We start from the raw sequence: 57,671 nt of genomic DNA, 5'->3' as shown, positions 1-57,671 counted from the left end.
TTCTATCTATTATAACGCATCATTTGTTGGAGATATAAATGCGTTGAAAACAAAAGTTCACAATACAATTTTAGATTATTCTAACACTATTGATGTTAATAAGTTTGGTGGAAGATTTAAATTTAGTAAAGTTACTACTTTAATTGATCAATCTGATCCAGCTATTATATCAAATATAACAAAAGTCAAGATGACCAGAAATCTAAAAGTCAATAAAAATGTTTATACTCAATATGAGTTATGTTTTGGTAATAGATTTTATATAAATTCTTCTGGATATAATATAAAGTCAACTGCGTTTACAATATCTGGTCAGGAAGGAAATTTATATTTCTCGGATTTGCCGATATCTGCAAACGAAGGTAGACTTTTTATTTTCAAAATGTTATCAAAGAATAATATTTTCATAGTGAAGAAAAATGCGGGCACTGTAGATTATAACTCCGGCGAAATCCTTATAGATACTATATCAATATCCAACACCCAAAGAGATGAAAATATTATAGAGTTTGAAGTTTCTCCAGATTCAAATGATGTTATTGGAAAACAAGATCTCTATGTTCAATATGCGACCAATAATAGTGAGATTACTATGGTATTGGATACAATATCAAGTGGTTATTCAAATGCTGGTTCATTTTATGCGTCCACTTCTTCATATCCATCAACGACAAACTATATTAGAGTATGACCGAAAGAACACAAATAAGCCAAACTTTTCAGTCAAGTTTGCCAGAATCTTTTATTACAGAAAATCCAAAATTTGTTGATTTCCTAAAGCAGTATTATATTTCTCAGGAATTTAAAGGAGCTTCTGTTGATCTAATATCAAACCTTGATGAATATAAGGATTTAGATTCATATTCAAAAACAAATATTGATTCACAGTCAACTCTAACTGCTGAAATTGGAGCGGACGAAGATACTATTCCGGTAGAATCAACTGCTGGGTGGCCAGCAAAATATGGATTGCTCAAAATAAACAACGAAATAATTACATATACAGGAATTACTACAAATTCGTTTATTGGATGTAGTAGAGGATTTAGTGGTATTTCAAATTTAAAAAATTCATTAAATAAAGAAAAAGTAGTATTTGAAACCAGCGAAGCATCTTCTCATAGTACTGGTAGTGTCGTATATAATTTAAGCAATCTTTTCTTAAAAGATTTTTTTGATAAATTTAAAAAACAATTTGCTCCAGGATTTGAGAATAGGGAACTAGATTCAAATATTGATGATTTAAATTTTTACAGTAGAGTAAAAGATTTCTTTAAAACAAAAGGAACTGATGAATCTATAAAAATTCTTTTTAGAGTTTTATTTGGCAAAGAAGTTGAGGTCATTAAGCCACAAGATTATCTTCTCAAACCATCAGATTCTAATTATGAAGTAGTTGAAAAACTCGTATGTAAAAGAGTATCTGGAGATCCATTAAATTTAAAAGGATTTACATTATTCCAAGATGCAAATCCATATGATTCTAGAGTTTTAAAAGCTTCTGGATCTATATCAGATGTTGATGTTGTTAGATATAATACCAATCCACTGAAAAAATCTATTTTAACTTCTGACGAAGGTTTATCCAAAACTACTCTTTATTATATCATAAGTTTATCTTCCGGATATAATCGCGACTCTTTCACATCAGGAACTATTGAAGGAGAATTTAAGGTAGCATCAAAAACAATATGTACGGTAGATGCTACAGAGGATAAAAACGTAATAACTGTAGATTCTACAGTATCATTTCCGTCTTCTGGGTCTTTTTATCTAGAAGATAAAGACGGAAGAGAACTAATAACATATAATAGTAAAAGTATAAATCAATTTGTTGATTGCAGCATTCCATCAAGAGTATATAAAAGTGGAAGTTTCGTAAGATCATTTACAAGTGTTTATGGATATGAAAATAACGATCCGACCAAGAAAGTTGAATTGATAATAACTGGAGTTTTAAATAACTTTGAATCTGGACCAATTAGCAGTCTGTCCGGTTTTATTATATCAAAAGAATCTGAAATTATTGGATCAATTAATGGAACAGGTACTATAATTGGATCCAATACAATATCTGGAACTGGTTTTATTTCTGGAGCAGGGGATTATTTAGATGAAGATGAAAAAATAATATCGTGGAAAATTATTGGCAATATTGCCAAATCAAATATTGATGGGATAATCTATGAGACTGGAAACCCTCTTTTAGACGGATCAAAATTTAAAGGATCATTTAATCAATCTGAAGAATTTGGCCAAAATTTATTGGTTGGAGATCCTATAAAAATAAAATCTATCGGAAAAATAGTAGACAAAAAAAATCCATATTTCTCTTCTTGGATATACAATGTATCTCCAAGAATTGAAGTAGAAGAAGTATTAGATGCAATTGGTAATGAAATAAAATTAAAAACATTTGATGAACATGACCTTAAAAAGGGCGATGAAGTTCAATTGATAGATTCTTCTACCAATAATATTGTATTGGAAGGAAAAATTGAATTAATAAACAGTTCTAAAGTATTTACTGCCAACTCTACAACTTCATTCGGGACTTTATCCAATGATAAAGAGTGGGAAGTGCGGAGAAAAATAAAATTTGGAAAGTTTTTGGACGGCAATACCGATCACAGCAATTCTAATATAGAAAGTTTGATTTCAAGCATACAAAATACTTATGATTCAGAATTTAATGCTATAGTCGCTTCAGAGTCTATTCCAAATTATGAAATTGGTCTTGGGTTAGGTATTAAGAAATTTTCTTCTTCAAATATTTCAAATAATACAATTACAATAAATGATCATGGATTCTATAGCGGTGATTACATATACTACTATCCAGAACCTGGATCCAACCCAATAGAAAATATTTTTGAAGGATATTACTACATTATTCGAATTAATTCGAATGAAGTGCAATTAGCAAAATCGATAAATGGTGTAATTAGACTTTCGGATAGTTTAATACAAATTGGAAATGGCGACCTATCTTCAACTTCTTTGGATTATCAAATAATTCCTGGTGAATTAGCAAATAAAACTTTCACAGGACAAAAATTACTCAAATTTATTCCAAAAGAAACGAGTAGTCCAAATGAAGACCAATCTACTCCAATAGGACCCATTGGAATGTTTGTCAACGGCGTAGAAGTCATAAACTATAAATCGCCACAACAAATTCATTATGGCAAAATTGAAAAAATTGATGTTTTGAATGGTGGTGATGGCTATGATGTTATTAATCCTCCGACTATCTCCATAAGCAGCAATTATGAAGGTATTGGAGCTAAAATAAATCTTTCTTTGATTGGTGATGTTAAAAAAATTAATATAGATGATGCTGGATTTGATTTTATAGAAGAACCTAGAATTACTTTATCTGGCGGGGGTGGTAGAGGATGTAAATTAAAGGCAAGGTTGCTCCCAACTACTCATAAAGTAGAATTTGATGCTGGTGTTACTGGATATGTCTCTTCAGGGTCTACTATTTCTATTATTAATACATCTAACAACTCTTTTAGAATAGAAAGTAAGCATAAATTTAGAGAGGCAGATGAGATAGTTTATAAAAGTAATGGAAATACTGCAATTCCAATTAGTGGAGTATCTACCACTACAGGATTCATTCCTAGCGTCTCTCCTGGTGCCTCAACATCGTTAAAAAACAATTCAAGATACTTTGTATCTAGAATTGATGATAAACAGTTTAGACTGCATTTTACACGGGAAGATGCAATCTTTAAAAGACACCCAATCAATATTGTTGGATTTGGTACAGGCCCTCAAGAATTCAGATCCGTTGCATACAAAAATATATTATCAGATGTTATTGTAGTATCTCCAGGAGAAAATTATAAGAATAAAAAAAGAGAGATCTCTCCCATTGGCATCAATACTTCCGATAATATTATTAATATCCAAAATCATGACTATCAGGACGGAGACATAATTGTTTATTCTTATGAACCTGGTTCGACTCCTATTTCTGGACTTTCATCGTCAAAATTATATCAGGTAACAGTATTTGATGATGACAACTTTAGATTATCATCTGCTGGAGTAAGCACAAATATTTCTACAAAAAATTATGAGAGGTCAAAGTTTGTAAGATTTGAGTCTAGCGGATCAGGAACTCATATATTTAATTATCCACCTATAGAAGTTTCAATTGAGGGCAAAACTGGTATTGGATTAACCTTTGGTGGAGAAGCAAAATTAAGTCCGGCAGTGAGAGGTTCAATAACATCAGTCTCGGTTATTGATGGTGGACAATCATATGGGTCAACAGATGGTTTAATAAATTTTGATTCTTCTTTAATTTCTGATCCATTGATAGAAGTAAATTCTGGGGAGAATGCTATTCTAGAGCCAATTATTATCAACGGATCAATTTCATTTGTAAATGTTAAGTTTGGCGGTTCCGGGTACACATCTAAGCCAGATCTTAAGATTATAGATCCTGATGAGACCGGGGTTGGTGCTATACTAAATCTCACTATTAACTCTTCAGGTTCTGTAGAATCAGTTTCTGTAGTTTATGGTGGTGTTGGATATGGAAAAAATACTGCAATTACAATTGTTCCCTTAGGAAGTGGAGTTATATTTAAAGCAGATCTACAAAAATGGAATATTAACTTATTCGAGAAAAATAAAAATAATATTACTGATGACGATGGCATTTTCATTGAAAGTAAAGATTCTAATTTGGGAATTGGGTATGGATCTTTATATGCTCCAAGAAAATTAAGATCTTCGTTAATTACAAATTTTGGAGATGGAGTTTCTTCAGATTTAGAGTTTAATTCTACTTTAGGAGAAGTAAATAGAACTGAAACTACAGAACACTCACCAATTATTGGGTGGGCTTATGACGGAAATCCAATATATGGACCATATGGATATGAAAATAAAAAAGGAGGATTTGTAAAACTTCTAGACAGTGGATATGATTTAAAATTTGATTCTTCTATAGGTAGAGGAGTGAATGGACCTCCAGTCTCAATTTTTCCATTAGGATTTTTTACAGAAGATTATGAATACAAAGGAAATGGCGATCTTGATGAGCATAATGGAAGATTTTGCATAACACCAGAGTTTCCAGGCGGAACTTATGCCTACTTTGCATCATATAAAACTGCAAGTACATCGGGAGAAAATGAAAAGACGACATCTTCTCCATTTTTTAATTATAAAAAGCCAGTTTTCCCATATATTATTGGAGAACGTTATAAGTCATTACCCAATCGACTTAATTTTGACCCTAGAGTTAATCAAAGAGATATAGATCTTAATGATTTAAATGTAATTAGAAATACCTCTCCATATAAGTTCTTAGACAAGAATAGTTCATACGAATATGTTATTCAACCTCAAAGAAAAAATGAAATTGTAAATAGAATAACTCAGACTTCTTCTGGAAGTATTGCTGCAGTAGAAATTATTGATTCTGGAAACAACTACAAAGTTGGGGATAGAACTATTGCTAATATGGAAGGAACAGGATCTAATGTTCAATCCATAGCTGAAGTAAAATCTGTTGTTGGTGTTGGAATATCAAATATTTCCTTCAAACAAACTAAAATAGAAAATATTAATATAAGTTTCGGGGAGAATGAACTAATTGTAGGAACTTCTACATTGCCGCATAATTTGAAGAATGGTGATATCGTTACTTTCTTCGATTCCTCCACAGCAATACGAGAATTGGATGGCCCTTCTATTATTGGCATAACTACGTTTAAAACAAGTTTATCTGTCGCTATTGGTAATACCGACCAGACAGGGATAACAACGTCTTTGTTTATAAGTAGTAATTTGCTTGAAGTAAAGGATCAAATAAAAATAAATGATTATTTGAATATAGGTAGCGAAAAAGTAAAAATAGTTGGATTAGATCCATCAAGCAATTCTCTCAATATTCTCAGGGAAGAATTATCTACCACTGGAACATCACATACAGCAGGATCTGATATTATTCTTGATAGTAGAGAATTTATCTTTACAAAAAATATTTCAAATAAACCAAACATTAAAAAAATCCGACAGTTCTATTTTAACCCACGCGAGACTGTAGGTCTTGGTGACGTTGGTATATCAACATATAATTTTTATGAAGGATCTTCTAGCAAGCAGAGAGAAATAAAACTTCAATCAATATATATTGAAAATCATGGATTAAAAACTGGCGATAAATTAATTTACTCATCTTTATATGGAAGTGCTATCGGAGTCACCACAGATTCAATAACTCAGTTCCCCCTAGAAAATGAGTCTCTCGTATATGCAGTAAATTTAGGGAAAGATTTTGTTGGTCTTTCAACTAGTTCTGTTGCAATCAGTTCTGAGGGAAATTATATTGGCGTATCAACAGAAATAATTCCAAGTGTTTTGTATTTTATGAGTTATGGTTCTGGCGATCTTCATAGTCTTAGGACTCCTTCACCAACCCTCAATACTAATATAAAAAAGAGTGTTGGTATTATTACTACCAAGGACTATCATAATTTGTTAGATGGGGATAAAGTAAATATTGAAATAAATTCGTCAGTTTCAGAAAAATTATATGAAGTTGAATATAATTCAACAATAAGAAAGTCTATCTTTAATCCAAGATCTTCGATTGGAATTGACATAGATACTAACATTTTAACCATAGAAAATCATGGATATGAAACTGGCGATAGAATTTTATACGAATCTACTAATCCAGCTTTGCCATTAGAGTCCGAAAGAATTTATTATGTGCATAAAATATCAAATAATAAAATTAAATTAACTTATGATGAGTGGGATGCCAGATTCAGTCTACCAGTAAAAGAAGTAGACTTAACAACTCAAGGATCTAGCCATAGAATTAGTTCCGTAAATCCCCATATAAAATTAACTGCATACTCTAGTGTAGGGATAGATGTATCGCATCCCTCATTGAAGAATTTGAAGCTGGCATTCTTCAAAGATGAAGCTTTTGTTAATGAATTTGAAACTACCGAAGAATCCACTGAAATAAAAGTGGAGCGTATAGGTACTCCCGGCATTACCGAAAATGCAATGATTAATTTAAAACTTGATGAAAATTTCCCCAACTCATTTTACTATCAATTAAAACCAACCGATATAGAAGCGATAAAAGTTGATAATGAATTTGATAAATTAAATATATTGCCGGATTTATCTCCAAAACCATTTAATTCCAATAAAATAGATTTAATTTTCAGTAGATATAATGGTAGGTATTCAGCAAATATTGAAGATGAAAAAACATTTTCCATCTTATTGGATAAAAATCCAGAAAGAAATTATTATAATCACTCAGATTTATCAAAAACGAAATATTCTACGGAATCGAAAAACTATTTTGGTCCTATAGATTCATTAAGGATGATTCAAAAATCATCTTCATTGAAAAAAATTCCCCAAGTTGTATCTATAGCTTCTACAGTTGGATCTGGAGCTAACATTTCTTTCGTAGGTGAAGAAATAGGTAATATTAAAAAATTAGACATTTCAAATATTGGATTTGAATTTTCATCCGATAAAACATTAAAACCAATTGCAGATATCCCCACCGTTATTGGAATTTCAGATTATCATCAGATTGAAAGTATCAAGGTAACTGATTCTGGAAAAGACTATACAATACCACCTAGAGTATTAATTTATGATTCTCAGTTAAAACAACCCGTGGAAGAAGTTATAACAGAGACAAGTATATTTGGATCTTCTGTTTCTGAAGTTAATGTAATTGACAGGGGTTCTGGTTTATCTGATACTAATTTATTTGCCATAAGTGTAGACAATACAAATGGGGTTGATATAATATCAGCACAATTTGATGTTCTGAGTGAAATTGCCACATTGACTTTACAAAGTCCTTCTATAGGATTTACAACAGATACATATCCATTCGTTATGGGTGAAAAAATATTCATCGAGGGAATTGATATTATATCAGGAACTGGTCAAGGTTATAATTCATCCGACTATGACTATGCTACATTTGATGTTGTTGGCGTTAATACAGCTATAGGTTTAGCAAATGGTGCAACATTATCCTACAGAATACCTGGAATTTCTACAGCAGGAATTTACAATCAATCTTCTTTAGGATCCGCGATTAAATATTCCAATTTGGCTAAATATCAAATAGTTATGAAAGGGGATAATTCTAATTTATTTTCTAAAGGAGAAGCTGTCAACTTTGGTTCTTTGGGAGAAACCTCTGCATTTGTTGTTGATAACCAGGGTTGGGATCAGAATACATCAAAACTAAGAATTAATCAAATTTCTGGGAAAGAAATAAAAGTAGGAGTTACTGTCAGAAGTCAAACGACTAGCGCAAAAGCTATAGTAAAGTCAATAGAAAAATCTTCCGGAAGATTTTCTGTAGATTCTACTGGATCATTGTCATTAGGTTCATCAAAAGATACTGGAAAGTTAAGCAATTTCTTTCAAAGACTCCACGATAATAACTATTACCAAAGATTTTCTTATTCAATAAAGGGAACTACCGATATCAATAAATGGGATGATGCTGTTGGAAGCCTAGTTCACACATCAGGATTTAAAAGATTTGGTGATTATGTTGTAGAATCTTCTCCAGTTATCTCTGAAGAAAGTCAAATAAGTGGAATATCTACTATAACATCTGTAAATCATTTAATCAATTTTATAGATGTTGATAGAATACATGATTTTGATTTGGTTGTAGAAGATAAGATTGGATCATGCTCTAAGAATATCTTTTTTGATGGAAAAATAATATCAGACTACTTTAGGAGTGACAAAAATAGAGCCATAACACTTGATGATTTTAGTGGAGAATTTAGAAGCAATCCAAATCTAGATGTCTTTGTCATTATTGATAGTTTCTACGGAAATACTATGAGGACGTGCAAATATATCGTAGAGATGTATAATTCTATGACCAATTCATATGAAGTTGCTAACTTCTTATTGATTCATAATAATTTCGAAGTATTCATCAATGACTATACTGGAACATATTCAAATAATCCTTTTGGTCAATTAAGCGCCCAGGTACTTCTTGGTGAGATACAAATTAGGTTCTTCCCGTATGATCCGGACGATAATATCTATATGAAAGTTTATAGAACTGCAATAAGGGACGATATTGTAGATGATGAAACGGTTTCAATAGGATTTTTAGATAGAGTTGGTTTAACAACCATATTTAATGCCTCTCCTGGAGTTACATCTAAAATGGCAAGCATAGATATAACTCAATATGAATCTTATGGATTTATATTGCAAGTGGGGACTGCCTCTTCCAATACCAAGTTGCCGATAGGAAGTCTTGACTATCAATCAACCGAAGGATTTGCGACATATGATTCAAATTTAAACGATTATAGTTTAGTATTTGGTGATGTTGATACTTTTAGAGAACTTGGAACTTTTGATACATCTTATTCTTCCGGCAATCTTGATATAAACTTTACTTTAGATCCAGGAATAGCCGCAACTACATTTACCGGAAAACTTCATATAGTTGGGTTCGCAAATACTACTGGAATGGGGTCTACGTTTATTGGTCCAATTATTGAAGAAGATGGTGGATCTATTAGATTAAAATCAAATATCACTGAGATTGCATCTAGTGCTTCTCCAGGAATAACAACGATATCATCTATGATATCCAATGAATATAGATCATCTAAGCATCTAGTTCAGGTTATATCTGATTCTGGAGAAAAACATGTAAATGTTATTGTAGGAATTCATAATGATACAGACACTTATTACACCGAATATGCCAATTTATATACAAATACTTCTTTAGGAACATATGATTATGTGCTTGTAGATGAAGGAGTAGATCTGAGATTTACTCCCAATGCGGGTATTGGAGTTACTGTAAAGGTATTTTCCGAAGAATTTAAAAAACAAAATGTTGGATATGCTGAAACTTCATTCTCGCATATTGATATCTTTGTTGACGATTTCACTTATGTTGAAAGACTAAAAAGGTTTAGACATGATTTTGAATTAAAGCATAGGGGCAATAGTTTATTTTCTAAAAAGATTTCACTCTCCGGAATTTCTACTAATACTAATGTAATAACTTTTATCAATCAAGATAATACCTCCGATGACCACTTCTTTGTTACTGGTGAGGAAATTAATTATTCATATTCTGGGAAATCAGAAGAAAGAATTTCTGTAATGACTGGAACTGGATATACAGATAAACTTCCTGATAGTGTATTTGTCATTAAAAAGTCTGAAAATTCTATTCAACTTTCAACATCTAGAACAGATGCTCTAGCTGGGATAGCATTGACAATAACCGATGCATATGAATATATGTCTGATCAATCTTTTGATGCGATAAATTCAAATAAAAAGTGTATTATTATGATTGATAATATTATTCAGACACCTTTATCTTGGACTCCAATTTCATATAATTTGACATCAAATATTTCTGGCATTTCTACAGAAATATCTTTAACTGGAATAACATCCATTAGAAATGGTGATGTGCTTAGTATTGGAAATGAATTTGTTAGGGTAGATAGTCTAAACACTCCTTTAGTTAATGGGGCATTAGTTCAAAGATCATGGATGGGAACTAATTTATTAGAAAATGAATCTCATGCATCAGGGGACGAAGTAAGACTTTATAGAGGAGACTATAATATTATTAAAGATAAAATTTATTTTAAAAATGCTCCATTTGGATCAAATGAAGTTGGAAAAGATTTTCTGGCTTTATCTGATTTGAGGGCAAGTTCTTCTTTCCAAGGAAGATTCTTCCAGAAATCTTCTTACGAAGATAATATCATTTTTGACGACATTTCTACACAATTTAATGGAATTGGTAGAACGTTTAGTCTTACTGAAGAAGGTAATAGTGTAGTTGGTATAGCTCTAACAGAAAATGCAAACAGCATCGTACTTCTTAGAAATATTTCCCAAAAACCATCTATAGATTTTACAATTGAAAGTAATGTTGGTATTGGAACAAGAATACATTTTACCGGAAGAAAAGATTATCTTGGTAATAATTTATTGTCTGATAATGATCCAAACAAGAACGACATACCATTAGGGGGTGTTATAGTTTCCATAGCTTCATCTCAAGGATTTGGTTTACAACCACAAATGGCCGCAGTTGGGGTTGCATCAATATCTCATGGGCAAATTGAATCTGTTTCTATCGGAACAAACTTTTCACCACCCCTAAGCGGTTACACTACAACAAGTTTCCCCGGATCTGGATATACTCAACCAATTGTTCCAATTAATTTTTCTGGATCAAATGGTTCTGGAGCATCTGGTCATGGGGTTGTAAATGCCGGAATAATTACAGAAGTTGTCATAACTAACCCAGGATCCGGATATACTACAAGTAATCCACCCTCTATTATATTCGATTCTCCTCTCCCTTACGAAAATCTAAAATTGACGGGTAGTTCTACGGGAATAGGAGCATCCATCAATGTTATGGTTGGTCAGGGTTCTAGTGTAATAGACTTTCATATTACTAATTTCGGATATGGATATGAAATTGGTGACGTACTGACCCCTGTGGGAATCCTTGAAGATGCAAATGTATCATCTTCACCATTCTCAGTAACAGTGACTGATGTTTATAATGAGCCATTCTCGTCTTGGAATATTGGGATATTAGAATTGGTTATTGATATTTCAAATCAGTTTGATGGTATTAGAAGAACTTTTACTCTGGAAAGGCAGGGAGACATTGGAATAGAACCATTAAGTATTGAAAAGGGATCTTACAGTGCAATAGATCTAGATTCAAACTTATTGATTATAATAGATGGAATTTTACAGAGACCTGGAATAGATTATACATTCAAAGGAGGAACACAAATTACATTTAGTAAGGCCCCCAAAAAAGATTATAAATGTCAAATATTCTTCTATAAAGGAAGTTTTGGGGATACTCAATTTGTAGATATTGAACCACCAATAGAAGTTGGTGATCAACTGCAATTAGCGACACCTCAAGAAAATTTATTAGTTGGAGATGAAAAACTAAGAACAATTGTTGGCATTAATTCTTCAAACTCAGTAAAGACATCCATTTATTGTATGAATGATCGGTCTGAATTATTAAGACCATCTCATTTGATAAAGCAGAAGAGAGATTTAATTGTTGGTGGAGAATCAATCTCTAAAAAAAGATTGAGTTTGGAAGCTGAGATAAGACCAGAATCTACTTTGATAAGACCTTTGAATAATTCAGATACTACATTGTTTGTAGATTCTATATCTAAAAACTTTAATTTGGATTCAAGACCATCAAATGATATTATAATCATATCTCAAGATTTTAGCGAAAATAATACAATAAAAAGTGAGATAATTGCTGATGCAGCCGTATCTGGCGGTCATGGAAGTATTATTGGCATTGGAACTAAGGGAGTTGGAATTAATACAACATCTCCCATGATAGAATTCACTATAAGAAGTGACGAATCTATTAATGCCGGAACTATTGGTATTACAACCGGGGTATACTTTATAGTTTCAAATTCTAATATTGGAAACGGTGTGACCTCGATAGAGATTGACACTTCAGTATCTATTGTTGGTATAGGAACTTCATTTATTGATAATATATATAGAGTTGATAATATCATAACAGATAATGGAACAACTACTGTATGTTCCAATGTCTCCGATTTAAACGGAATAACTTCAACTACAATGTCTGATGATGATTACTATGGCACTTACAGTTGGGGATCAATAACAGGAACTAGAGCATCAAACCCATCTTCTTTCTCATCATACAATAATAATGGGGTAGTTGGGTTAACTACTTCTCCCATTGTTAAAAGATATTTGCCGTTTAAAATAGATTTTTAAAGGATAAATAAAGAAAAAAGTACAAAATGTCAGCAATTTTAACTGATCAGTTTAGAATATTAAGAGCTTCGGAATTTATATCTTCTGTAGAGGATGTTAATAATTCTTACTATGCTTTTTTATCAGTACCTAACACCGACGAAATAGATAGTAATTGGGAAACTAATATACCAGACCCAATTGATAGTTTTGATGAGGAAAATCGTGCGTTTGATAATATCGTAGCATTATCAAAGATAACTCCCAGTGATGTTAGGCAGGTAGTAAAGAAATATGAATGGATTTCTGGCGAAACTTATGAAATGTATAGAAATGACTACTCTAGAATTAATAGAAGTCCCGCGACAAATTCTACAAGACTGTATGATTCTAAATTCTATGTTCTAACGAGCCAGTTTAGAGTTTATATTTGTTTGCAAAATGGAACGGATACTAGCAATCCTCAAGGAAGACCTTCAGTCAACGAACCAACTCATACAACTTCAACACCACAATCTGCCGGGGATGGTAGTGATAAGTATATTTGGAAGTATCTATACACCATAAGTCCAAATGATGCAATTAAGTTTGATTCTACAAATTTCATACCAGTTCCTCAAAATTGGCCAACGAATCCTGAAGTAAGTTTAATAAGAGATGCGTCTGTTGATGGATCGATTGAAGTTGCAGTAATAACTAATTCTGGAATCGGTTACGGATCCGCAAATACAATTAATAACATACCAATTATTGGAGATGGGTCCGGTGCTGAGGCTTCGATTACAATTTCTTCCGAAGGAAAAGTTGTTGATGTATTAGTAACTAATAGTGGATCTGGATATAGTTATGGAACTTTGGATATTTCTAATATCACCCATACTGGAATAGGAAGCACCACTATAGCAAACTTTGACGTTATAATACCCCCAAAGGGGGGACATGGAAAAGACATTTATAGAGAATTGGGGTGTAATAAAGTATTGCTTTATAGTAGATTTGAAAATTTACAATTTCAAAATCCAGATGTAATTTCTAGTAATAGTTTTTCTAGATTAGGAGTATTAAAAAATCCATTAAAATTTGATGGAACTTCTCAGTTTAATGAATCTACTGCTTCTGGATTATATGCACTTAAATTGACTGGTGTAGGGTCCTCTAGTTTATCATTTACTGATGATGAGCGTATTATTCAAACCATAAGTACTGGATCAACATCTATAGGTAGAGTTGCGTCGTATGATAAATCTACACAAATTCTAAAATTTTGGCAGGACAGAAGTCTTGTATTAACTCAACCAAAAGGTGGGCCTAGTTCTCCGGCATATGGGGAAGAACCAGAATATGGATACAAACTTCATAGATTTACTGGTAGCATTGGAAGCGGGGGAAGTCTTATAGTAGGACAACCAGACAACCCATCTCCAAATGGTCTGGAAATAGATGGCTCATTCAATGGTTCAACAACAACAATAAATAATAGAACATATAATCTTGGTCAGGAATTTGTAAACGGGGTTGCCAATCCAGAGATCAAACCCAGATCTGGAGATATAATTTATGTTGATAACCGAGAGTCTATCCCGAGATCCAGAAACCAAAAAGAAGATATCAAAATTATTATAGAATTCTAATAACATGCCCCAGCAAACTAATCTCAACATTTCTCCTTACTTTGACGACTTTGATGAAAATAAAAATTTTCATAAAGTTTTATTCAAGCCAGGATTTCCAGTACAAGCAAGAGAACTAACGACTCTGCAAAGTATACTTCAAGATCAAATTGAAAAATTTGGAGATCATCTTTTCAAAGAAGGTTCTCAAATAATCCCAGGTGCTTTAGGAATTGATCTTACCTATTATGGTATAAAAATTGATTCTTCTTTTTTCGGAGTTCCGGTATCATCTTATATTGATAAATTGATCGGAGTAACTATTAAAGGCGCAACCAGTGGTGTTACAGCCAAAGTGTCAAAAGTTTTAGATTCTACCGAGTCTGAAGAAGGTTTTGTTACTCTTTATATAAAGTATGTAAATTCAAATCCAAATTCAGAATTTCAGGTTTTTCAATCTGGAGAATCATTGATAACAAATTCAAATATAATTTATGGTTCTACCTTAATTCAGGCTGGAAATACTTTTGCGAATACTATCTCAACTAGTGCTAGTTTTATAGCATCTGCAGCAACTATTAATGATGGCGTATATTTTGTTCGGGGAAATTTTGTAAAGGTAGGTAAACAAACTATCATATTAGATCAATATAATAGTGTTCCGTCAGTAAGAATAGGTTTATTAGTAAAAGAATCCATAGTAAATTCTATGGATGACCCATCTCTTAATGATAACTCTCAAGGATTTTCAAATTATGCTGCACCAGGTGCAGATAGACTTAAAATTGATTTAGAATTATTCAAAAAAGATTTTAATGATATAGATAATGAAAATTTTGTAGAAATAGCTAGACTGAATAAAGGAGTTACAGAAAAGTTTGTTGATAGATCTCAATACAATTTAATTCGAGACGAATTAGCGAGAAGAACTTATGAAGAATCGGGAGATTATATAATAAAACCCTTTGAAGTATTTCCAAAAGAAACTTTAAATAATTATTCGGGAAATCAAGGTTTATATGATAGGGGAACTGTAACGCCAGAAGGCAATGATGTATCCGATGATTTATTAACATATAAAATTATGCCCGGAAAGGCATACGTTAAGGGGTATGACATAGAAACTATATCTCCAAAATATTTGGATGTGGAGAAACCAAGAAATTCTGTAGGTGTACCAACATCTGGAATAAATATTGAAAATGGCACTACTGTTAAAATTAATAATGTATCTGGATTGCCACTGGTTGGATTTGATCAAAACAGTATAATCGAATTAAGAAGTGAGAGAAGGAACGAAACAACAGGTGGACCAGGTATTGGTGGTCCAGAAATTAATCATGTTGGATTTACTACAGTAGGAACTGCAAGAGTTGTAGATATAATTTCTAACAAACCTTATGAGAATAATTCTTCACAATATCAATTGTATCTTTATGATATTCAAACATATAGTCAGGTAGGAATTAATACATTAGCCCCCTTTGATAATCATCTTAGTGCTCCGGCTTTCATAGAAGGAAAATCTAGTGGGGCAACAGGATTCTTAAAATACGATGCTTTTCATTCTCAAAATGTAATTCTAACTCTCACTAACGTTTCTGGACAATTTATAAAGAATGAATCTTTAGTTATTAACGGAGTGGAGAGAAATAAAATATTAACCACCAGTGTTAATGATTTTAATCTGGGAGATGTTAAATCAGTATTTCAAAGCAAGGATGAGTATTCTGGACTTGGAACTCATTTTAATGCGGATACAGTTCTAGATAAGGTAATTTCTCTCTCAAAAGTTGGATCAGAATTCCAGATATCTGGAAACATGAATGCGAGTGTTGGAATTTTAACCTGCACTAATACTTTATTATCAAATATTGTCAGACCAAATGATATTGTTATATACTCAAATCCAAATCCACGCATAGTAAATGGCGTAGATGAAATAAGTGATCCGCAACTGACATACAATAAAGTTGAAGAAGTAGATTCGAATGGAAAAAATTTAACTATTGTTGGAGTCTCAACAGTAACTGGTGTAAATAGAGGTTCTTTAATTCGAGGAGGAACACAGACTACCTCTGTTGGAATCTTAAGGCCAACATTTAACTCAAGAAATGGTGAATTTTTCACTCGGTTAAAGTATGAAAATGTGTCTTCTATAGATCTTACACAAGGAGATATTAATTTAACATATCAATTTGCAGTAGACTCTTCTTCCGGTAGTTTTACTATAGATTTAAATTCTATAGCAGAATTTCAAGATGAAGAAAATATATCTTGGAAAGATATTGACGGAAACTATGAATTAGTAAACGAAAGCGGCCAAATAATTCCAATATTTAGAAATAATACAGTTGTAACCGGAAGTAAAGTTATAACCATATCTGGAATAAACGATATAATTCCTGGTATTCAAGGATCTGTAAATTCAACATTTATTGCAACATTAAATAAAAAATCTGTAAGATCTAAGCAAAAAAAATTCAATACTATCGGCGATCTTACAATATCTAGATCAAAATATACATCGGCAGGAATTGGAACTACAACTCTAAATAATGGATTAGTTTATTCTTCAGTATATGGAACCAGGGTGGAAGATCAGTTAATTTCACTCAACTGTCCAGATGTTTATAGAGTTTATGGGATATATGAATCTAAAGATACCAGCGATCCAAAGTTACCATCATTAGTTTTAACTGATGTAACTGGTTCTCTCCCAAATGTGGGTGCTTTTGTTATTGGCGAAACCATACAATCGCTTTTTGGTGTTGCCAAGGCCTTGGTTGTAAGTAAAGATGTTGCTAATAACAGGTTAGAAATTCAGTATATGAATGATGAGAAGTTTTTACCGGAAGAAAGCATTTTTTCATTAACTTCATCAATTACTGCAAAAATTTTAACAACAACTATTGGTGATAATGATATTTTTGGCGATTATTATTTTGATAGTGGAATTAGGTCAGAATATTATGATTATTCAAAAATAATTAGATCTTCAAATTTTGAACCCAAGAGAAAAATAAGAGTAATTTATCAGAAATTTTCGACCGAATCTACAGACCGAGGAGATTTTTATAGTGCTAATAGTTATCCTTCCGATATATATCAATCAATATCGTTTACATCATCTAAAGGTAATCTAATACGAAATAGTGATCTTATAGATTTTAGACCAAAAGTAAAAGACTATGATTTAGCAACAAACACAAGATCTCCTTTTGAATTTGATGGGAAAGATTTTTCTAATTCATCAGACCACACTCAATTTACAGTAACTCCTAAAACTAATTTAGAAATTGCATTTAATCATTATGTTGGAAGAATTGATAAAATTTATTTAACAAGAAATGGTAAATTTACAGTACAAAAGGGGGTTGCTTCCAGAACTCCAAGAGAACCATCAAATGAAGATTCTTCTCTCTTATTAGGAACTGCATATTTACCCCCATATGTATTTGATGCTAAACAGGTAAAGTTTATAAAATCTGATCACAAGCGATATACCATGAAGGATATTGCTAAACTTGAAAGTAGACTTTCTAATGTCGAATTCTATACTTCACTTTCATTATTAGAAACTGATACAAATTCATTAACTATAAAAGATCCAACAACTGGATTAGACAGATTTAAGTCGGGATTCTATGTTGATAATTTCGGCACATTACAGCTCGCTAATACAAAGGATCCTAGTTGGGGATGTTCTATCGACACTAAAAATAATCTATGCAGACCTTCTCACAATACACCAGCAATAGATCTTCAATTAGGTTCTAGTGCAATTCCTGGTGTTACCAGTGTAACTACACCTAATGCTGATTTGGCATTTGTAACAGATTTAGGAAATCCAAATGTAAAGAAGACTGGGGATCTTATTACTTTGGATTACGATGAAGAAGAGTATCAGTCTCAAATATCTGCAACAAGAACTGAAAATGTAAACCCATTTAATATTTCAAATTGGTCCGGATCGATTGAATTGGAACCAGAGTCTGATGTTTGGGTCGCAACAAATCAATTAGAAGTAAATGCTATCAAAGTTGAAGGATCCTATGAAGCATTTATGAAGTCATATCCACCCGAAGCTGATGGGTGGTCTGCTATTCAATGGAATGCTTGGGAAGAAAATATTGCAGGAAGAACTGAGGAATCTTCTATTGGACCAGTGAGAGAAACTAGTAGAATTCAGGGAGAAAGTAACTGGGAAAAAACCGGCGTGGAAGATTGGAGTAGAGTCCACATAATGTCGAATGGTGCTGGTAGGGTGATGAACTCTGGCGATAATGAACTTGCAAATGCTTTGATCGACTCTTTGTCAGAGGCTATTGCACCATCTACAGTGGATTCGAATGGTATTAGAACGTTTAGAATAGATGCTGATAGTCCTGCTGGCCAAAGACTTATCCGGCGTTTTGGTTCTCCAGATGCCTCTGGAATACTTATTGCTAGAAATGCGGGCGAGGAAACACGATATCAATTTGTAGAAGGCGGGGCAGGAAATGCTCTAGGACAAGGATTTCTTAGAAATTTACAGAGGCAAGGCATTCGACCAGGAACTCAGGAAGCTTTAGAACTTCAACAGGTGAAGTTTGAAAGAGGTGGCGGTGCCAGATTTGGAACAGCTGATAGTGGAATTGGCAACGTAGAAATTGCTAGAAGAAGAACTGACACGGTATTTACAGAACAAGATACTACAATTACAACTAGACAGGAATTCAATAGAACAGGAGTGCAATATCAGGTTACAGAATCTATAGATATACAGAAACTTGGAAATAAAGTTGTAAGTAGGGATATTATTCCTTTCATGAGAATTAGGAATATTGAATTTATTTCTAAAAGACTAAAACCACTTACAAGAGTATATCCATTCTTTGATGGTGTTAACTTTAATTCATTTATAATTCCAAAACTACTTGAAGTTACCAATGTATCTGGAGAATTTGAAGTTGGAGAGACTGTTCAAGGATTGATGCCCGAAGATAATCCAGATATTGTTGGTGATGGAACAAATCCCAGAATAAGATTTAGATTGGCAAAGGCAAATCATAAGTATGGTCCATATAATAAACCAACAGCAACATATACGAATATTCCATATGATCCAGATTCTACTATGGAATCTGACTATTCAGAATCTTCCAGCATTCTCAATGTAGACACTTTTGGATTATCTAGTATTGACGATAATGGTCTTGGATGGGTTGGGATAGGTATGAAGTTAACTGGTCTAACTAGTGGAGCTCAGGCAACAATATCAGGTCTTCGTTTAGTAACTGACGAAAATGGTTCTGTTCGTGGTTGTTTATTTATTCCAGATTCTTCGGTAGTAAAAAATCCAAAATTTGAAACGGGAACAAAAACTTTTAGATTAACAGATAGTCCTACCAATTCTTCGACCGGAGGGTTTGTAAATACATCTGCAGAAAGAAATTTCTTTGCTCAGGGAGAACTGGAAAATCTTCAGCAAGATGAAATTCATATTAGAAATGCTACGGTAGAGACGAGGAATGTAGAGCCTCAACAACGAATTGATATTGAGACTAGAACGGAAACAACAACCAATATTGCTGAAGAAGAAGTTGTAGAAGACACAAGGTGGATTGATCCACTTTGTCAGTCATTCATTACTGGTGACGGAGATGGAGTATTCATTAGTAGCATTGACATTTATTTTAGAACAAAATCGGAGGCAATTCCGATTACTTTACAAATAAGATCTTTAAGAAATGGTATTCCAACTCAAACAATACCTGCATTTGGAGAAGTTACACTAGAACCAGAAAATGTAAATGTATTTGATGCGACCGGAGATGGAACAATAGTTTCCACTAGATTCACATTTCCATCTTTGGTATATTTACAAGCTAATAGAGAATACGGAATAACTTTATTATCTAACTCAGATGATTATACTGTTTATATCGCTAGAATGGGAGAAATTGATATATTTTCAAGTACTGATGACGATAGTTCCACTCAAAATATCGTCTCGCAGCAACCTTCTGCAGGTGTTCTATTTAAATCGCAGAATGGATCTACTTGGTCGCCAAATCAATTTGAAGATCTGGCCTATAAAATCAATAAAGCTAAATTCAAAGAAACTAATGGAACTGTAAGATTCTATAGTCCCATTCTTTCTGAGGATAATAATCACATTAGAAGATTGAGAGATAATCCTATTATCACCGGTTCTCGCCAAATTAAGATTGGAATAACATCATCAATTGCAGAAGATCATCTCTCTAGCATTTCTCCTGGTGTGGCAATAACACAAGGAGGAAATCCCAACTTTGAGGGAAGAATTGTTGGTCTGGGTGGATCTATGTCCGTAGATGTCACTGGAAGTGGTTTAGATGTTCCATCATATAAAACTAGTTTGAGTGTGAATATTGATGATCCTGGAGTGGGAATTATTCCATTAGCCGGGAATGGTAGGGCGACTTATGAAAATATTTCACTCACCTCCGCAACAGGATCTGGTGCAACATGTAGTATTGTCGTTGAAAATGGAGTTGTTGGTATCGTTACCGTTTTTGATGGAGGAACTGGATACCAAGTTGGCCAAAGATTGTCTATAGATCAAACTAATTTTTCCAAAATTGGGGGAGAAACTCCAAAATTATCAGTCGTCAATTTATCTACCACAAATACATTATTTGTAGATAACGTGCAGGGAAATTATAATCCAAATAANGAAATACAATACATAGATTCAACTGGAATAGGAGTTACTTTAGTTACTCAAATGCCCAATATCGCAAGCGTATTCCCAGACAATACTAGAGATGGTCTTCATATGAATGTTTTATTCCATAGTCATGGAATGCATTCCTCAAACAATTTTGTAAGATTGTCTAATATAAGGACCGATGTCAAAGAGTTAATTTTATTAGATTCTATGACAAAAACCTCTACTGATGACATCATAATTGCCGAAACAGGAAATACTTCTGATGTCGATTCATATATGTTCTTTGAAAATTTAGAAGTTTCTGATACTAACCCAGGTTATGTAAAAATCAATAATGAAATTATCAGATATACATCAATAAATTCTAATATGACTGGCCTTTCTGGAATTACTAGAGGAGTATTTAATACTATTCCAAGTTCACATACTGCTAATAATTATGTAGAAAAATACGAATTTAATGGCATATGTTTAGCTAGACTTAATACTCAACACAATTTCGCAAATGTTAGCGTATCGATTGGGACTTCAAGAACATTGGATGATTATTTTGTCAAAATTGATACTTCCGGAATATTGGATGGTTCTACCACTATTTTAGCTGATAGAAGTGGTTCTGGAAGTCTTCCAAAACTATTTTTCTCCGAAACAAAGAGATTGGGTGGGGTTAATGTCAAGTCAAGTAAGAACATGCAGTTCGAAATACTTCACCCAAATGTTCAGACCTTTACTCCAGGAGAAACAACAATTGATGCAAATGTAAGGACTATTTCTGCAACCAGCATTGGTGCTTATGAAAATGAAGTATCACAACCATCTTTTGAAGATATGGGATTTGAACCTGTTGTTCTTAATGAGAATAATTATTTTGATTCCCCAAGAATGGTGGCTTCNAGAGTAAATGAAGAGCAATTCTTAGCANATCTTCCTGGATCAAGATCCTTAACCTTAGAGTTAAATTTAAGCACAAAACACAAAGATTTATCTCCAGTTGTAGATATTACTAGAGTTAATGCAATCTTATCTACAAACAGGATCAATAATCCAGTCAAAGATTTTGCAAGTAATGGGGATATTATGAATTCTTTTACTGAACCACACTCTGCAGTATATCTAACAAGACCAATTAGGTTAGAACAACCAGCAACTTCTATCAAATTAATGTTACTTGGGAATAGACCATCTGGAACTGATATTAGAGCTTTATATAAAATCTTTAGAGATGATGGTCCAAGCAATCCAGCATTTGAGTTATTTCCTGGATATAACAATCTTGGAAACAATTCTGAAATATTGGACCCAAGAAATAATAATGGATTACCCGATACTTTTGTCCCAATAAATGGAAATGATAATGAATATTCAGATTATGAATTTACAATGGACAATTTACCAGAGTATAGTGCATATCAAATTAAAATTATATTCACTTCAACAAATCAGGCAATTGTTCCGAAAATAAGAGATCTCCGAGCCATAGCATTAGCATAACTATGAAACAAGTAAAGGACAAAAAAAACCTNTTTAGAGATGAAAATTCTCACGCCATTNTAAATACTGATAGGCAAGCATATAATGCNTATATTAAACTTAAAAAACAAAAGTTAGAGGAAAAAGAAGAATTAGATTCTTTTAAAAAAGATTTAGATTGTATGAAAAATGAAATCGGCGAAATAAAATCTTTAATTAAGCAATTAATTAACGGAAATTTGTGAACTATGATGAACTAATCCTAACTGGAAATATGGTAAATTTTAATCAATTAAAAGAAAAGTGCCTNGAAAATCCACCACGACATCCACAATTTAAAAGTCTCGTGCCATATATTGAAAACTGTGATGATATAGAAGAATTGAAAAAAATGGCTCTTTCCTGGTGTTGGTCAACATATCATCAGGAAGATTCTAGATATGAGATGAGTAAATATATAAAGTCCTATAATACTGGAATATACGAATGATGATAAATACTAACAATAGGTCCATTTATATACATGGCACAACCATCTTCTAGACAAACATTAATTGATTACTGTAAGAGACAATTGGGATATCCGGTTCTTGAAGTAAATGTTGCTGATGAGCAGATTGACGATTTAGTTGACGATGCTATCCAATATTTTCAAGAAAGGCATTTTGATGGGGTATTTCCAACACTTTTAAAGTATAAGTTCACTCAAGAAGATATTGATCGGGGAAAGGCTTCCAACTCNGTCGGTGTTGCCAGNACATCAACTACAGAATTAATAAGCGGTTCTTCCGTTCAATTTGATTATGAAGAAAATAGTAATTATTTGAAAGTTCCTGACGATATTATTGGAATAACTAAAGTTTTTCAATTTGAGGGGTCTAATTCGGTTAGTTCTGGAATGTTTGGTCTTAAATATCAATTATTCTTGAATGATATTTATTTTTGGGGATCAACAGAACTTTTAACATATTCGATGACTAAAACTTATTTGGAAGATATTGACTTTTTATTGTCAACTCAAAAGCAGATAAGATTTAATCAGAGGATGAATCGTCTATATCTTGATATTGACTGGTCATCTGTTAATGCAAATAAATATTTGATTATAGATTGTTATAGAGGTATGAATCCAGATACACATACTAGAGTATGGAATGATTCCTTCCTTAAAAAGTATTTAACTTCCTTAATTAAAAAGCAGTGGGGTCAGAATATGATCAAATTCCAAGGAATGAAACTTCCGGGTGGAGTTGAACTGAATGGCCGTCAAATGTACGATGATGCTGAGAAAGAATTGGAAATAATCAGAGAGCAGATGTCAAATACTTATGAACTTCCACCTTTTGATATGATTGGATAATGGCACTAAATCCTTTTTTTCTACAAGGTTCCAAGGGCGAACAAAGTCTAATGCAGGACCTAATAAATGAGTCCATCAAAATGTATGGTGTAGAAGTACACTATATGCCTAGATTATATTTGGGAGAAAATACCGTAATAAAAGAGAATATAGTTTCAGCGTTCAGAAGCGCACTGCCAATTGAAATGTATCTACAAAATTATGATGGTTGGGAAGGCCAATCAGTAGAATTGTCAAAATTTGGTATAGAATCAAAGGATGAAGTAGTTTTAGTAGTGTCGCAAGAAAGATATGAACTTTATATTCAACCTCTAATACAAAGATTGCCTAATGTGAAATTGACAAGTAGACCCAAAGAAGGAGATCTCATTTATTTTCCACTTGGGGACGTTTTATTTGAAATTAAGAACGTAAAAAGAGATAAACCATTTTATCAATTGCAAAAAAATTATGTTTATGAATTGACGTGCGAACTCTTCAGATTTGAAGATGAAATTATTGAAACTGGAATTGACGAAATTGATGACGAGATAATCGATCTTGGATACGAATCAACATTTAAATTAACAGGAGCAGGTAGTTCTGCAACTGCTATTACTGGAGTGGCTCAACAAAATAAGGGAGTCCAAGAAATAATTATGATCGATAAAGGATTTGAGTATGATGCTGCTCCTCTCGTNCAAATTTCACCTCCACCAAGTGGAANAACTGCTTCTGCTGTCGCAATAACCTCTGCTATTGGTGATGGTCATTTCTATGTAGATAGGGTAGAGATAACTAATCCAGGATCTGGATATTCAACTCCCCCAGAAATTTNCTTCAATGGGGGGAGTAATGANCATACAAGAATTGCTTCTGCACAATCTGTAATAGCAAACGGAACTATTGGGGTTGTTACAGTAACTGATTTTGGACGTGGTTATGCAAATGAACCAATAGTGACATTCAGTGCTCCCGTGGGTGTAGGAATAACTGCTGCGGGAAGAGCTATTCTATCAAATGGTCTAATTTCCTCTATTCAAATTATAAATGCTGGGGCAGGATATACAGTACCCCCATCAATAGTGGTAAGTGTTCCTCAGTCCTATGGAATTTTATCTGATGAAGTTACATATTCTCTGAATGAAGTTGTTGTTGGGTCAGAAAGTTCTGCCACTGCGAGAGTTAGAAGTTATGATGCAAATAATTTTTTACTNTCAGTTTCAAATATAACTGGAACATTCTTAGTTGGAGAGAATATAGTTGGTGTGGGTGGAAGTTATTTAAATCTATTGTCAACCGACTATATAGATATAGAACCATACTCTAGTAGTCTCGACATACAAACTGAGGCTGATTCTATTTTAGATTTTACAGAAACAAATCCTTTTGGTGGAGTGTAAGTCATGTTAGGAACATATTATTATAACGAAATCTTTAGAAAAACTGTTGTTGCATTTGGAACAATATTTAATAATATAGACATTAGACATCAAGATTCTTCAGGAAATGTAACTAGTATTATAAAAGTTCCTTTATCATATGCTCCAATACAAAAGTTTCTAGCAAGAATAGAGCAACAGGCAGACATTGAAAGCAAAAAAGGAATAACTCTTCCTAGAATGTCTTTTGAGATGACTTCTTTAACATATGATCCATCAAGAAAAGGAACGGTAACAAAACAATTTAAAGCATATAACAAATCAAATAAAAAAGAAGTTAAAAAGGTATTTATGCCAGTTCCATATAATATGGGATTTGAGTTGAATATTATGACCAAATTAAATGAAGATGCTCTTCAAATTATTGAGCAAATATTACCATACTTTCAACCGGCATATAATGTTAGCGTCAAATTAATTGACGAAATCAATGAAATTAAAGATATTCCTGTCGTGCTAGAGAGTATTCGTATGAGAGATGACTATGATGGAGATTTTAATAAAAGAAGAGTTCTTTTGTATACTTTGCAATTTAATGTGAAGACATATTTATATGGCCCAATTCCATCTGGATCTACTCCAGGAGTCATCAAAAAAGTTCAAGTTGATTATCATACAGATACCGCAAAGAAGACCCCAAGAAGTGTGAGATATATTGGAACACCAACGTCTACAAAAAATTATATCGGCACGCAAATAACTACATTAAGTGAAAGTATAGAATCTGATACGACGCTAATCAGTGTTGCTGATGCGTCTGAACTTACAAGCCAATCTAGAATAACTATTAATGATGAATTGATTTATATTAATTCTATTAATGGAAATAATCTAACAGTAACTAGAGGATATGAAAATACCACTAAAGTTGGTCATATTGCTTCCACTGCAATATTCCTTGTAGATNCTCATGACGATAATTTAATAGAACCTGAAGATGATTTTGGATTCAGTGGATCTATAGAAATGTTCTCCGATGAAAAAGTATATAATCCAACATCAGGATCAGATATTGAACCTTGATTATGACTAAAAATTTTGATGAAATAGAAGACTCTTTAGGAATTGCAAAAAATGAAGAAAAAGTTGAAATAATGAAGCCAGAGGCAGTCCCTGAGAGAAATAAAGATGATGTAACAAAAGATTATGAATATACAAGAGGCAATCTTTATTCCATCATAGAAAAGGGTCAAGAGGCAATAAATGGGATACTTGAATTAGCTCAAGAGAGTGATCAACCAAGAGCATACGAAGTCGCAGGTCAACTTATCAAGAGTGTTTCTGATGCAACAGACAAATTGATGGATCTTCAAAAGAAGTTGAAGGATGTCAATGCAGAAGAAAAGGAAAAAGGACCATCAACAGTTAATAATGCCCTATTTGTTGGGTCCACTGCAGAACTAGCAAAGATGCTGAAGTCTGGATTAAAAGAAGATAAATAATAGACAGGATCTATCCTTTTTTTATGAAGTGCAAACCTGGTTACTATTTTTGCTACACTGATAAAAAGTGTAAAAAGATTCCTGCTGGTCTAAAAATGACTGGAAGGTACTTTGGTAATGGTAAGGAACCAGAAGAGGTTGGTATTGATAAACCTGTCGAAGGTGGTGAGCAAACCTCAAATAGCGATGGCAATGGAGGCGTAAGTGAATCGAAAAGTGGTGATAGTTCTTTGCGTGACTGGTTTGGCAAGAGTCGCTCTAGTGATGGGAAGCCTGGTTGGGTTCAACTGGGTGGCAAATACGCAGGAAAACCCTGTGCAAAACAACCAGGACAAACNACAAAACCAAAATGCGGTTCAAGTAAGATGAAGCGCAACCTCTCCAAAAAAGAGGAAGATGCTGCATTTAGACGCAAGAATCGTCAAGATCCAAATCCAGATAGAAAAGGGAAAGCAATTAACGTGAGCACTGAAGAATTTACAACGCTACCACTGAATATAGAAATTCCTACAAATATTANGGACTTCAATCTTGGACTGATGTTCCGTGAGAGTTTGGATCAGAATAGTGGAATGCTATTCATATTTGATGATGTAGAACAACAATCCTTCTATATGAAGGAAACTAGAATTCCATTAGATATTGCATTTATTAATGAAGATGGAATTATAGAAAGTATTAAGCAATTAGAACCCCTCGACGAGACTCCAGTATCATCGGAAGGAGAAGTAGTATGCGCCCTTGAGGTAAATAGAGGTTGGTTCGAAGAAAATAACATCGAAGTAGGTGACGAGATTGATATTGATGAAGCAGCAGGAGAAAAAGACGCTTGCTATCATAAAGTCAAGTCACGCTACTCAGTTTGGCCAAGTGCATATGCTTCAGGAGCATTGGTCAAATGTCGCAAAAAGGGTGCAAAGAACTGGGGTAATAAGACAAAGAAGGAAGAATTTGAATTGGATGAAAAATGTTGGCCTGGTTATGAAAAGAAAGGTATGAAGACTATGTTTGGAAAAAAATATCCAAACTGTGTCAAAAAAACAAAGAAAGAAGAAGTTGAAATACAAGACGCAAATGGCAATACATTTGCAAATATTGAAGATGTTATCACAAATGAAGACTTAATGAGTGAAGCAGTAAGAGTGCCCGCAAAAACAGGGAATCTTGTCGATACCTACTTCAATTGGAGGGGTAAATATTATGCCCTTAAGTTATTTTTTCCTCAAATAGCTCTCCCAAAGAGATCTGATGTCCAAGATCAGATCAAAAAAGTTTATCCTGAAGCAATACTACAAAGTTTTAAAGTTTCCAAGTATGAACCAGGACAACCATTCTTATATGTCGAATCAGCGGCATGGACAAGAAAAGAAGGAAAATCAAAGTCAGGAGGACTTAACGAAAAAGGAAGAAAATCNTATGAGAAAGAAAATCCAGGATCTAACCTTAAAGCACCAAGCAAGAAGGTTGGAAATCCCCGCAGGAAATCCTTCTGCGCTCGAATGAGAGGGATGAAAAAGAAATTAACATCTGCTAAAACTGCTAGAGATCCCGATAGCAGAATCAACAAATCACTCAGAGCTTGGAATTGTTGATATGAATGTTATAAAGGTTTTAGGATTAGTAACGAATGTTAATGTTGGATTAGGTTCTTCTGTTCCAGATCAAAACAACCTTGGTGCCCAATACGCCATGATTCAGCATGATCATTCATCTGCTAGAGTTATTGAGGTAAGAACTGCTGACGGGTCTTTATATGGAAGTTTTCATATGGCCGGAAAAGAATCCATTATAATTAAAAAAGAGCGAACAGATTTAATTTACTCCGATCACTCAGATGTCTATGCGACTTCTATAGTATATCAGGGATAGCATTATTTTATGAGTGAAAATTATCTTGGCAATCCTTTATTAAAGAAAGCGAATACAGCAATTGAATGGACTGAAGAAATGATGATGGAATTNCTTCGCTGTAAGGAAGACCCTGTTTATTTTGCCCAGAATCACGTTAAAATCGTTTCTCTGGATGAAGGTCTAACTCAATTCCAACCATATGACTTTCAAGAAAAATTAATTAATAACTTCCATGAAAATAGATTTAATATTTGCAAAATGCCTAGACAGACTGGAAAGTCCACTACTGTCGTATCTTATCTTCTACATTATGCTGTTTTTAACGATAGCGTTAATATTGGTATCTTAGCAAACAAAGCGGCTACTGCAAGAGAACTTCTTGGTAGGTTACAAACTGCATATGAAAATTTACCTAAATGGATGCAGCAGGGAATATTAAATTGGAATAAAGGTTCTATAGAATTAGAAAATGGCAGTAAGATATTGGCAGCTTCTACGTCTGCAAGTGCTGTCCGAGGTATGTCATTTAATATCCTCTTTCTTGACGAGTTCGCGTTNGTCCCAAATCATGTTGCTGACTCGTTCTTTGCCTCTGTTTATCCTACTATTACTTCCGGTAAAAGCACCAAAGTAATTATTGTATCTACGCCACATGGTATGAATCATTTCTACCGTATGTGGCATGATGCTGAGCGTAAACTAAATGAATACGTACCAACAGATGTTCATTGGTCCGAAGTTCCTGGCAGAGATGATAAGTGGAAAGCAACTACAATTAAAAACACCTCTGAGGCACAGTTCAAGGTTGAGTTTGAATGTGAATTTTTAGGATCTGTTGATACTCTAATTGCCCCAAGTAAACTTAAGAGTCTTATATATGAAAATCCAAAAAAAAGGAATGCAGGCCTTGATGTGTATCAAGATCCGGTAAAAGATCATGATTATATCGTAACTGTTGACGTTGCCAGAGGAGTTGGTGAAGACTACTCGGCTTTCATAGTCGCCGATATTACAGAGTTTCCTCATAAAATTGTTGCAAAATATAGAAATAATGAAATAAAACCAATGTTATTTCCAAACGTAATCTACGAGGTATCAAAGAGTTATAATAATGCATATATTTTATGTGAAGTGAATGATGTTGGAGATCAAGTAGCCTCAATCATTCAATATGACCTAGAATATCAAAATCTTCTTATGTGCTCTATGAGAGGTAGGGCAGGTCAAGTAGTTGGACAAGGTTTTTCTGGAAAGAAAACACAACTTGGACTGAAGATGTCCAAGACAGTCAAAAAAGTTGGATCTTTAAATTTAAAGACATTAATAGAGGAGAATAAATTATTGTTCTGTGACTATGAAATAATTTCGGAATTGACCACTTTTATTTCTAAGAAAAATTCTTTTGAAGCAGAAGAGGGTTGTAACGATGACCTTGCAATGTGTCTTGTAATCTATGCTTGGNTAGTTGCTCAAGACTATTTTAAGGAACTTACGGATCAAGATGTTAGAAAAAAATTATATGAGGAGCAGAAGAATCAAATAGAACAAGATATGGCTCCATTTGGTTTCTTAAGTGACGGTATTACTGAGGAGAGTTCTTTTGTAGATGCACAGGGTGATCGTTGGTATACTGATGAATATGGCGACATGTCCCATATGTGGGATTACTTGTGATAGAAATGGATATTAGCGAAGAGTTTAGTTTAGGTCACTTATTATTNCACGAAAGGGTATGTAGAACTTGTGGTGTGGAAAAAAATTTAGTTGATAATTTTTATCGTACAAGAAAGGATAGAGGGCCCGTATCATCATCATATTCATATGAATGTAAAGAATGTTGTAAAAAAAGAGTTTTAAAAAATAAAATTAAAAAGTATATAGTTTCGGAGGTTTATCCAGATTGGTAGTTCACGTCATANTTCCCCACTGAAACTTCAGTATTTACTAAATATTTTTAGGTTACTGAAATTCTTTTAAGGAGACAATTAAAAATGGCATTAGGATTAGTCTCTCCCGGAGTTCTTGTCAGAGAAATTGACAGAACAGTAGGAGCTGTAGATGCTTCCTTTAGTATTATTGGTGGTTTTGCTGGACCCTTTTTACAAGGACCAGTTGAAGATCCAATCATCATTACATCAGAGAAGGAACTTATCGATAACTTCGGAAAGCCAAGTCTAGAAGATAATCATTATGAATATTGGTATTCTGCTTCAGATTTTATGAGTTATGGTGGTTCACTCTCTCTCGTAAGATGTGATGGTGATGAACTAAAAACAGCCAATGCTGGAGTCGGTGCTCCTTCTATTGATTTAAAAATTAAAAACTTTGATGATTATCAGTCAGGATATGCATCAGGGACAACTTGGTATTTAGCTGCAAAAAATCCAGGTTCATGGTTTAATAACGTAAAAGTATGTGCTATTGATGGAGGATCAGATCAGATTATTGGAATCAGTACTTCCAATTTGAGTTCTGCTGGAGTCCAAGTTGGATATGGAGTATCTGCTTCAATCGATACTGTTATTGCTGGTGCAGGATCTACTTCTAGATTCCAAGGTCATCTCAAAGGAATCATAACAGGAATCAGCACATCTGCAGAAGGATCTAGTACGTTTGATGTAAAACTTACAGAACGAGTAAGTATTAGTGGAGAATCTNNACCAATTGAATACAGGGAAAACTCAAGACCTCTGTCACTCAAGAATTCTGATACTATTACAATAATCAATCAATCTGGAATTGCAACCGGCGTATATGGTTCTTCTGGATTTACTCCAGCATCAGTATCCGATTGGTATGATAATCAAACTCTTGGTCTTACCAATTCAACAGTTTATTGGAAGAATATTGCCGATAAGCCAGGAACTAGTGAATACGCTAGAGAAAGAAGTTCCAAAAATGACCAGATGCATATTATTGTTGTAGATGACAAAGGAGATATAACTGGAGTAGCTGGTCAAATTCTTGAGAAAAACTTATTCCTCTCAAAAGGAAAAGATGCTAGAGATCAGAATGTAGTAACTTACTANAAGGATTATCTGGCACTCAATTCAGCATATCTCTATGCAGGAAAATCCTTCGGAACTTCTGTCGATACAACCCAAGAAATTTATCCAGCATCTTCCGGATTTGAAGATGGAACTTGGACAGAAGTTGGTTTATCGGATGGAGATTTTGGTCAAGAAGTGCAGGGAATAAAATTCAATAGTTTTGGCTCATTGAATTTAGANCTTATTGGTGGAAAAGACTATTCAACTGCGTCTGGACAAGTACCCGGATCAATGTTGAAAGGTCTTGAGACAAGTTTATCGAACGTCATCTCTTCATATTCTCTATTTGAAAGAGACGAGTTTGACATCGACTTCTTGATTATGGGCCCTGGTTTAGCTACCATGGAAGAAACTCAGGCAAAAGCAATTACACTTCTCGATATCGCAACGGGAAGAAAAGACTGTATAGCATGTATTTCTCCACCAAGATCTGCAGTTGTAAATCGATCATCAATTGATGATACTAGAGATAGTATTCTTGAGTTCTTCGCTCCACTTTCATCAACATCTTATGGTGTATTTGATAGTGGTTACAAGTATACTTATGATAGATTTAATAATGAGTTCATTTATCTCCCATTAAATGCAGACATTGCCGGAATGATGGCAAGAACTGAACTCAATGTTTATCCTTGGTATTCACCAGCTGGTGTTCAAAGAGGTGTAGTCAACAATATTGTTAAGTTGTCTTATGANCCNCCACAGTCACANAGAGATNCACTCTANAAGAATAGANTNAATCCNGTNATTTCNAATAANGGNGGNGGATTNATNCTCTTNGGAGACAANACNGCTCTNGGATATAACTCNGCATTTGATAGAATCAACGTTCGNCGTCTCTTCCTNGTANTTGANAANGCAATTNAANCNGCAGCAAANANTCAACTNTTTGAATTNAACGATTCNATCACAAGATCAACNTTNGTCAANATCGTTTCTCCNTNCNTGAGAGATGTTCAGGCTAANAGAGGNATCACAGACTTCTTACTAGTATGNGATGACTCAAANAATCCACCNGATGTTATNGANAGAAATGAGTTTATTGCTGANATCTANATCAANCCAGCAAGGTCAATTAACTTCATNGGNCTNACNTTTGTTGCTACACGCACNGGTNTATCATTCGAAGAAGTGGTCGGTACAGTTTGACCATNANNCNAATAAATAACTAACACAAGAGGNCACNAAAAAATGGCAGTTTCAGCGTATTCANCNANAAANNCTTCNGAGAGNGCAATNTCNCANTTTAGAAGCGAACTTGANGGNGGCGGNCTTCGNCCCAATCTATATGAAGTTCANTTAGATTTTCCNGNNGGAGTNGNTNNNGGAANNTTANACANCTNTAANANATGATGGCAAATTCTTCTGTAAAGCTGCNGCTCTTCCGGCAGCAAATATGGGCGTAATTGAAGTTCCTTTCCGTGGTCGTCAACTTAAGGTTGCTGGAGANAGAACNTTTGATACNTGGACAGTTACTNTTCTCAACGATACCGANATGGGTCTTCGTGGAGCNTTTGAAAGATGGATNAANGTTCTTGGNACNGCAGATTCTGGTCANGGAAGAACNANTCCATCAACATATCAAAAAGAACTCTACGTATATCAACTTGGTAGATCTTTGCCAGATGNTTCTGCTACTGGAAATAAATTTAAAGATACTGATATTACTTCTTTGAGACGTTATAAGTTCTGGGGATGTTTTCCAACTAATATCTCTCAGATTGATCTTGCATTCGATAATAATGATGCTATTTCAGAATTTACTGTAGAATTCCAAGTTCAATGGTGGGAATCTGAAGGTAATGGCGGTAAGTCTAACGCAGTACCTGATAAANTCTGATAAGTAATAGCACATAAATAGTAGAAGTAAAAATAGAATTATTGAGCAGTGGCAAAACTTTTTGGATTTTCTATAGATGATGACAATAATTTAAGTNCTTCTGCGGTCTCCCCCGTTCCTCCAAATAATGAGGACGGGGTTGACCACTATTTAACGTCTGGTTTTTTCGGNTCATATGTTGATATTGAGGGAGTATATAAAACTGAATTTGANTTAATNAAAAGATATCGNGAAATGGCNCTTCANCCAGAGTGTGATAGTGCNATTGAAGATATNGTTAANGAAGCTATTGTATCAGATTCNAATGATACTCCNGTTCAAATTGATTTAGATAATCTAAATGCAAGTGATGGCATAAAGAAAAATATAAGAGAGGAATTCAAAACTATTTTAGGTTTATTGGATTTTGACAAAAAATCACATGAAATCTATAGAAATTGGTATGTTGATGGTAGACTTTTCTATCATAAAGTTATAGATTTAAAAAATCCCCAGGAAGGTCTTCAAGAGTTGCGGTATATTGACGCAATGAAGATTAAGTATATTCGTCAAGTAAAAAAATCTAAAAAAAATCCCAATGATTTACTGAGAAATCCAAATAAGGATAATCCTATGGATTTTGAATTTCCAGAGATTGAAGAATATTTTTCATATAATCCCAAATTACAACATCCTACAGGAACGACTGGATATGCATCTCAGGCAGATAAGGGAATTAAAATATCAAAGGATTCAATTACATATTGCAGTTCTGGACTCGTAGATCGTAATAAGGGATCAACACTTTCATATCTTCACAAGGCTATAAAGTCACTTAATCAACTTCGAATGATTGAAGATAGTTTAGTAATTTATAGATTATCGAGAGCACCAGAGCGTCGTATTTTTTATATTGATGTTGGTAATCTTCCAAAGGTAAAGGCAGAACAATATTTGCGTGACGTTATGATGAGATATCGTAACAAAATGGTATATGATTCTAAAACTGGAGAGATGCGTGATGACAAAAAGCACATGGCTATGCTTGAGGACTTCTGGCTCCCTAGAAGAGAGGGAGGACGTGGAACTGAGATTTCTACTCTTCCTGGAGGTCAAAACCTCGGCGAGATCACGGATATTGAATACTTTAAGAAGAAACTTTACAGGTCCCTTAATGTTCCGCCGTCGCGTATGGACGGAGAAGGTGGATTTAATTTGGGCAGATCATCCGAAATCCTTAGAGATGAGTTGAAGTTTACTAAGTTTGTGGCACGTTTAAGAAAGAGATTCTCAAATATGTTTAACGATATGCTGAAAACTCAGCTAATTCTTAAGAACATTATCACCCCAGAAGATTGGGAAATTATGAGCGAGCACATTCAATATGATTTCCTCTATGATAATCATTTCTCAGAACTGAAAAATGCAGAACTGATGAATGAGAGATTGGCTCTTGCTCAAGTTGCAGAACCATATGTTGGTAAGTATTACTCTCAAGATTATGTTCGCCGTAAGATTCTTCGTCAAACCGATGAAGATATTATCGAACAAAATAAATTAATTGAAAAAGAAATTGCTGATGGAACTATTCCGGACCCAAGTATTCCTGTAGATCCAGAGACAGGTCAACCATTAGACCAATCAGGTGCTGGCATGGATCTTGGATCTCCAGTGATGGAACCAGATTTAGAATCAGACTCAAAAGTCACTAAGGCACCAGAGATGTCACAAGGTGGAGAAATATAAATATATTTGATAAACACTTAAATTATCATGGAAGAACTTTTAAATTTGATCGCATCCGACGAATCTCCATCAGATGTTAGTGATAGAATCAAAGAAATTTTATATGCTAAATCGGCAGAAAAAGTAGATGCTTTTAGACCAAAAGCTGCACAAACTACTTTCTTTGGCCAAGAAACCCCAGAAACAGAAGGTTCTGAGGATTGATTAGTATAAATAATTGATAAAGTAATTTACTTAATCATGGCTTCACGTATCTTGCCATTGGCAGAAAAAGCATCACTAACTGCAGGTTCTAGTAATGCTACAACTGTTTCTAACGCAACCGTTGTGCGAATATTAGCTACCTCAGGAAATGCTGTGGTTGTTAGGACTGACTCTATCGATGTCGTAATTGGTTCTTTCACTCTTCTGAATAACTCTTCAGAATTGGTAGAGAAGAATCCTACGGATAAAATTTATGTTACTGGTTCTAATGTAGAAGTCGCAAAAGTAGGTTTTACAGGATAAAAAACATGAAACTAATCAGAGAAGAAGTAGAATCAGTTAAGTTTCTTGTCGAACAAAAGAACGGCAAGAAGTCTTTATATATTGAAGGAGTTTTTCTCCAGGGAGATATCAAAAACCGTAATGGTCGTATGTATCCCATGGAGACTCTTCGTAAAGAAGTTGCTCGTTATAATGAGTCAAATGTTCAATCTGGTAGAGCACTTGGCGAATTGGGACATCCTGACGGTCCAACAGTAAATCTTGACCGCGTTTCCCATAAGATTGTTTCTTTAAAGGAAAGTGGATCTAATTTTATCGGAAAGGCTAAAATTCTTAGTACACCAATGGGTAAGATTGCATCTTCTTTGATTGATGAAGGCGTAAAACTCGGCGTTTCTTCTCGTGGAATTGGATCTCTCCAAATGAATAAAGAGGGGTGTAATGTTGTTGGTAACGATTTTATGTTAGCAACCGCTGCCGATATCGTTGCTGACCCCTCTGCCCCAGATGCCTTTGTTGAAGGGATTATGGAAGGAAAGGAGTGGATTTGGGATGGAGGAATCCTTCGCGAAAAACTCGCTGAACATACCCAAAAAAAAATTAATACTCTGGTCGATCAGAAACGACTGGAGGAACACAAGTTAAATCTATTTAATGACTTCTTGTCAAATCTTTAAAATTACTAAATAAATACATATAGTACCTATTATTACTAAGTAAAATCGGAGAGTATCAAATGTCTAGTGACAACAACTTACAGGAAATGGAAGCGGGCACAACTCAATCCAAAACTGCTGTAAATGCTGGAGCAAAACCTGCAGATCCTATGCCAACAATGGCAGATCCAGGAACTCAACTTGGTTCTGTAGAAGATCTTGGTGGGCCCACACCACAGAACTATAGACCAGATGATGATTCTGCAAAGTTGAAAGAACCTTCACTTAAGACAGTTTCTAATGTAGTAAACGCTAAAGCGGGTAAAGCTGACCCAATGCCAAAGGACATGAAGGAAGAAGAAGAAGTTGTTGCAGAAGCAGAAGAATCATCCGAAGAGGTTGTTTCCGAAGAAGAAGCAACTACTGAAGAAGTAGTTGATGAGTATGACATGGAAGAAGATGTTAATGCTCTTCTTGCCGGTGAAGAACTCTCCGAAGAATTCCAAGAGAAGGCAAGAACAATCTTTGAAGCAGCAATCAATTCTAAGGTTGCTGTAATCAAAGAAGAACTAGAGCAACAGTATGCTGTTGCGTTCGAAGAAGAAATGGAGGAAGTCAAAGAGTCACTCGCCGAACGAGTTGATTCTTATCTTGAGTACGTTGCTGAAGAGTGGTTCACTGAGAACGCTCTCGCAATCGAAAAAGGACTTCAATCCGAAATGACCGAGAGTTTTCTCTCAGGCATGAAGGATCTTTTTGAAGCACATTATGTAACAATCCCTGAAGATAAATATGATGCTTTCGTCGGTATGACAAACAAACTTGATGAAATGGAGACAAAACTCAACGAGCAACTTGAGAAGAATATTTCACTGAACAAGCGTCTCTCCGAGGCCAATGCTAGTGGTATCTTAGATCAAATCTCTGAAGGTCTTGCACAGACCCAGAAAGAGAAGCTCGCCTCACTTGCCGAAAGTGTAGAGTTTGAAAGTGAAACACAATATCGTGAAAAACTGGAAACGCTCAAGGAGTCATATTTCACCTCCAAGAAAGAGTCTTCCGTTGCCAAGACTGAATCAATCTCTGAAGGTGTAGATTCATCGCCAGCGTCAATCACTGGTTCAATGGATCAATATCTGAGAACGATGAATTCATTCAAGCACTCCTGAATTTAACATTAAATCAAACGTAAACTAACCAAAGGTAAACCAAATGTTCCAATCAGAGCATCTGGTAGAAAAGTGGGCCCCTCTTCTTGAGCATGAGGGATGCGAGTCAATCAAAGACAACCATCGTAAGGCTGTAACCGCTGTTCTGCTGGAAAACCAAGAAAAATTTTTAAGAGAGCAAAATGCTTTCGCTGCCTCCGGATCTTTCCTGACCGAGCAACCTACTAATTCAGTAGGTGCTGGTGGATATACAGGTGCTGCTGCTGATGCAGGCCCTGTCGCAGGTTTCGATCCCGTACTGATCTCACTGATCAGACGCTCAATGCCCAACCTGGTTGCATATGACCTGGCTGGTGTTCAGCCCATGTCTGCACCTACTGGACTCATCTTCGCGATGCGTTCTAAGTATAATGATCAAACTGGNCCAGAAACCTTCTTCGATGAAGTAGATACTGCGTTCTCTGGTCAGAACTCAACTGGTAACAGCTTCAACGGACACTCTGGTGCTACCGTTGGTATGGGTACAACTGCACAATCTGGTTCTAACCCCGGCCTGCTGAATCCAACCGCAACCGCAACTGAGACTGATTATAATGCTGGTCAAGGTATGCGTACCGATGATGCTGAGTCACTCGGCACATCAGGTAATGAGTTCAATGAAATGGCATTCTCAATCGAGAAGGTCACCGTAACTGCTAAGAGCAGAGCTCTGAAAGCAGAATACTCCTTAGAACTCGCACAGGACCTTAAGGCAATCCATGGTCTGAACGCTGAAGCAGAACTCGCCAACATTCTCTCAACTGAGATCCTGGCTGAGATCAACCGTGAAGTCATCAGAACCATCTACAAGACTGCTGAGCAAGGTGCTACTGCAAACACTGCTACTTCAGGTATCTTCGACCTGGACGTTGATTCCAACGGTCGCTGGAGTGTAGAGAAGTTCAAGGGACTGATCTTCCAAATCGAGCGCGATGCTAACGCAATTGCACAAAGAACTCGTAGAGGAAAGGGCAACATCATCATGTGCTCCGCTGACGTTGCTTCAGCTCTGACACATGCTGGTATGCTCGACTACACACCTGCACTGAATGCAAACCTGAATGTCGATGACACAGGTAACACATTCGCTGGTGTTCTTAACGGCCGTTATAGAGTCTACATCGATCCTTATTCAGCAAACGGTGCTGCTTCACAGTACTATGTTGTTGGTTATAAGGGCACTTCACCTTATGACGCTGGTCTGTTCTACTGCCCATATGTACCTCTGCAGATGGTACGTGCAGTTGGAGAAAACACCTTCCAGCCTAAGATCGGATTCAAGACTCGTTACGGAATGGTTGCTAATCCATTCGCTGAGGGTCTTAACCAAGGTCTTGGTGGACTTACAACTAACTCCAACCGTTACTACAGACGTGTTCGTGTTAACAACCTCATGTGATCTAAATTCACAAGGTTCTATGAAAGGGGGGTCGAAAGNCCCCCTTTTTTTATCTAAATAATTAAAAAAGATGACCACCTCTAATTTTTTTTCAAATCAGCAGGAGAATAAAAATTTCTTATCACCAGTAGGTTTTAAGTTCTCTTTGACCAGGGCTAAAAAGGTCGATTTTTTTTCCAACACAGCTAATATCCCCAGTCTAGATCTTGGAGTTGCTACGCAACCAACTTACTTAAGAGATACTCCTATACCAGGAGATAAGATTAGTTTTGGTGATTTTGATCTCGAATTTATTATAGATGAAGATTTTGAGAACTATCTAGAAATTCATAACTGGATAAGAGCTCTTGGATATCCAAGAGATTTATCAGAATATAAAAATTTAATATATAAAAGGCAAGAAGAATTTGATACTAGTAGTTTTAATGAATTGAATAATATGTACTCCGACGGATCTCTTTTTATCTTAAACAGCAACTTTCAGCCCAATATTGAAATTAGATTCAGTCAGTTATTTCCATATACACTGAGTACTCTGCAATTCAACGCAAAGGATACGGATTATGACCACTTTACATCAAGGGTAAGTTTCAAGTATACTATGTTTGACATATATGATATGAGGGGTAATTTATTATCATGAGTTTTGATCTTGATAAGATTCAAGAGATGTGGGAAAAAGATGCTAAGATTGATATGGACAATCTTCATATAGAATCTACCAATATTCCCTCACTTCATGCAAAATACTTCGAAATATATAATACCATATTTTTACTAAGAAAAAAAGCGGAGCAGCAAAGAAAAAACATAAGACACGAAAGATATGAATACTTTAGCGGTAAAGCTGATCCTGAGGTTTATATGGATAATCCTTTTCCAAAAAAAATTAGAGATAAAGAAACTATGCAAAAATATTTGGATGCTGACGAGAAACTATCTGGCGTATGTTTGAAGATAGATTACTACGATACTATGCTAGTGTATGTTGAGAGTATTTTGAAGCAAATTTCTAATCGAACTTATCAAATCAAAAACTCTATAGAATTCATGAGATTTAATTCGGGATTGGGATGATGAACGAAGAATTTGACCACGACAGGGAAGATTTTTATACCATAGAAACTCCAATAGCAGGAGTAAGAATCATATACAAAGCACTAACAATTGCTGTTGATAAGTGGCCTGGCGGAGATCCAGAAGAACAGCAATCACTGCTTGATATGAGAGATAACTTTTTTAGGATTTTATTGGATTATCAATTTAACCATACAGATTCGGAAAGACCTGACGACAACTGATAAATATAGTCAGATGCTTTAGACATCGTGATTGATACGACAGCAAATCTTATTATATCCAAATCTAATGAAGTATTTTTAAAGATCAATACAGAACCTCATATTGAATATGAGTTGAGAGATCATTTTAAATTCGAAGTCCCAAATGCAAAGTTTATGCCACAGTATCGTGGTAAAAACTGGAATGGAGAAATACATTTATTTGATATGAGATCTAAGCAAATCTATGTGGGTTTGTTAGATAAGATTGTCAATTTTTGCAATCAATATGGATATACTTATAAGTTCGAGGATAACAAATTTTACGGAACACCTTACGAAGAGAACGATCGTATATCATTCGAAGGTGTCAAAGATTATATGAGTTCTATCTGTTCTCATTCTCCAAGAAAGTATCAGATTGAGGGAGTATATGGTGCGCTAAAGCACAATAGAAAGCTATTGATAAGTCCCACTGCTTCTGGCAAATCTTTGATGATTTATTCTCTTGTAAGATATTACGTAGACCAAGGACAAAAAATCCTACTAGTTGTTCCGACGACAAGTCTAGTAGAGCAGATGTATAAGGACTTTCAAGATTATGGTTGGGATGCTGATTCATACTGTCACCGTATCTATTCTGGCAGGGAAAAAACTAATAAATCTCCAGTAACAATTACAACATGGCAATCTGTATATAAACTTGAGAGGTCATTCTTTGAAGATTATAATGTAGTTATAGGAGATGAAGCTCATCAATTTAAAAGTAAGTCTCTAATACAGATCATGACCAAGTTACACCATGCCAAGTATAGATTTGGGTTCACTGGTACTTTAGACGGCACACAGACGCATAAATGGGTCTTAGAGGGACTGTTTGGTCCATCATATAAAGTCACCAAAACTGAAGAGTTGATGAGACAAGGCCATTTATCACAATTAGATATACAATGTCTAGTATTGAAGCATCCACCACAAACTTTTAATCTATATGAAGATGAAATTCAATATCTTATCAATCATGAACAAAGAAATAACTTTATTAAGAATCTAACTTTAGATCTTAAAGGAAATACACTGGTTCTTTTTCAAAGAGTTGAAAGTCACGGAGCAATACTCTATGAAAAGATAAATAATAACAAGGGTGATAACCAAAAAGTATTTTTTATACATGGTGGTGTAGATACTGAAGAAAGAGAAATGGTAAGAGAAATTACAGAAAAAGAAAATAACGCTATTATTGTTGCTTCTTACGGAACTTTCTCTACNGGTATTAATATTAAAAATCTTCATAATGTAATTTTTGCTTCACCTAGCAANTCAAGAATTCGTAATCTTCANAGTATTGGTAGAGTTCTCCGNAAAGGAAAAAATAAAGTTAAAGCTACNTTGTATGATATCTCTGACGATTGNTCTACAAAATCNAGAAGAAATTACACACTCAACCATTTCATAGAAAGAATTAAAATCTACAATGAAGAGAAATTTAATTATGAAATAGTTACAATTAAATTTAAAGCGAACTAATGGAAAATGACTTTTACGCAACAATTAAATTAAAAACTGGTGAAGAAATATTCACAAGAATAGCTGTTACTGATGAAGAAGAAAATTCTTTATTGATCCATTCTCCTGTAAAAGTATCTGAAATAATAAGTAAATCCGGCCAAACTGGTGGATATAAATTAGAATCTTGGATAAAAACAGCTGATGATGATATGTTCATCATTCGAATGGAAGATATATTGACAATGAGTGAAACCAGAGATTTGAAAATGATCACGATGCATCAATCATTTGTAAATAGGTACTCAAGAATGAAAAATCAAAAGGATGGGTTTACTCCTAATAGAAATCCTGGATATATATCTAATGTAAATGATGCTAGAAAGCTTCTGGAAAAGATATTTAAACAGAAAAGCTCAGAGCTATAATTCCTATCAACCTTAACAAAGATATTCTACAGAGATAATCATATCTTGTCAAGTATTTGTTATAATGCTATAATTCATACATATTATGAGTTATTTTTATGATTACCAATACTATGCCACGTAGAAGAAAAGAATCCGAACACTATGTTAATAATAAAGAGTTTCTTGAAGCTCTGATTAACTATCGTGCGGAGGTTGCAAGATCGTTTGAAAAGAAATATGGTAGAGAACCTACTAAACAAGACAGAGCAACAAGATGGGATACTAAGCCTCCCATTACAAGATACCTTGGAGACTGCTTCTTAAAGATTGCTAAGCATTTATCATTTAAACCAAACTTTGTGAACTATATGTTCAAAGATGACATGATCTCTGATGGTATTGAGAATTGTGTGCAGTATATTCATAACTTCGATCCGGAGAAGTCTAAGAATCCATTCGCATATTTCACACAGATTATCCACTATGCTTTCTTGAGACGCATTCAGAAAGAGAAGAGGCAATTAGATATTAAAAATAAAATTATTGAGAAGTCTGGTTTCAGTGAGGTGTTTGATGATAACAATACTCTTGACGGTAGCAACTATTCGGACTATAATCAAATCAAAGATTATGTCCACTCTAAACTCCGTCATTGATGAGAATTGCAATCATTACAGATCAGCATTTTGGAGCAAGAAAAAACTCCAAGTTGTTTCATGATTATTTTTTAAAGTTTTATAACGACATTTTCTTTCCATATCTTGAGAAAGAGGGTATTACTACAGTCGTGGATATGGGAGATACCTTTGATAGTCGTAAAGGTATTGACTTTTCCGCACTTTCATGGGCCAAAGATAATTATTATGACAGACTTAAAAGTATGGGAGTTTCTGTTCATACAATTGTCGGAAATCACACAGCTTACTATAAAAACACAAACGAAGTAAATGCTGTAGATCTTTTGCTTCGTGAGTATGAGAATGTAGTTGTATATTCTGAACCAACCGAAGTTAAATTGGGCAAATTAAAAACGCTGTTTATTCCTTGGATTAATGAAGAAAATCGTAGCAGTACTATCACAAATATCAAAAAGACTTCTTGCAGTGTCGCGATGGGGCACCTTGAACTTCAAGGATTTAGAGTTAATCGATCGCTCCTCATGGAGCATGGTGATGAGAGCGAATTATATTCAAAGTTCTCCAAAGTCTTCAGCGGTCACTATCACACTCGATCGGATGATGGAAGAATCTTCTATCTAGGCAATCCTTATGAAATGTTTTGGAGTGATGTGAATGACGAGAGAGGGTTCACTATTTTTGATACAGAAACTCTAGAGCATTATCCTATTGATAATCCATATAGATTATTCTATACTATCTTTTATGAAGATACTAATCATCAGACATTTGATGTTCGTGAGTATGAAAATAAACTTGTAAAGGTTATAGTTCGTAATAATACTAATAAGAAGAAGTTTGAGAAGTTCATTGATAAACTTCATTCTTCTGGAGTTGCTGACTTAAAAGTTGTAGAAAATTTTGCAATAGAAGAACCTGAAGAATTTGAAGTATCGGAATCGGAAGATACACTTTCTATTCTTAATAGATTTATTGAAGAGTCTGAATTTGATTTTGATAAATCAACTGTAAAAAATATTATGAGAGAGACATATCAAGAAGCCTGTGAGATGATATAAAATGTATATTTTAGCATTAGGTTCTGACGGAGAACAGGGAGCATTCACTGTAATTGATGATAATGGTGAAGAAATGTTATATCTTTTTGAAGAAGAAGACGATGCTACTAGATTTTCTATACAATTAGAGGAGACTGATGAAAATAAAATTTCCGTTGATGTTGTTGAAGTTGATGATGAAATGATAATTAACGTATGTGAATTTAACGAAACTCAATACTCTATAATTACAAAAAACGATATAGTCACCCCTCCAAATTATTTTTAATTATGTTGATCTTTGAAACGATTCGCTGGAAGAATTTTTTATCGACCGGCAATCACTTTACAGAAATAACTATCACCAGTTATCAAACAAATTTGATTATCGGTCAGAATGGTGCTGGTAAAAGTACTATTCTCGATGCTCTTACTTTTTCTTTATTTGGTAAACCATTTCGTAAGATTAATAAACCACAACTTCTTAATTCAGTTAATGAGAAAGACTGTGTTGTGGAGGTTGAGTTTTCTATTGGCCCAACAAAATGGAAAATCGTTCGTGGAATGAAACCAAATATTTTTGAGATTTGGAGAGATGGTAATAAGTTAGATCAATCAGCAGCTGNCGCTGACCAGCAAAAGTGGTTGGAGCAGAATGTAATCAAGATGAACTATAAAGCTTTCACTCAGATTGTTATTCTTGGTAGCAGCACCTTTGTTCCCTTTATGCAATTATCTGCAAAGGATCGTAGGGAGGTTATTGAAGATCTTCTTGATATACGCATTTTCTCTTCTATGAATAATGTTTTGAAAGAAAAAATTCGTGAATTGAAAGATAGTATTCGAGTTTATGATTTGAAGAAAGATTCTCTTCAGGAGAAAGTTAAAATGCAGGAGAATTTCATTGACGAATTAGAAAATCGTGCTAAAANAAATGTTGTAGATAAGGAAGAAAAAATTGGCAAACTTCTTGTGGAAGAGAATAATTTGATGGGATCTAATGAAGAGAAGAATAGAGAACTGGATGATCTCCAAAAAAAGATAGAAAATTTTTCTGGTGCATCTAAAAAACTTCGTAAACTTGGGGATCTCAGAGGCAAGATTTCTAACAAAGTATCAACGATTACTAAAGAGCATAAATTTTTCACAGAAAATACGGTCTGCCCTACCTGCAATCAGGATATTGAGGAGAGCTTTAGGATAAATAGAATTAACGACGCTCAATCTAAAGCAAAAGAGTTGCAATCTGGTTATAAAGAACTGGAAGGGGCAATTAAAGAGGAAGAGGAGCGAGAGCGTCACTTTACCACTATTTCGGAGGAGATTACTTCCTTAACGCATGGCATTTCTAAAAACAATACTCTCATCTCTAGTTGTCAACGACAAATCAGAGATCTGGAATCGGAAATTCAAAGAATTGCCGATCAACTTGCAAACAGAAATACTGAGCATGAAAAGTTAACAACCTTCAAAGATACTCTAAAAACTACATACGACGAATTAACCAAACTCAAGGACACGATTAATTATTACGATTTCTCGTATAGTTTATTNAAAGATGGTGGAGTCAAGGCTAAAATTATCAAGAAGTATCTACCACTGATAAATCAGCAAGTTAATCGTTATCTGCAGATGATGGATTTCTACATTAACTTCTCTCTTGATGAAGAGTTCAACGAAACCGTTCAGTCCCCAATACATGATAATTTTTCATATGCTTCTTTCAGCGAGGGAGAGAAGATGCGTATTGACCTAGCACTTCTATTCACTTGGAGAGAAGTGGCAAGAATGAAAAACTCCGTCAACACTAATCTTTTGATTATGGACGAGGTGTTTGACAGCTCACTAGATGGATTCGGGACAGAAGAGTTTTTAAAGATTATTAGTTATGTTGTTAAAGATGCTAATATATTTGTCATATCACATAAAGAATCTCTACACGATAAATTTCAAGATGTGATAAAATTTGAAAAAGAAAAAGGATTTAGTGTAAAAAAATAAATTGATGGATAAAGTAAGTTTTAGTTTTTTAAAAAAATGTAAAATTTAAACCAAACTTCATTAAGTTAGCAAACGNTAACTAAATAATAGAAGAATTGGAGATAAAAAATGATTTGAACCCTCGTTATGTTACATGGTATAATGGAGGCGTATTATGCACAATTTAATTTCATATAATCAATTGGCGGGATGGCAGCAAAGCGTACATCGATTAACAAAAACTTTAGATAATACTATGGAAGAATCTGATATGCTAAATGACTACTACAACTGCTTAATTGAATGTGACGACAATCAACATACATGCAAAAAAATATGTAAGCACTTATTGGAGGAACAGAGGTAGAAATAGTCCAATTTAAAAAGTGTCACTGAGGGACCCTCGCGAAAGCGGGGGTTTAGTATTATGGCCACATAAGAAACAAGGTTCATGGCAATCTCTCACGAAATCAAGTCGCAATTAGCCAAACTATTGGCCACAGAAGATCTGGTGGTAGAGCACCGTCATGTGGATACCGCACAGTTTGATGTTCACAATCGTGTTTTGACTTTGCCCTTGTGGGACCGCGCTTCCAGCACCGTCTACGATATGCTCGTGGGTCATGAGGTTGGTCATGCCTTGTTTACGCCCGATGAAGACCCTCCAGAGGGCATACCGCACCAGTTCATCAATATTGTGGAGGATGCTCGTATTGAGAAATTGATGAAGCGCAAGTATCTTGGCCTTGCCAAGACTTTTTATAAGGGGTACTCAGAACTTTCTGACCAGGATTTCTTTGAGTTGGAGGGTCAAGATATTTCTGCAATGAATTTGGCTGATCGTGTTAATTTATTCTTTAAAATTGGAAACCATGTCGATATTCCTTTTCATAATGATCAGGAGAATAATATCATTAAGATGATAATTGATTGCGAAACGTTTGAAGAAGTTTGTGATATCTCCAAGAAGTTGTATCAATACTGTAAGGGCCATCAAGAAAATGATAAGGAAAAAGTTATTGATATACCTCAACAGTCTCAAGGTGGTGGGTCTACTGGTAGTTCTGATGATTCTGATAGCAATCAATCTGTAGAACCTGAAGATGGAGAATCTTATGGCGGAACTGCGGAGCAACAACACAAGCCTCAAGAAAATTCTTCTAAAGACGATCCTATCGAAAGTGTTGATGGTGAACCGGAAGTTAAGACTGCGGATAGTTTGGAGAGTAAATTAAAAGATCTTATCAACAGCAATTCGACCAGAAATACTTATGTAGAACTTCCTAAATTGGATCTTGACACGGTAATTGCTAGCAATGAAGATATTCATAAATTAATTGATAAAACATTTATTCGGAGTCAGAAAAAATCTGAAGATTGGTCTAGGGAAAATAATTATTCTTCTATAAATCTATTTGAGAGTGTAGATGATAACTATCTAAAGTTTAAGAAGTCTGCAAATAAAGAAGTAAACTATTTGGTGAAAGAGTTTGAATGTAAAAAAGCAGCAGAATCTTACGCTCGCGCTACGACATCTCGTACTGGTGTTCTTGACTGCTCTAAACTTCATACTTACAAACATAATGAAGATCTATTTCGTAAGGTTACGACTCTTGCTGATGGTAAGAATCACGGCCTAATCTTTATTCTTGACTGGTCTGGGTCTATGAGTCATGTTCTNGAAGATACAATCAAACAACTCTATAGTTTAATTTGGTTCTGTAAAAAAGTTTCTATTCCTTTTGATGTATATTGCTTCACTAATGAATGGAAGAGACCTGTGTACGATTATGATAATAATAAGTACATTCCTGCAGATATTAGACCTCATTATGAAAAGAAAGAAGGTCTTCTTGCTGTAGATAATGATTTCTCTATGATGAACATTCTTACCAATAAGGTTTCTTCTAATGAACTTGAGAGACAAATGCTTAATATTTGGCGAGTTGTTAGTTACTATTCATCTTCTGGACAATATAGTATTCCGGAACAACTTGGATTGTCTGGAACTCCTCTGAATGAATCTATTGTGGCTCTTCACCAGATTCTTCCTAAGTTTCAGAAAGAAAATAAACTGCAGAAGGTTCAGACTATCATTTTGACTGATGGTGAAGCAAATCATCTTGCTCATCATGTTATGGTTGATCGTTCTTGGGAGACTGATCCTTATATTGGAACACGTCGTCTTAATCCTGATACATTTTTTATTCGTGATCGCAAACTTGGTCGCACATATAAGGTCCATTACGAATGGAACAAGTTTACCGATAGCCTCCTTCAAAACTTGAAGGATAAGTTTCCTGATGTTAATTTCATTGGCATTCGAGTTCTCAATCCTCGCGATGCTAATTCTTTCATCAAAAAGTATACTGAGATTGATGAATATGAAAAAGTATATGCAGGATGGAAGAAGAATAAGAGTTTTTGTATTAAAAACGCTGGATATGATGCGTACTTTGGTCTTTCCTCAACAGCTCTNTCGCAAAATACTAATTTCGAAGTGAGTGAAGACGCAACCAAATCTCAGATCAAGAATGCATTTGTTAAAAGTTTGAGAACTAAAAAACTAAATAAAAAAGTTCTCGGCGAATTTATTTCTCTGGTAGTATGAGTAGAAAGCATAAACTCCCTTTTAAGCATATTGTCTTAGAAGATACAAAGGAGGTCCTCATAGTTGTAAGAAGTTCTATTACATCCATGGGAGTAACTTCTATGGTAAATAAGTACTATCCTGATTATACTGCCAAGATTATTTCCGAGCGTTACTATCAAGAGCAGACAATTGATTAACCGTCCATTGGGACTTAAACGACNAATTTTTTAATTTATAATGGCCACAGTTCAAACAAAGGAAATGGCACTCTCTGCCGATTACATTCGCACTTCACTCCAAAACCTCTATGGTGAGTCTGTCACCTCTGGCGACCTTCGCGCATGGTGCGCCATGAATGGAACAACTTATGCTACAGTGTCCAAGAAACTTGAAGAGTATAAAGTCGGCCGTGGTAAGTGGAATCTTGAAGTAACAAAGGAAACAGTGGATGATTTNGAAGTATCTTATAGTACTCCTGCAGTTCTTCCTGCTGTGAAACAAAACCTTATCCCTCAAAAAGATGATACTTTCGTCCAGTTTGGTCATTTCAATGATATTAAAAAAATTATTAAGTCCGGTCTATTTTATCCGACGTTCATTACGGGTCTTTCTGGTAATGGTAAAACGTTCTCGATTGAGCAAGCGTGTGCTCAACTTGGTCGCGAACTAATCCGCGTAAACATTACTATTGAAACTGATGAAGATGATCTAATTGGTGGTTTCCGCCTAGTCAATGGTGAGACCGTATGGCATAATGGTCCTGTCGTTGAGGCACTCCAGCGAGGTGCTGTTCTACTTTTGGATGAGATTGACTTNGCATCTAATAAGATTCTTTGTCTGCAGTCTATCTTGGAAGGTAAGGGAGTATTTCTTAAGAAGATTGGTAGGTTTGTTGTTCCTGCCGAAGGGTTTCAAATCTTGGCCACTGCTAACACGAAGGGTAAAGGATCTGAAGATGGTCGTTTCATCGGCACCAATGTTCTCAATGAAGCATTTCTGGAGCGTTTTCCTGTGACCTTCGAGCAGGAATATCCCACCCCTTCTAATGAAGCAAAGATTCTTGCTAAGATTTGTGATGATGATAATTTTGTTTCTCGTTTAGTTGATTGGGCTGATATTATTAGAAAGACCTTTTATGATGGTGGTATCGAAGAGATTATCAGCACTCGTCGTTTGGTTCATATTGTTAAGGCATATAATATTTTCGGTGATAAGGCAAAAGCAATTCAAGTTTGTGTGAATCGCTTTGACGATGAAACCAAGCAAGCTTTTCTAGAGTTATATGACAAAGTTGATGCAGATTTTGAGATGCCTGAAGAAGATGCTGTTGACGATCGCAACGTATCTTGATATAATTATGACAAACGCTTGGAGTTTTTTACATGATGAACTTTATGGAGAATCTAAAATGAGTGAAAGTTTGGGTGAAGACAACTATGAATTTTTATTGAAAGATTATGAAAATGTAGTAGGTGCCTCTGGTGAGGATAGAATTACATTTAAAGATTATGAAAATGTAGTAGGTGCCTCTGATGAGGATAGAATTGCATTTAAAGGCAACAATACATTTAAAGATGACAATACATTTAATTTAAAGTTTCCAAAAAGTTATGAAACTTTTGATAACAATAACGGCCGATGGAGATATCATGAGGATATTATTTTGAATGATATTAAAGATTATGTAGCGGGTACATATCGTAGTCACTACACAGGAAAGGCGAACGGGAACGTAGATATTCAGACAATTGATTTGTTGGCAACTAAAGGACTTTCTTCCGGATTTTGTCAATCAAATATAATAAAGTATGGGACAAGATATGGAGATAAGGACGGTAAAAATAAAAAAGACTTGTTGAAAGTCATTCATTATGCTATGCTACTTTTATATTTTGATGGCCACTACAAGGTTATCAAATCTGATTTTCCTTATTGATAATGAAACTTCGCAACACTATGAAACTCTCTGATAAAACCATTTCTTTACTCAAGAATTTTTCTTCCATTAATCAATCTATCCTTTTCAAGGAGGGTAATAAATTACGCACTATCAGTGTGATGAAGAACATCCTTGCAGAAGCAACAGTATCTGAAGAATTTTCGAAAGACTTTGGTGTTTATGATCTCAACCAGTTTTTAAATGGTCTGAGTCTTCATCNGAATCCTGAACTTGATTTTAAGAATGATGGGTATGTGGTTATCAGTGAAGGTAAAATGCGCTCTAAGTATTTCTTTGCTGATCCTAATGTGATTGTCACTCCTCCGGACAAAGATATTACTCTTCCCAGCGAAGACATTTGTTTTGAGCTAAGCACCGAACAACTGGATAAACTTTTAAAAGCAGCTGCTGTTTATCAACTTCCAGATATTTCTGCTGTTGGTGAAGGTGGTGTGATTAAATTGCTTGTCAAGGATAAGAAAAATGATACGTCTAATGACTTTGCTATTGTTGTTGGTGAGACCACAGATGAATTTGAATTTCATTTCAAAGTAGAAAATATCAAAGTTCTTCCAGGAACTTATGAGGTCGTTGTATCTAAAAAACTCCTATCTAGATTCAAGTCAAAAAATCACGATTTGACGTATTATATTGCTCTGGAACCCGACTCCAATTTTTCTTGATTATTAATTAATTTATTATGCGTAATGAATTTCTTTGGGTGGAAAAACACCGCCCTCAGACAATTGAAGATTGTATTCTCCCTGAAAATATTAAAAAAACTTTTCAGGGTTTTTTATCTAAAGGAGAAGTTCCTAATCTCCTTCTTTCTGGTCCTGCCGGATGTGGTAAGACTACAGTAGCTAAGGCACTTTGTAATGAACTAGGAGTAGATGTTTATGTCATTAATGGATCCGATGAAGGACGCTTCCTTGATACGGTCAGAAATACTGCAAAAAATTTCGCTTCGACCGTATCACTTTCGTCAACTGCTCGACACAAAGTCATCATCATCGATGAGGCTGATAATACAACCAATGATGTACAACTCCTACTTAGGGCGTTTACAGAGGAGTTTTCTGGCAACTGCAGGTTCATCTTTACTTGCAACTTCAAAAATAAAATCATTGAACCTCTCCACAGTCGATGTGCCTGCATCGACTTTTCAACCAACTCAAAAGATAGACCAAAACTTGCCTCACAATTCTTCAACCGTCTCGGGGCTATACTTGAGACAGAGGGTGTCGAATCTGATCCGAAAGTTCTTATAGAACTAATCAATAAACACTTTCCCGATTGGAGACGTGTTCTTAATGAGTGTCAGCGTTACTCCTCTTCGGGTAAAATTGATGCTGGAATTCTTGCACAATTTTCTGATGTAAAAGTAAATGATCTTATCAAACATCTTAAAGAGAAAGACTTTAAAGAAGTACGCAAGTGGGTTGTCAATAATCTTGACAATGATGCTTCTATACTTCTGCGTCGCATTTACGATGCTCTATATGGATCCTTGGCCCCTAATTCTATTCCTGCTGCCGTTCTTGTTATTGCTAAGTACCAATACCAGATAGCATTTGTGGCAGATCAAGAAATAAATATGCTTGCTTGTCTAACTGAAATTATGGTGGAGTGTGAATTCAAATGACAGATTTGGACTGGAGATATAGTTATGAAAGAATGAAACTTCGTCGGGAAGTATTCTTAAAACTAAAGCATCACTTTAAACTTAGTGAAGCCCGTTACTTGTATGAGTTTTGTCATAACTGGATTAGTCAAGGCAACACTACAATAGACAATGTTGAACAAGAGTTTTTGAACTTCGTTGAGTTAAACAAATGATTGATCAATCAAATAAAAAAGATTATCAGGGACCTCTTTATGCTCGTCACCCTGATTTAGTAAAAAGAACTCAAAACAAAGAGAACTATTATTATTGGTTCTGGATCATAGCAATGATCGCATTCATTGTTCCTCAAGTATTTACTGCTTGGGCTTATATGAATATTGTAGATATTATGAAATCCCCTATTCAAGTTGAGGTGAAAAATGATTGATGATAATTCCTGAGAGTGATGCTAGGTGGTCTGCCGAAGAGTTTATAAAATATTTCTCTCAGATGGGAAATATTGAGGACTATTTGCGCTTCGTTAAAAAGGAAGTGATTAACTCTACTAGTTCTCTTGCTCCACTGCATGATGAGTTCTTTAATGAAGATATTCATCCAGAAGATATGGAGTTTAACATTAAGTTTATTGGGAATAGATTTCCTCAATCTATTCCTCAAGAACATTATGTTAATCTTTTGAGAGCAGTATCTTCTCATAATAATGAGTCTAATATTCCTGGGAGGGAATTGCGCTGGATGGTTTACGAGAAGAATACTAATAAGGTTCTTGGATTTATTCGTTTTGGTTCTCCAACTATCAACTCTAAACCAAGAAATTTATGGCTTGGACAAGCGCCGGATCTTTCCATCTTCAATCGTCATGCAGCTATGGGATTTGTAATTGTTCCGTCTCAACCATTCGGATACAACTATCTTGGTGGCAAACTGCTTGCACTCCTGTGCTGCTCTCACTTCGCCCGTGAAGANGCTGAANNAAGCCTTTTCTAATGAAGACGATGATGATAAGAGGAAGAGCATTGCTCTCTTTGAAACNACGTCTCTCTACGGGTCTACTACGGATGCCTCACAGTACGATGGNCTCAAACCATTCATGCGATATAAGGGTCTAACTGAAAGNAAGTTCCTTCCATTACTTCATGACGATGCTTTTCATAAACTTCATGATCGCTTCACTATCTTGAATNAAAATNAGCCATTGACTGACAANAAAGCATCNTCNAAAAANATGAAGCGCCANACAAAGATGATTTCTATCACTCGNAANTCTNTNAAANAGNATGGNNTTNCTGANGAANTAGANAANTTNNANNCTGTNATCAANACNGCNNTNTCTNTNACTCAAAAGAANAGAACNTACTTCTGCGAGTATGGATATTCAAATGTTCGTGAAGTNNTTCTTGGNGAGCAGAAAGAACTTCTTCGTGGTCANAANTGGGAGAAGCATGAACTTGATAATATNATCAAGTGGTGGAAGAAGAANGCANCCAAAAGATATGAAAAACTNAAGGCAGANNGTCGGTTCAGNACCAANGTAGAACTCTGGACAGATGATGATGACATTCAAATTATACGATGATTATGGGACCCAAATTAATTCAACATACAACTAGAAAATGTCCAAAAACTGGACGTATAATTATTTTGATTGGGTGGAAAAACCCAAATGGATGGACTAAAGAAGAGTCTGAAATTTGTCAGAAGTATTACCAACTGCAAGCAAAGAAACTTGGGATGGGCTTAGAAAGATATATGAGGGAGTTTCACTGATGGAATTAAAGGATTGGCTCAACTCAATTAACTTCACTAAAGAAGATCTATCAGAACATATAAGAGAATATCCTCCATATATTATTAATCGCTGTTTATCTGGCAATCTTGATTGTGTTATGTTTGCTAATGAGATGAATCTTCATCATTCTTTAGATAAAGATATGCAATATTCTTTTTTTCTAAATAGTTTGAGGAAAAAAAAGAGATTCTCTCCTTGGCTCCGTAAGGATAAAGTCACGGATCTGGAATGTGTCAAACAATACTATGGTTATAGTAATGAGAAGGCATCGCAGGCTCTAAAAATTCTTACCACAGAACAAATTAGTTTTATTAAACAGCGACTTGAAATTGGAGGAAAACGATGACTGAGCCCACAGTTGAGTGGTCACAGGACCAAATGGTAGAAGTGTTTTTGAATGAACCAGACGACTTTCTGAAAGTCCGTGAGACACTTACACGTATCGGAGTAGCATCAAGAAAGGAGAAGAAACTCTATCAGTCTTGTCATATCCTTCATAAGCAGGGAAGATACTTTATTGTTCACTTTAAGGAATTGTTTGCTCTTGATGGCAAACATGCAAATCTTACAGTGAATGATGTTCAGAGACGTAATCGCATCACAAAACTTCTTTCTGATTGGGGATTGATTGGTGTTGCTAGTGAAGAATCGATTGCTGATATTGCTCCTCTGAATCAGATCAAAGTCTTGGCCTATAAAGATAAGTCGGATTGGGTATTGGAGCAGAAGTATAATATTGGCAAGAAAGGAAAGCAACAGGAAGAAAGTGAATAAATAACTCTGAGTCTTTCGTGCAGACTCTACGAATGTCGGAAACCCGAAGACCTTCCTTGACAGGGGGGTCTTTTTTTGTTATAATTAGTGTATACAAAATCATGCCCCCCATGACTGGTTCCTACAAAGTTCGTCGCCCTTATTTGAAAAACCACCCGCTTCATAATTTTCACAAGTCTGCGCACGATGAAAAAACTTTCATTGAGAGTGGTAAGCATTTTCCTGTTATCCATCAATTGAACAGTATTTTTGATGAAAAATGGGGGTATTCCATTGACTATGATACATTGACAGAATACTATGGAGATGATGATGCTACGATTGCGAAAAACAAATCCGGCATTGATTGTTCATTTAATATCGTAAATAGTGAAACCAGGAAGATCAAAAAAGAAAACTTTACCCTTGATTGGAAAATTCGTTTCTTTCACACCTCTGCTGTTTATGATGACTTTCTAGCAGAGATTGTCAGTCAGGACTTTGGACACTACTCTAGCAAAATTCCTGTCCCTGGTTGGGCAGTTTGCAAACATAAAGTAAATGATGCTATACTGTATATCATTCCTGGTATGAACAAAGCAGCACTTGTGGTGCGCAAAGAACTTAAAGAGGGATTTGAAAGGCGTCGTTTTTCTGATAGGAATCGTAAGCATGCCAAGAACGGCCGTTATACCACGATTAGTGTTCCTATTAGTTGGGAACGCCTAATTAAAGTATGTCCAAGCACAATTATTTTTAACTATGAGTGATGTAAAACTATATAACGATGATTGTATGAATGTATTCCCGTCACTTGGTGATGGGAGTATTCATCTTACATTGACAGATATTCCTTATGATGAAGTCAATCGTAAGAGTGCTGGTCTTCGTAACTTAGACAAGAGCAAAGCGGATATTATTACATTCCCTCTGGATGATTTTATTGATGAAGTTGTTCGTGTAACTTCTGGTAGCATTTATATCTTCTGTGGATCTGTTCAAATATCACATATTCGGAATCGTTTGATTGATCACGATTTATCTGTTCGTCATTGTATCTGGGAGAAAACTAATCCTTCTCCGATGAATGGACAGCATATGTGGTTATCAAGCATTGAGAACTGTGTGTTTGCTAGGAAGAAAGGTGTATATTTTGACATTAAAGAACGGTGTAAGTCTGCTGTATGGAGAGAACCTACAGAAAAATATAAAGGCCATCCTACACCTAAACCAATCAAACTTATGGAAAGATTGATTCAGGCAAGTTCAAAACCCGAAGATATTGTTTTGGATCCTTGCATGGGAAGTGGTGCAGTTGCTATAGCCGCAAAAAAAACAAGGAGAAAATTTATTGGAGTTGAGTTAGATAAAAAATATTTTAAAATTACATCAGACAGAGTAGAAAAATCTGTTAGAGGTATTGGAGAGAAAAAAGACATTACATCTTTTTTTTAATTCTGTCTAAAGCAGCTGACTTTCTATCTTTTTTGACTTGAGCATCGTATTCTTTTTTTATTTTATCTTTATCTCTCTTAAAATTTCTACCTAACCCAGTTACTGGGGTCATGGTCATTCCACCTCTTTGACCAGACCCACCTGAGGACATTGCTTTTGTTGCTTGTGGTCTATCTGGGGTGCCCATGTTTCCTAGAGCTCTACCTTTTCTAGTAGCATTTATTTCTTCTTGAAACTGTTTGAATGACTTCATATTATCTTTAAATTTTAAGTTATTTATCTAGAATCGCTTTTGTTACAGTCTTGTAACAAAGGGTCAGACCCCTTGCCAACCTCATCCCTTTGGGTTATACTGTATTCAGTTCAGTCAAGCGATTCGCTACGACTTGAACCTCCATAACCTTTTTAGGAGTTCATCATGTTCACTATGTCCCATTCCCCCATCGGCATTTGCGAAGTGCCCGATATTTCCCTGCTTCCCAGTTCTGAAAAAAGGAGGAAGTTTCGTTCTGCTAAGTATTCTTACAGTTTTATTGAAGAGATTGCCAAGATTGATATTGGCGGAAAAACTGTAAAAAACACCGCACGTTCCGGTGGTACTGACAACAAGAACACTGATGATCTTTTCGGTGAATTTGAAAAGGGCATTCGTTACGATCAACTTCCTCCTATTGTTGTAAAAATTGCAGATACTTACTATCTTATTGATGGTTTTACTCGTATTCGTGCTCTGAAACGTCGTGGTCAGGTTTCGTGGGCATTTGATGTCTATGAAATGAATGATGGTTATACCCTTGAAGATCTCCGTGATGAGATTGGTTTGGGTGCAAATGACCATGCAAAGTGTAAATCTGCAACCAAGGATGATTTCAAGACCCGCGCCAGTGCATGGGTTGCACGTCAAGATCGTGTTGTCTCTAAGGAGGAAGTAAAAACTTGGATTAATTCAATTTCTCACACTTTTACCCAAAAAGAAGTTGCTGCAATGGCAAAGTCTGTTATTGACAATGCATATGCAAGCACTACCCTCGTTTCTTTCAATTCTGATGAAGCAGAAGCGTATCTTCTTGATCAAGGTTACAAAGCAGATGGTAAAACTGATTCTGATGGTCTTGTTGGAAGACTTGTTTGTGCTCAACCCAATGGCACTTATGGTCCTCGCAATTTCTGTCACGTATTGAAAGACGTTGCAGAAGGCAGGCGTTCTCGTATTAACATGTATCTTCCTTCTGGTAAGAAGATTACTGATCCTGAAAAACTGATCTCTGATCAGAAAGAAGAGTTTGAAACTCTTTGGAATGCTGTAAAAGAGTGTGCCGTGCTTCTTAAGCACGATCCTGACTGGACTCCTTTTGAGTTCGGTGTTCGTCCCTCTCAAATCCTCGATAAAGATCCTGATGCAGGAGTTGTTAAAATTTGATATATACGGGGTTCAACACCCCGTTTTTTTGTATCTATGTTATAAATATCTACGGTTGCCTTCGGGGACCACAAAACACAAACTCGCTTACTAAAGGAGCTATCAAATGGGAAACCTAACGAAGTACAATGCTGCCAACATAAATCAACTGTTGGAACGTATAAATAGGAACAGTATTGGTATGGATGAATA

At 34.9% G+C, this 57,671-nt stretch carries 42 protein-coding genes (1 of these 42 running past the window's edge); 41 read left to right on the top strand and 1 reads right to left on the bottom strand.

Annotated features, from left to right (window positions below; genetic code table 11):
• From CBB91_RS11685 to CBB91_RS11490, 40 genes are all read left to right on the top strand, one after another.
• Positions 1 to 691, top strand: the 3' portion of a protein-coding gene (locus CBB91_RS11685; protein WP_345906851.1) for a baseplate wedge protein. 1,202 nt of this gene lie to the left of the window's left edge; 691 of the gene's 1,893 nt are visible here — the last part of the coding sequence; its start codon lies beyond the left edge, outside the window; the stop codon is at positions 689 to 691.
• Entirely contained in the window at positions 688 to 12,858 is a 12,171-nt protein-coding gene (locus CBB91_RS11680; RefSeq protein WP_345906850.1) for a YHYH protein, read from the top strand. Before CBB91_RS11685 ends, CBB91_RS11680 begins: the two co-directional genes overlap by 4 nt.
• Positions 12,859 to 12,884: 26 nt before the next feature.
• Entirely contained in the window at positions 12,885 to 14,468 is a 1,584-nt protein-coding gene (locus tag CBB91_RS11675; RefSeq protein ID WP_345906849.1) for a hypothetical protein, read from the top strand.
• 4 nt (positions 14,469 to 14,472) lie between these two features.
• Positions 14,473 to 22,635, top strand: a complete 8,163-nt coding sequence (locus tag CBB91_RS11670; protein WP_345906848.1) for a DUF4815 domain-containing protein — start codon at positions 14,473 to 14,475, stop codon at positions 22,633 to 22,635.
• Between the two features lie 2 nt (positions 22,636 to 22,637).
• Positions 22,638 to 22,859 (top strand): hypothetical protein, encoded by a 222-nt coding sequence (locus CBB91_RS11665; protein WP_345906847.1) that lies wholly within the window; start codon positions 22,638 to 22,640, stop codon positions 22,857 to 22,859.
• A gap of 278 nt (positions 22,860 to 23,137) precedes the next feature.
• Entirely contained in the window at positions 23,138 to 23,974 is an 837-nt protein-coding gene (locus CBB91_RS11660; RefSeq protein WP_345906846.1) for a hypothetical protein, read from the top strand.
• Positions 23,974 to 25,356, top strand: coding sequence for a hypothetical protein (locus CBB91_RS11655; RefSeq protein WP_345906845.1), 1,383 nt, complete (start codon positions 23,974 to 23,976; stop codon positions 25,354 to 25,356). The genes CBB91_RS11660 and CBB91_RS11655 overlap by 1 nt, the downstream gene beginning before the upstream one ends.
• 3 nt (positions 25,357 to 25,359) lie before the next feature.
• Positions 25,360 to 26,418, top strand: a complete 1,059-nt coding sequence (locus CBB91_RS11650; protein WP_345906844.1) for a tail sheath stabilizer and completion protein — start codon at positions 25,360 to 25,362, stop codon at positions 26,416 to 26,418.
• A gap of 2 nt (positions 26,419 to 26,420) precedes the next feature.
• A complete protein-coding gene (locus tag CBB91_RS11645; RefSeq protein WP_345906843.1) occupies positions 26,421 to 26,837 on the top strand; it encodes a terminase in 417 nt (138 codons plus the stop codon).
• Between the two features lie 23 nt (positions 26,838 to 26,860).
• Positions 26,861 to 28,429, top strand: coding sequence for a DUF192 domain-containing protein (locus CBB91_RS11640; protein ID WP_345906842.1), 1,569 nt, complete (start codon positions 26,861 to 26,863; stop codon positions 28,427 to 28,429).
• 1 nt (position 28,430) lies between these two features.
• Positions 28,431 to 28,706: a hypothetical protein gene (locus CBB91_RS11635; protein WP_345906841.1), complete on the top strand. Its 276-nt coding sequence runs from the start codon at positions 28,431 to 28,433 to the stop codon at positions 28,704 to 28,706.
• 9 nt (positions 28,707 to 28,715) lie between these two features.
• Entirely contained in the window at positions 28,716 to 30,362 is a 1,647-nt protein-coding gene (locus CBB91_RS11630; protein WP_345906840.1) for a terminase family protein, read from the top strand.
• A 317-nt stretch (positions 30,363 to 30,679) separates the two neighbouring features.
• Positions 30,680 to 32,887 (top strand): hypothetical protein, encoded by a 2,208-nt coding sequence (locus tag CBB91_RS11625; RefSeq protein WP_345906839.1) that lies wholly within the window; start codon positions 30,680 to 30,682, stop codon positions 32,885 to 32,887.
• A gap of 739 nt (positions 32,888 to 33,626) precedes the next feature.
• Positions 33,627 to 35,303 (top strand): portal protein, encoded by a 1,677-nt coding sequence (locus tag CBB91_RS11620; protein WP_345906838.1) that lies wholly within the window; start codon positions 33,627 to 33,629, stop codon positions 35,301 to 35,303.
• 27 nt (positions 35,304 to 35,330) lie between these two features.
• Entirely contained in the window at positions 35,331 to 35,507 is a 177-nt protein-coding gene (locus tag CBB91_RS11615; protein WP_345906837.1) for a hypothetical protein, read from the top strand.
• A 36-nt stretch (positions 35,508 to 35,543) separates the two neighbouring features.
• On the top strand, positions 35,544 to 35,810 hold the full coding sequence (locus CBB91_RS11610) for a hypothetical protein (protein ID WP_345906836.1): 267 nt from the start codon (positions 35,544 to 35,546) through the stop codon (positions 35,808 to 35,810).
• Positions 35,811 to 35,815: 5 nt separating this feature from the next.
• A complete protein-coding gene (locus tag CBB91_RS11605; RefSeq protein WP_345906835.1) occupies positions 35,816 to 36,466 on the top strand; it encodes a primosomal protein in 651 nt (216 codons plus the stop codon).
• A 59-nt stretch (positions 36,467 to 36,525) separates the two neighbouring features.
• On the top strand, positions 36,526 to 37,614 hold the full coding sequence (locus tag CBB91_RS11600; protein WP_345906834.1) for a T4 prohead core scaffold protein: 1,089 nt from the start codon (positions 36,526 to 36,528) through the stop codon (positions 37,612 to 37,614).
• A gap of 43 nt (positions 37,615 to 37,657) precedes the next feature.
• Complete coding sequence (locus CBB91_RS11595; RefSeq protein ID WP_345906833.1) at positions 37,658 to 39,052, top strand: ATP-binding protein; 1,395 nt, start codon at positions 37,658 to 37,660, stop codon at positions 39,050 to 39,052.
• 70 nt (positions 39,053 to 39,122) lie between these two features.
• Complete coding sequence (locus CBB91_RS11590) at positions 39,123 to 39,695, top strand: hypothetical protein (protein ID WP_345906832.1); 573 nt, start codon at positions 39,123 to 39,125, stop codon at positions 39,693 to 39,695.
• Positions 39,692 to 40,129, top strand: coding sequence for a recombination mediator protein UvsY (locus tag CBB91_RS11585; RefSeq protein ID WP_345906831.1), 438 nt, complete (start codon positions 39,692 to 39,694; stop codon positions 40,127 to 40,129). The genes CBB91_RS11590 and CBB91_RS11585 overlap by 4 nt, the downstream gene beginning before the upstream one ends.
• Entirely contained in the window at positions 40,129 to 40,353 is a 225-nt protein-coding gene (locus CBB91_RS11580) for a hypothetical protein (protein ID WP_345906830.1), read from the top strand. The genes CBB91_RS11585 and CBB91_RS11580 overlap by 1 nt, the downstream gene beginning before the upstream one ends.
• A gap of 27 nt (positions 40,354 to 40,380) precedes the next feature.
• Entirely contained in the window at positions 40,381 to 41,859 is a 1,479-nt protein-coding gene (locus tag CBB91_RS11575) for a DEAD/DEAH box helicase family protein (RefSeq protein WP_345906829.1), read from the top strand.
• Positions 41,859 to 42,266: a hypothetical protein gene (locus CBB91_RS11570; RefSeq protein WP_345906828.1), complete on the top strand. Its 408-nt coding sequence runs from the start codon at positions 41,859 to 41,861 to the stop codon at positions 42,264 to 42,266. The genes CBB91_RS11575 and CBB91_RS11570 overlap by 1 nt, the downstream gene beginning before the upstream one ends.
• Positions 42,267 to 42,379: 113 nt before the next feature.
• A complete protein-coding gene (locus tag CBB91_RS11565; protein ID WP_345906860.1) occupies positions 42,380 to 42,904 on the top strand; it encodes a sigma factor in 525 nt (174 codons plus the stop codon).
• A complete protein-coding gene (locus tag CBB91_RS11560; protein WP_345906827.1) occupies positions 42,904 to 43,944 on the top strand; it encodes a recombinase in 1,041 nt (346 codons plus the stop codon). The genes CBB91_RS11565 and CBB91_RS11560 overlap by 1 nt, the downstream gene beginning before the upstream one ends.
• 1 nt (position 43,945) lies before the next feature.
• Positions 43,946 to 44,212, top strand: a complete 267-nt coding sequence (locus CBB91_RS11555; protein WP_345906826.1) for a DUF3110 domain-containing protein — start codon at positions 43,946 to 43,948, stop codon at positions 44,210 to 44,212.
• 2 nt (positions 44,213 to 44,214) lie between these two features.
• On the top strand, positions 44,215 to 45,924 hold the full coding sequence (locus tag CBB91_RS11550; protein WP_345906825.1) for an AAA family ATPase: 1,710 nt from the start codon (positions 44,215 to 44,217) through the stop codon (positions 45,922 to 45,924).
• A gap of 430 nt (positions 45,925 to 46,354) precedes the next feature.
• Entirely contained in the window at positions 46,355 to 48,514 is a 2,160-nt protein-coding gene (locus CBB91_RS11545) for a peptidase (RefSeq protein WP_345906824.1), read from the top strand.
• Between the two features lie 243 nt (positions 48,515 to 48,757).
• Complete coding sequence (locus tag CBB91_RS11540; RefSeq protein WP_345906823.1) at positions 48,758 to 49,846, top strand: MoxR family ATPase; 1,089 nt, start codon at positions 48,758 to 48,760, stop codon at positions 49,844 to 49,846.
• 7 nt (positions 49,847 to 49,853) lie between these two features.
• On the top strand, positions 49,854 to 50,432 hold the full coding sequence (locus tag CBB91_RS11535; RefSeq protein ID WP_345906822.1) for a DUF3310 domain-containing protein: 579 nt from the start codon (positions 49,854 to 49,856) through the stop codon (positions 50,430 to 50,432).
• Positions 50,433 to 50,452: 20 nt separating this feature from the next.
• Entirely contained in the window at positions 50,453 to 51,118 is a 666-nt protein-coding gene (locus CBB91_RS11530; protein WP_345906821.1) for a DNA polymerase, read from the top strand.
• A 17-nt stretch (positions 51,119 to 51,135) separates the two neighbouring features.
• Positions 51,136 to 52,080 carry an AAA family ATPase gene (locus CBB91_RS11525; RefSeq protein WP_345906820.1) on the top strand — a complete coding sequence of 315 codons (945 nt, stop codon included), beginning with the start codon at positions 51,136 to 51,138 and terminating at the stop codon, positions 52,078 to 52,080.
• Positions 52,077 to 52,274, top strand: a complete 198-nt coding sequence (locus tag CBB91_RS11520; protein WP_345906819.1) for a hypothetical protein — start codon at positions 52,077 to 52,079, stop codon at positions 52,272 to 52,274. The genes CBB91_RS11525 and CBB91_RS11520 overlap by 4 nt, the downstream gene beginning before the upstream one ends.
• Positions 52,271 to 52,489: a hypothetical protein gene (locus CBB91_RS11515; RefSeq protein ID WP_345906818.1), complete on the top strand. Its 219-nt coding sequence runs from the start codon at positions 52,271 to 52,273 to the stop codon at positions 52,487 to 52,489. Before CBB91_RS11520 ends, CBB91_RS11515 begins: the two co-directional genes overlap by 4 nt.
• Complete coding sequence (locus tag CBB91_RS11510; RefSeq protein WP_345906817.1) at positions 52,489 to 53,049, top strand: Druantia anti-phage system protein DruA; 561 nt, start codon at positions 52,489 to 52,491, stop codon at positions 53,047 to 53,049. Before CBB91_RS11515 ends, CBB91_RS11510 begins: the two co-directional genes overlap by 1 nt.
• Before the next feature lie 779 nt (positions 53,050 to 53,828).
• Positions 53,829 to 54,197, top strand: a complete 369-nt coding sequence (locus CBB91_RS11505) for a DNA polymerase clamp loader subunit A (RefSeq protein WP_345906859.1) — start codon at positions 53,829 to 53,831, stop codon at positions 54,195 to 54,197.
• The gene (gene regA, locus CBB91_RS11500; protein ID WP_345906816.1) at positions 54,194 to 54,625 is read left to right on the top strand and encodes a translational repressor RegA; all 432 of its coding nucleotides are present in this window, start codon (positions 54,194 to 54,196) and stop codon (positions 54,623 to 54,625) included. Before CBB91_RS11505 ends, regA begins: the two co-directional genes overlap by 4 nt.
• A 110-nt stretch (positions 54,626 to 54,735) precedes the next feature.
• Complete coding sequence (locus CBB91_RS11495; RefSeq protein WP_345906815.1) at positions 54,736 to 55,374, top strand: hypothetical protein; 639 nt, start codon at positions 54,736 to 54,738, stop codon at positions 55,372 to 55,374.
• Entirely contained in the window at positions 55,367 to 56,059 is a 693-nt protein-coding gene (locus CBB91_RS11490; protein WP_345906814.1) for a site-specific DNA-methyltransferase, read from the top strand. The genes CBB91_RS11495 and CBB91_RS11490 overlap by 8 nt, the downstream gene beginning before the upstream one ends.
• Here the strand turns inward: CBB91_RS11490 and CBB91_RS11485 are convergent.
• Positions 56,043 to 56,312, bottom strand: coding sequence for a hypothetical protein (locus tag CBB91_RS11485; RefSeq protein ID WP_345906813.1), 270 nt, complete (start codon positions 56,310 to 56,312; stop codon positions 56,043 to 56,045). The two genes, CBB91_RS11490 and CBB91_RS11485, sit on opposite strands and share 17 nt — an antisense overlap.
• A 174-nt stretch (positions 56,313 to 56,486) precedes the next feature.
• Here CBB91_RS11485 and CBB91_RS11480 point away from each other — a divergent pair, with 174 nt between their 5' ends.
• Positions 56,487 to 57,479, top strand: coding sequence for a hypothetical protein (locus CBB91_RS11480; RefSeq protein WP_345906812.1), 993 nt, complete (start codon positions 56,487 to 56,489; stop codon positions 57,477 to 57,479).
• The last annotated feature ends 192 nt before the right edge of the window (positions 57,480 to 57,671 follow it).

Source organism: Hyphomonas sp. TMED31, assembly GCF_002172815.1.
GTDB lineage: Bacteria > Pseudomonadota > Alphaproteobacteria > Caulobacterales > Hyphomonadaceae > Hyphomonas > Hyphomonas atlantica.
The sequence above is the reverse complement of the archived record's forward strand: the minus strand, read 5'-3'. Positions and strand labels throughout refer to the sequence as shown.

What these genes read in the sequence shown, in the direction of transcription:
- CBB91_RS11680 (WP_345906850.1), top strand. Translation starts at nt 688, where the DNA reads ATGACCGAAAGAACACAAATAAGCCAAACTTTTCAGTCAAGTTTGCCA.
- CBB91_RS11675 (WP_345906849.1), top strand. Translation starts at nt 12,885, where the DNA reads ATGTCAGCAATTTTAACTGATCAGTTTAGAATATTAAGAGCTTCGGAA.
- CBB91_RS11645 (WP_345906843.1), top strand. Translation starts at nt 26,421, where the DNA reads ATGACTAAAAATTTTGATGAAATAGAAGACTCTTTAGGAATTGCAAAA.
- CBB91_RS11635 (WP_345906841.1), top strand. Translation starts at nt 28,431, where the DNA reads ATGAATGTTATAAAGGTTTTAGGATTAGTAACGAATGTTAATGTTGGA.
- CBB91_RS11615 (WP_345906837.1), top strand. Translation starts at nt 35,331, where the DNA reads ATGGAAGAACTTTTAAATTTGATCGCATCCGACGAATCTCCATCAGAT.
- CBB91_RS11610 (WP_345906836.1), top strand. Translation starts at nt 35,544, where the DNA reads ATGGCTTCACGTATCTTGCCATTGGCAGAAAAAGCATCACTAACTGCA.
- CBB91_RS11605 (WP_345906835.1), top strand. Translation starts at nt 35,816, where the DNA reads ATGAAACTAATCAGAGAAGAAGTAGAATCAGTTAAGTTTCTTGTCGAA.
- CBB91_RS11600 (WP_345906834.1), top strand. Translation starts at nt 36,526, where the DNA reads ATGTCTAGTGACAACAACTTACAGGAAATGGAAGCGGGCACAACTCAA.
- CBB91_RS11590 (WP_345906832.1), top strand. Translation starts at nt 39,123, where the DNA reads ATGACCACCTCTAATTTTTTTTCAAATCAGCAGGAGAATAAAAATTTC.
- CBB91_RS11585 (WP_345906831.1), top strand. Translation starts at nt 39,692, where the DNA reads ATGAGTTTTGATCTTGATAAGATTCAAGAGATGTGGGAAAAAGATGCT.
- CBB91_RS11580 (WP_345906830.1), top strand. Translation starts at nt 40,129, where the DNA reads ATGAACGAAGAATTTGACCACGACAGGGAAGATTTTTATACCATAGAA.
- CBB91_RS11570 (WP_345906828.1), top strand. Translation starts at nt 41,859, where the DNA reads ATGGAAAATGACTTTTACGCAACAATTAAATTAAAAACTGGTGAAGAA.
- CBB91_RS11565 (WP_345906860.1), top strand. Translation starts at nt 42,380, where the DNA reads ATGCCACGTAGAAGAAAAGAATCCGAACACTATGTTAATAATAAAGAG.
- CBB91_RS11560 (WP_345906827.1), top strand. Translation starts at nt 42,904, where the DNA reads ATGAGAATTGCAATCATTACAGATCAGCATTTTGGAGCAAGAAAAAAC.
- CBB91_RS11555 (WP_345906826.1), top strand. Translation starts at nt 43,946, where the DNA reads ATGTATATTTTAGCATTAGGTTCTGACGGAGAACAGGGAGCATTCACT.
- CBB91_RS11535 (WP_345906822.1), top strand. Translation starts at nt 49,854, where the DNA reads ATGACAAACGCTTGGAGTTTTTTACATGATGAACTTTATGGAGAATCT.
- CBB91_RS11525 (WP_345906820.1), top strand. Translation starts at nt 51,136, where the DNA reads ATGCGTAATGAATTTCTTTGGGTGGAAAAACACCGCCCTCAGACAATT.
- CBB91_RS11520 (WP_345906819.1), top strand. Translation starts at nt 52,077, where the DNA reads ATGACAGATTTGGACTGGAGATATAGTTATGAAAGAATGAAACTTCGT.
- CBB91_RS11515 (WP_345906818.1), top strand. Translation starts at nt 52,271, where the DNA reads ATGATTGATCAATCAAATAAAAAAGATTATCAGGGACCTCTTTATGCT.
- CBB91_RS11505 (WP_345906859.1), top strand. Translation starts at nt 53,829, where the DNA reads ATGGAATTAAAGGATTGGCTCAACTCAATTAACTTCACTAAAGAAGAT.
- regA (WP_345906816.1), top strand. Translation starts at nt 54,194, where the DNA reads ATGACTGAGCCCACAGTTGAGTGGTCACAGGACCAAATGGTAGAAGTG.
- CBB91_RS11495 (WP_345906815.1), top strand. Translation starts at nt 54,736, where the DNA reads ATGACTGGTTCCTACAAAGTTCGTCGCCCTTATTTGAAAAACCACCCG.
- CBB91_RS11490 (WP_345906814.1), top strand. Translation starts at nt 55,367, where the DNA reads ATGAGTGATGTAAAACTATATAACGATGATTGTATGAATGTATTCCCG.
- CBB91_RS11485 (WP_345906813.1), bottom strand. Translation starts at nt 56,312, where the DNA reads ATGAAGTCATTCAAACAGTTTCAAGAAGAAATAAATGCTACTAGAAAA.
- CBB91_RS11480 (WP_345906812.1), top strand. Translation starts at nt 56,487, where the DNA reads ATGTCCCATTCCCCCATCGGCATTTGCGAAGTGCCCGATATTTCCCTG.